The 57,671-nt window shown below is 45.7% G+C and carries 51 protein-coding genes and 3 pseudogenes (1 of these 54 running past the window's edge); 41 read left to right on the top strand and 13 right to left on the bottom strand.

The features are described 5' to 3' along the window. On the top strand, positions 1 to 379 hold the final stretch of the coding sequence (locus A3844_RS15095; RefSeq protein WP_074107801.1) for a WD40/YVTN/BNR-like repeat-containing protein. The gene continues 524 nt to the left of window position 1, outside the view; the window shows 379 of its 903 coding nt (coding positions 525–903); its start codon lies beyond the left edge, outside the window; its stop codon occupies positions 377 to 379. Between the two features lie 53 nt (positions 380 to 432). On the opposite strand, the gene A3844_RS15090 is transcribed toward A3844_RS15095, so the two are convergent. Beyond that, entirely contained in the window at positions 433 to 1,239 is an 807-nt protein-coding gene (locus A3844_RS15090) for an alpha/beta fold hydrolase (protein WP_074107800.1), read from the bottom strand. A 413-nt stretch (positions 1,240 to 1,652) separates the two neighbouring features. Here A3844_RS15090 and A3844_RS15085 point away from each other — a divergent pair, with 413 nt between their 5' ends. The 6 genes from A3844_RS15085 (at position 1,653) to A3844_RS15060 (ending at position 5,855) form a co-directional block, all read left to right on the top strand. Next, positions 1,653 to 2,450, top strand: a complete 798-nt coding sequence (locus tag A3844_RS15085; protein ID WP_074107799.1) for a hypothetical protein — start codon at positions 1,653 to 1,655, stop codon at positions 2,448 to 2,450. A 240-nt stretch (positions 2,451 to 2,690) separates the two neighbouring features. Then, a complete protein-coding gene (gene pgsA / locus A3844_RS15080) occupies positions 2,691 to 3,278 on the top strand; it encodes a CDP-diacylglycerol--glycerol-3-phosphate 3-phosphatidyltransferase (RefSeq protein WP_074107798.1) in 588 nt (195 codons plus the stop codon). A 336-nt stretch (positions 3,279 to 3,614) separates the two neighbouring features. Continuing rightward, positions 3,615 to 4,055: a tyrosine-type recombinase/integrase gene (locus tag A3844_RS15075; RefSeq protein WP_244169778.1), complete on the top strand. Its 441-nt coding sequence runs from the start codon at positions 3,615 to 3,617 to the stop codon at positions 4,053 to 4,055. Between the two features lie 119 nt (positions 4,056 to 4,174). Beyond that, positions 4,175 to 4,534, top strand: a complete 360-nt coding sequence (locus A3844_RS15070; RefSeq protein WP_074107797.1) for a hypothetical protein — start codon at positions 4,175 to 4,177, stop codon at positions 4,532 to 4,534. Between the two features lie 255 nt (positions 4,535 to 4,789). Then, positions 4,790 to 5,419: a hypothetical protein gene (locus A3844_RS15065; RefSeq protein ID WP_074107796.1), complete on the top strand. Its 630-nt coding sequence runs from the start codon at positions 4,790 to 4,792 to the stop codon at positions 5,417 to 5,419. Positions 5,420 to 5,471: 52 nt separating this feature from the next. Then, positions 5,472 to 5,855 (top strand): hypothetical protein, encoded by a 384-nt coding sequence (locus tag A3844_RS15060; RefSeq protein WP_074107795.1) that lies wholly within the window; start codon positions 5,472 to 5,474, stop codon positions 5,853 to 5,855. Positions 5,856 to 6,102: 247 nt separating this feature from the next. On the opposite strand, the gene A3844_RS15055 is transcribed toward A3844_RS15060, so the two are convergent. Beyond that, positions 6,103 to 7,977, bottom strand: coding sequence for an LTA synthase family protein (locus tag A3844_RS15055; RefSeq protein ID WP_074087926.1), 1,875 nt, complete (start codon positions 7,975 to 7,977; stop codon positions 6,103 to 6,105). Between the two features lie 229 nt (positions 7,978 to 8,206). Between A3844_RS15055 and A3844_RS15050 the strand changes: the two genes are divergently transcribed. The 5 genes from A3844_RS15050 to A3844_RS15030 all read left to right on the top strand — a co-directional run bounded on the left by A3844_RS15050 (position 8,207) and on the right by A3844_RS15030 (position 13,714). Further along, positions 8,207 to 8,896 (top strand): response regulator transcription factor, encoded by a 690-nt coding sequence (locus A3844_RS15050; RefSeq protein WP_074087928.1) that lies wholly within the window; start codon positions 8,207 to 8,209, stop codon positions 8,894 to 8,896. Continuing rightward, complete coding sequence (locus tag A3844_RS15045) at positions 8,893 to 9,897, top strand: sensor histidine kinase (protein ID WP_074107794.1); 1,005 nt, start codon at positions 8,893 to 8,895, stop codon at positions 9,895 to 9,897. The genes A3844_RS15050 and A3844_RS15045 overlap by 4 nt, the downstream gene beginning before the upstream one ends. Positions 9,898 to 10,654: 757 nt before the next feature. Next, a complete protein-coding gene (locus tag A3844_RS15040; RefSeq protein WP_074087930.1) occupies positions 10,655 to 11,410 on the top strand; it encodes an ABC transporter ATP-binding protein in 756 nt (251 codons plus the stop codon). After that, complete coding sequence (locus A3844_RS15035) at positions 11,407 to 13,335, top strand: FtsX-like permease family protein (RefSeq protein ID WP_074107793.1); 1,929 nt, start codon at positions 11,407 to 11,409, stop codon at positions 13,333 to 13,335. The genes A3844_RS15040 and A3844_RS15035 overlap by 4 nt, the downstream gene beginning before the upstream one ends. A 31-nt stretch (positions 13,336 to 13,366) precedes the next feature. Further along, positions 13,367 to 13,714: a hypothetical protein gene (locus tag A3844_RS15030; protein WP_074087933.1), complete on the top strand. Its 348-nt coding sequence runs from the start codon at positions 13,367 to 13,369 to the stop codon at positions 13,712 to 13,714. Positions 13,715 to 14,295: 581 nt separating this feature from the next. Here the strand turns inward: A3844_RS15030 and A3844_RS15020 are convergent. Beyond that, entirely contained in the window at positions 14,296 to 14,913 is a 618-nt protein-coding gene (locus A3844_RS15020) for a TetR/AcrR family transcriptional regulator (protein WP_074107791.1), read from the bottom strand. Between the two features lie 382 nt (positions 14,914 to 15,295). Here A3844_RS15020 and A3844_RS15015 point away from each other — a divergent pair, with 382 nt between their 5' ends. Beyond that, on the top strand, positions 15,296 to 17,002 hold the full coding sequence (locus A3844_RS15015) for a CocE/NonD family hydrolase (protein WP_074107790.1): 1,707 nt from the start codon (positions 15,296 to 15,298) through the stop codon (positions 17,000 to 17,002). A 94-nt stretch (positions 17,003 to 17,096) separates the two neighbouring features. Here the strand turns inward: A3844_RS15015 and A3844_RS15010 are convergent, their stop codons facing one another. Together A3844_RS15010 and A3844_RS15005 are read right to left on the bottom strand one after the other, a co-directional pair. Further along, complete coding sequence (locus tag A3844_RS15010; protein WP_074100964.1) at positions 17,097 to 17,930, bottom strand: DUF6544 family protein; 834 nt, start codon at positions 17,928 to 17,930, stop codon at positions 17,097 to 17,099. A gap of 5 nt (positions 17,931 to 17,935) precedes the next feature. Further along, positions 17,936 to 18,400, bottom strand: a complete 465-nt coding sequence (locus A3844_RS15005; protein WP_074100963.1) for a MarR family transcriptional regulator — start codon at positions 18,398 to 18,400, stop codon at positions 17,936 to 17,938. A 239-nt stretch (positions 18,401 to 18,639) separates the two neighbouring features. On the opposite strand from A3844_RS15005, the gene A3844_RS15000 reads away from it, so the two are divergent. The 3 genes from A3844_RS15000 (at position 18,640) to A3844_RS14990 (ending at position 22,286) form a co-directional block, all read left to right on the top strand. Then, complete coding sequence (locus tag A3844_RS15000) at positions 18,640 to 20,205, top strand: DNA-binding protein (protein ID WP_074107789.1); 1,566 nt, start codon at positions 18,640 to 18,642, stop codon at positions 20,203 to 20,205. 249 nt (positions 20,206 to 20,454) lie between these two features. Then, positions 20,455 to 21,456, top strand: coding sequence for an ATP-binding cassette domain-containing protein (locus tag A3844_RS14995; RefSeq protein WP_074087944.1), 1,002 nt, complete (start codon positions 20,455 to 20,457; stop codon positions 21,454 to 21,456). A 17-nt stretch (positions 21,457 to 21,473) separates the two neighbouring features. After that, the gene (locus tag A3844_RS14990) at positions 21,474 to 22,286 is read left to right on the top strand and encodes an ABC transporter permease (protein ID WP_074087946.1); all 813 of its coding nucleotides are present in this window, start codon (positions 21,474 to 21,476) and stop codon (positions 22,284 to 22,286) included. 99 nt (positions 22,287 to 22,385) lie between these two features. Here the strand turns inward: A3844_RS14990 and A3844_RS14985 are convergent, their stop codons facing one another. Beyond that, on the bottom strand, positions 22,386 to 23,396 hold the full coding sequence (locus tag A3844_RS14985; RefSeq protein WP_244169777.1) for an ABC transporter substrate-binding protein: 1,011 nt from the start codon (positions 23,394 to 23,396) through the stop codon (positions 22,386 to 22,388). 87 nt (positions 23,397 to 23,483) lie between these two features. Beyond that, positions 23,484 to 25,088 carry an AraC family transcriptional regulator gene (locus tag A3844_RS14980; protein ID WP_074107787.1) on the bottom strand — a complete coding sequence of 535 codons (1,605 nt, stop codon included), beginning with the start codon at positions 25,086 to 25,088 and terminating at the stop codon, positions 23,484 to 23,486. A gap of 145 nt (positions 25,089 to 25,233) precedes the next feature. On the opposite strand from A3844_RS14980, the gene A3844_RS14975 reads away from it, so the two are divergent. Continuing rightward, entirely contained in the window at positions 25,234 to 26,106 is an 873-nt protein-coding gene (locus tag A3844_RS14975; RefSeq protein WP_074107786.1) for an alpha/beta fold hydrolase, read from the top strand. Between the two features lie 79 nt (positions 26,107 to 26,185). Here A3844_RS14975 and A3844_RS14970 read toward each other — a convergent pair whose 3' ends face one another. Further along, positions 26,186 to 27,004, bottom strand: coding sequence for a lipase family protein (locus tag A3844_RS14970; protein ID WP_074107785.1), 819 nt, complete (start codon positions 27,002 to 27,004; stop codon positions 26,186 to 26,188). Positions 27,005 to 27,179: 175 nt separating this feature from the next. On the opposite strand from A3844_RS14970, the gene A3844_RS14965 reads away from it, so the two are divergent. The 14 genes from A3844_RS14965 (at position 27,180) to A3844_RS14905 (ending at position 45,141) form a co-directional block, all read left to right on the top strand. Next, the gene (locus A3844_RS14965; protein ID WP_074107784.1) at positions 27,180 to 28,298 is read left to right on the top strand and encodes a copper amine oxidase N-terminal domain-containing protein; all 1,119 of its coding nucleotides are present in this window, start codon (positions 27,180 to 27,182) and stop codon (positions 28,296 to 28,298) included. A 181-nt stretch (positions 28,299 to 28,479) separates the two neighbouring features. Then, positions 28,480 to 31,218, top strand: a complete 2,739-nt coding sequence (locus tag A3844_RS14960) for a winged helix-turn-helix domain-containing protein (RefSeq protein WP_482811857.1) — start codon at positions 28,480 to 28,482, stop codon at positions 31,216 to 31,218. 110 nt (positions 31,219 to 31,328) lie between these two features. Next, a complete protein-coding gene (locus A3844_RS14955; protein WP_074107783.1) occupies positions 31,329 to 32,255 on the top strand; it encodes an NAD(P)-dependent alcohol dehydrogenase in 927 nt (308 codons plus the stop codon). 53 nt (positions 32,256 to 32,308) lie between these two features. Next, complete coding sequence (locus A3844_RS33755; RefSeq protein ID WP_279629266.1) at positions 32,309 to 32,431, top strand: hypothetical protein; 123 nt, start codon at positions 32,309 to 32,311, stop codon at positions 32,429 to 32,431. A 28-nt stretch (positions 32,432 to 32,459) separates the two neighbouring features. Next, entirely contained in the window at positions 32,460 to 32,810 is a 351-nt protein-coding gene (locus A3844_RS14950) for a DUF952 domain-containing protein (protein ID WP_074107782.1), read from the top strand. A gap of 50 nt (positions 32,811 to 32,860) precedes the next feature. After that, complete coding sequence (locus A3844_RS14945) at positions 32,861 to 34,336, top strand: protein adenylyltransferase SelO (protein ID WP_074107781.1); 1,476 nt, start codon at positions 32,861 to 32,863, stop codon at positions 34,334 to 34,336. Between the two features lie 38 nt (positions 34,337 to 34,374). Beyond that, positions 34,375 to 34,893, top strand: a complete 519-nt coding sequence (locus tag A3844_RS14940; RefSeq protein WP_143192086.1) for a DNA topology modulation protein — start codon at positions 34,375 to 34,377, stop codon at positions 34,891 to 34,893. 171 nt (positions 34,894 to 35,064) lie between these two features. Beyond that, positions 35,065 to 36,291: an NAD(P)/FAD-dependent oxidoreductase gene (locus tag A3844_RS14935; RefSeq protein WP_074107780.1), complete on the top strand. Its 1,227-nt coding sequence runs from the start codon at positions 35,065 to 35,067 to the stop codon at positions 36,289 to 36,291. Between the two features lie 189 nt (positions 36,292 to 36,480). After that, on the top strand, positions 36,481 to 37,383 hold the full coding sequence (locus tag A3844_RS14930; RefSeq protein WP_167374684.1) for a hypothetical protein: 903 nt from the start codon (positions 36,481 to 36,483) through the stop codon (positions 37,381 to 37,383). Between the two features lie 192 nt (positions 37,384 to 37,575). Then, positions 37,576 to 38,046, top strand: coding sequence for an NUDIX domain-containing protein (locus tag A3844_RS14925; protein WP_074107778.1), 471 nt, complete (start codon positions 37,576 to 37,578; stop codon positions 38,044 to 38,046). Between the two features lie 46 nt (positions 38,047 to 38,092). Next, positions 38,093 to 41,260: a GNAT family N-acetyltransferase gene (locus tag A3844_RS14920; RefSeq protein ID WP_074107777.1), complete on the top strand. Its 3,168-nt coding sequence runs from the start codon at positions 38,093 to 38,095 to the stop codon at positions 41,258 to 41,260. Next, positions 41,247 to 42,122, top strand: a complete 876-nt coding sequence (locus tag A3844_RS14915) for an amidohydrolase family protein (protein WP_074107776.1) — start codon at positions 41,247 to 41,249, stop codon at positions 42,120 to 42,122. Before A3844_RS14920 ends, A3844_RS14915 begins: the two co-directional genes overlap by 14 nt. Positions 42,123 to 42,214: 92 nt before the next feature. After that, complete coding sequence (locus A3844_RS14910; protein WP_074087970.1) at positions 42,215 to 43,771, top strand: ABC-F family ATP-binding cassette domain-containing protein; 1,557 nt, start codon at positions 42,215 to 42,217, stop codon at positions 43,769 to 43,771. A gap of 248 nt (positions 43,772 to 44,019) precedes the next feature. Next, positions 44,020 to 45,141 carry a PTS transporter subunit EIIC gene (locus A3844_RS14905; RefSeq protein ID WP_074087972.1) on the top strand — a complete coding sequence of 374 codons (1,122 nt, stop codon included), beginning with the start codon at positions 44,020 to 44,022 and terminating at the stop codon, positions 45,139 to 45,141. Between the two features lie 93 nt (positions 45,142 to 45,234). Here the strand turns inward: A3844_RS14905 and A3844_RS14900 are convergent, their stop codons facing one another. Further along, a complete protein-coding gene (locus tag A3844_RS14900) occupies positions 45,235 to 45,888 on the bottom strand; it encodes a VOC family protein (protein WP_083606856.1) in 654 nt (217 codons plus the stop codon). Between the two features lie 233 nt (positions 45,889 to 46,121). Here A3844_RS14900 and A3844_RS14895 point away from each other — a divergent pair, with 233 nt between their 5' ends. After that, positions 46,122 to 47,522, top strand: a complete 1,401-nt coding sequence (locus tag A3844_RS14895) for an ADP-ribosylglycohydrolase family protein (RefSeq protein WP_074107775.1) — start codon at positions 46,122 to 46,124, stop codon at positions 47,520 to 47,522. Positions 47,523 to 47,628: 106 nt separating this feature from the next. Here A3844_RS14895 and A3844_RS14890 read toward each other — a convergent pair whose 3' ends face one another. Continuing rightward, the gene (locus A3844_RS14890) at positions 47,629 to 50,217 is read right to left on the bottom strand and encodes a glycosyl hydrolase (RefSeq protein ID WP_074107774.1); all 2,589 of its coding nucleotides are present in this window, start codon (positions 50,215 to 50,217) and stop codon (positions 47,629 to 47,631) included. Between the two features lie 149 nt (positions 50,218 to 50,366). Here A3844_RS14890 and A3844_RS14885 point away from each other — a divergent pair, with 149 nt between their 5' ends. The 3 genes from A3844_RS14885 (at position 50,367) to A3844_RS14875 (ending at position 52,412) form a co-directional block, all read left to right on the top strand. Further along, entirely contained in the window at positions 50,367 to 50,537 is a 171-nt protein-coding gene (locus tag A3844_RS14885) for a CPCC family cysteine-rich protein (protein ID WP_244169776.1), read from the top strand. Positions 50,538 to 50,677: 140 nt separating this feature from the next. Further along, positions 50,678 to 51,442 carry a tetratricopeptide repeat protein gene (locus A3844_RS14880; RefSeq protein WP_074103246.1) on the top strand — a complete coding sequence of 255 codons (765 nt, stop codon included), beginning with the start codon at positions 50,678 to 50,680 and terminating at the stop codon, positions 51,440 to 51,442. A gap of 148 nt (positions 51,443 to 51,590) precedes the next feature. After that, positions 51,591 to 52,412, top strand: coding sequence for a hypothetical protein (locus A3844_RS14875; protein WP_244169775.1), 822 nt, complete (start codon positions 51,591 to 51,593; stop codon positions 52,410 to 52,412). Between the two features lie 273 nt (positions 52,413 to 52,685). On the opposite strand, the gene A3844_RS14870 is transcribed toward A3844_RS14875, so the two are convergent. Beyond that, the gene (locus A3844_RS14870) at positions 52,686 to 53,633 is read right to left on the bottom strand and encodes a VCBS repeat-containing protein (RefSeq protein WP_244169774.1); all 948 of its coding nucleotides are present in this window, start codon (positions 53,631 to 53,633) and stop codon (positions 52,686 to 52,688) included. Between the two features lie 284 nt (positions 53,634 to 53,917). After that, complete coding sequence (locus tag A3844_RS14865; protein WP_074107773.1) at positions 53,918 to 54,637, bottom strand: class I SAM-dependent methyltransferase; 720 nt, start codon at positions 54,635 to 54,637, stop codon at positions 53,918 to 53,920. 104 nt (positions 54,638 to 54,741) lie between these two features. Between A3844_RS14865 and A3844_RS14860 the strand changes: the two are divergent. From A3844_RS14860 to A3844_RS14845, 4 genes and pseudogenes are all read left to right on the top strand, one after another. After that, positions 54,742 to 54,870 (top strand): annotated as a pseudogene (locus A3844_RS14860) (DUF255 domain-containing protein); the annotation flags it as partial. A gap of 207 nt (positions 54,871 to 55,077) precedes the next feature. Then, entirely contained in the window at positions 55,078 to 55,773 is a 696-nt protein-coding gene (locus A3844_RS14855; RefSeq protein WP_074107772.1) for a hypothetical protein, read from the top strand. Positions 55,774 to 55,820: 47 nt separating this feature from the next. Further along, a pseudogene (locus A3844_RS34000) lies at positions 55,821 to 55,895 on the top strand (DUF255 domain-containing protein); the annotation flags it as partial. Positions 55,896 to 55,984: 89 nt separating this feature from the next. Then, on the top strand, positions 55,985 to 56,323 hold the full coding sequence (locus tag A3844_RS14845) for a hypothetical protein (protein WP_167374683.1): 339 nt from the start codon (positions 55,985 to 55,987) through the stop codon (positions 56,321 to 56,323). Positions 56,324 to 56,430: 107 nt separating this feature from the next. Here the strand turns inward: A3844_RS14845 and A3844_RS14840 are convergent, their stop codons facing one another. Continuing rightward, positions 56,431 to 56,940, bottom strand: a complete 510-nt coding sequence (locus A3844_RS14840; protein WP_167374682.1) for a hypothetical protein — start codon at positions 56,938 to 56,940, stop codon at positions 56,431 to 56,433. A gap of 256 nt (positions 56,941 to 57,196) precedes the next feature. Between A3844_RS14840 and A3844_RS14835 the strand changes: the two are divergent. Together A3844_RS14835 and A3844_RS14830 are read left to right on the top strand one after the other, a co-directional pair. Continuing rightward, a pseudogene (locus A3844_RS14835) lies at positions 57,197 to 57,367 on the top strand (DUF255 domain-containing protein); the annotation flags it as partial. Positions 57,368 to 57,437: 70 nt separating this feature from the next. Next, positions 57,438 to 57,671: transposase (locus A3844_RS14830; protein WP_244169773.1), on the top strand; the 234-nt coding region annotated here is incomplete at its 3' end.

Raw genomic sequence — 57,671 nt, 5'->3', positions numbered from 1 at the left:
CTACAAGACAAAAGATGGCGGGAAGTCTTGGAGTGAAGTGAAGGGGAATGCCAATACAGTATACGCAAGAGTATTAACCGGAGCAGGCTTTGTCAACGACAAGATCGGGTTTTTAGGGTTCAGATATGAAACAGATTTCCAACCGGCCATATGCTGGACGCAGGACGGAGGGAAGAGCTGGACTAAGCTTCATATCAAGCTGCCCGATGGTTTTGCAGACTATAGCTTGACGCCGCTCTCTCCGGTATTCGATGGGGCAACAGGACAGTTCCCTATACTACTCAGTAAGGATGGAGCAGGTAATGTAGTGGGTACGGTCTATTTGACTAGCCAGAATTACGGGAAGACGTGGAAGTATAATAAAGTAGTGTTTCGCTGAGGATACCTGAGTAAAGGAGATTGTGATCAGTCCGACAGTCCAGCTGTAATCTGCTAGGCAAATCTGGATAGCTCCCGGTTGAATCTCTCACGTTCGTCATAAAAAAGTCCGTGGCCGCTGTTCTCAAAGGGCACAAGCACCGAATTTCGTATCCCTTGATTCTGCGCCACAGCCAGCGGATATAGACATACTTGATCATGAATGCCATGAAGAATCAATGTGGGTACGTGCACTTTTGGAAGATCAACAAATAATTCTTCGGCGATCCAGGCTCTGGAGACGGCTATCGTGGACCAGCTTGCCGCTTGCAACCCTAATTGGAAAAACCAATCCGAGAACGGCTCAGAAACCTTTTGGTAGAAAAATTGTTCTCCGAAGTCACGGAGCATCTTGGGGCGATCCTGATAAGTTGCCTGTATGATCTGCTCAATCGCTTCTTTGGTGGTGCCATAGGGGAAACCCGGCCGCTGAATCAGACTGGGGGCTGCCGACGCAAACAGCGCAAGCTTGGAAACACCATATCCGTTGTGCCGGGCCATATATCGGATCGTTACTGCTCCTCCGGTGGAGTGCCCGGCTAATGTAATATCGCGGAGCCCCAAAGCTCCGATCACACACCGGATATCATCCGCTAACCGGTTGTAGTTGTATCCGTCCAGCGGTTTATCCGAATTGCCGAATCCGCGCATGTCTATCCCGATACAACGATACCCCAGGGGCACCAGAGAATTGTATTGATATTCGAACATTTTATGGTTTGCAGGCCAGCCATGGATGAACACAATCGTTTTTCTGCCCAGCGGATTGATATCATTGACATATACATTCACATTCGGTTCTACTCTAATCCAGTGCTCCATAAGGCATTCCTCACTTATCCTTTGATTGGGTCTAGTTGGGATATACTATTCCGCTGACCTTATTAAGTGCCCAGTGTCAAAGGAAAATAAAGTGTTAGACTGGGCAAATAAAGTTGTAAACTGAGAAAATTAGACAATAATTCATTAAGCTAACGGGCAGGATAGCGTGGCGATGGATAGATTTCCATCAGCATTTCGTTGTCGCTAAAATACTAATTAACTAGAAAGTTTAGTTATAACTAATAACCACCATGTATTTATTTGGATGTAGTGTATAATCGTTTGTAATAGAGAGACGTAACAGCCCAAGTTATCTATGGTTTGGCTTAATAGGCGAAATCGTCCTTGTGTGGCAGGGGCTTGTCTTCTAGTGGTTGTAAATGGCGATTAATTTTATTTAAGGGAGTGAACACTTGAAATCACCGCAAAATGTTTTGTTTATGAGTTCATCTTATTACGAATGTCGCAGAATGTTTTTACAATACCTAGAATCCTTATCCGGTGTATATGATAATTTTTTAGAAGACCACATATTAGATTCAAATTTTTATGAAATTCGAATAGATGGAGCAATGATAGGGTATTTTGCAATTCACAAAGACGTGTTGTTAACGCAGTTTTATATTCAAAAACGCAATTGTATATATGCACAAAGTTTATTTGATAAAGTTATTAAAGAATATAGTATTGAGACTGCCTATGTTCCAACATGTGATGAGTTATTTTTATCTTTGTGCATTGAAAACCATAAAGAGATTGAAATACAGGCATTTATTTTTGAAGAAAGCGGAGTTGATGTGAGACCGCCTGAATTTTCAAAATCGAATTTTAGGCTTGTATCCGAAGATAGGTGGGCGGAAGTAAATGAAATTACAAGAGGCTTTTTTGAAGAGATTAATACCGATAAGGTTAAAAAAGACGGATTATTATTTGAGATATATGAGCTTAGTGTCAGGGATGAAGTCTTAGGTTATGGTTTGCGTGAAGAAGTAAGGGTTTTTACTGACTATAATGCCACCGGAATGTATGTCATGCCGGAACATCGTGAAAAGGGTGCTGGGAGAAGCATTATTATCTACTTAAAAAACATCTGCGCAGAAAATGGTAAGAAACCGCTGCCCGGTTGCTGGTATTATAATCATAATTCTAAATCAACTTTGGAGAGCTCGGGTTTTGTAAGCAAGACCAGGCTTTTAAAAGTAAGTTTTTAGGTACAGTAGAAAGTACCCCTTAGAAACTATCAATCCTGAGAGCGCAGAGAACCTTATCCTTAATAAAAGTTAATGTTTACTACGCTAACTGGAAACGCTAGCTCAAACACGATAAGGCAGCCGGTCAGTAAACGCGACGGCTGCCTTTATTCAACTAACGGCCAGGATTATTTGATAGCATCTACTGATATATTATGGATTATGATACAATATTTTAAAATATCATGAAGGAGGTTACACATGAATTTAGCAAATAAAATAACCATCGCACGAATATTATTAATTCCCATCTTCATTCTGCTCTTTCCCATATATCCTGAATGGTTAATCAGCAAAAACCCAATTATACACCATTTGGATATATATGGAATTTATTATGCCACAGCAATATTTATACTTGCTTCTTCCACTGATAAATTGGATGGGTATATCGCCAGGAAATATAATCAGATAACGAATCTCGGAAAGCTGTTGGATCCATTAGCAGATAAACTGCTCATCTGCGCAGCGTTGATCTTAATGGTAAGCGAACAGTTAATATATACTTGGGTAGCTTTTGCTATTATAGCAAGGGAAATCATAATTACAGGGATTAGAATTGTGGCATCATCTCAAAAAATCGCAATGCAAGCTGATCAATACGGAAAAATAAAGATGGTATTTCAAGTTATTGCAATATCAGCAGTTCTATTAAATAATCGCCCATTCAGTTACATCACAGAAATTCGTATCGATCAAGTACTTATGTACATTGCATTAATTTTGACTATTTACTTGGGCTATAACTACATAAAGAATAATTATCGAATGCTAAACTTTCAGTCTTAATCGAGCGTGTTTATGTTACGCTCCCTCGAAATGATTCAGTTTCCTCACTCAGACTCATGAATTCGCAGGATTTCATCCTGTGGTTAAAGTGAAGAATAGGATGATGAAGGAGTACATGGTAAAACAAGCTGATCGTTTGAAGCCGAGCAGCCTGGGTCACCGAATTCGGTTTGTTCGTTCTCTCTTCCGTTACGCATATGAAGAGACGTATCTGACTTCATATCCTTCTCAAAATTAAGAGAACCGAAATTAGATAAGCGTATTCCAAAGTTTTTGATTGAGGAAGACGTCATACACTTAAAGATCTCTTGTCAGTCACTCAGGGAAAGGGCGCTGTTGGAGTTTCTCTACAGCACCGGCTGCCGGGTTGGAGAGGTGGAGAAGATCAACATCGAGGATCTTAACTGGGAGAACTGCTCAGCAATCGTTAATGGCAAGGGATTGAAGCAAAGAGAAGTTTACTTTACGACAGATAAAGAAGTACTGACCAGCCGTGAGGACTCCTGCAAAGCCTTGTTTGTTACCGATACGCAACCAACAAAACGAATCATACCTACAATTAGGTGGGCCTTAAAACGGCTTGCAGATCGGGGAGAAATTGAAGCGAACGTATACCCGCATCGCTTTCGACATACTTATGCATGTCAGCTCCTTGATAACGGTGCCCCCTTAGATTTCATCCAAGGTATCCTAGGTCATGAGAAAGCATCGACCACTCAAATGTACGCACAGCTCCGCGGCGAACGTCGGAGAGAGCTTTATCAACGATTCTTTTAAGCATTCAATGGCGGCGGACCCATTTTAGATTTCCGCCGCCGTTCAACTAAAGGGCAGGGGAGTTCTAATATGTGGTAATGTTGAGTGAACATTAAAAAAATTGATTTTGGGGGCCAGCAATGAAAACTCCTGAACTGTATGAACTAGAATACCTATTCGAATGTGAAGCAGAGCTAAGCGATGACGATGTTCCATGGCAATATACATCAATTTCATTCCAAATAGTTAGAAATCATATAAAGGCTGTATTCGAGTTTGAAGAAGCAAGCCGGAGTGGTCAGTTAAGAATTTATCTTAACACTGAAGAAATAAACAATTACTGCTTAGAAAATATCAGCACTATTCAAATAAAGCGTGAAGATAACTATGAATGTCTTATCCTAGAGTTTGATGAAGAAAACTTTGTGCTGCCACTGGCTTTACAGACCAAACTATCAATTAAAACCTCTTGGGGAGCATCGTTAGGATTAAAGAGGTAAATCGTTATATCGATACGTTAACGGAGAATACTAGTTCAGCCTACCCGTGATAGTTAAACCTTCTGATGTCAGGCAAAAGGAATAAAGGGCGAACTAGGAGTGGTATTCGTAGATCTCGGAACTAGGTAAACTCTACAGGATCATTTTTTTTAATGGTTACAGACCGAGAAAATAAGGTATAGCCTGGCAATGCTTCATTAGGCTAACTGGCAGGCTTGTGTGGTTAAATTGCTGAGCTAGAGGAGGCGTGTCCTCATGCCCGAATACTCTCATATCCAAACGTATCTCAAATGCAACCGACATAACTTTAAGGAGCTTATCAATCATTTTGCAAAAGTACTAAGCTCCTTGTACCTCGACTCAAGGTACTTCACATCGGAATTGGAGTGGGAAGTCTCGGATAATGGGTTTATGTATGTTGGCGGCGGTGCTGAATCACAAATATTCGTTCACAATGATTTTGAACTTCATATCCGTCCTTATGTGATGGGATTGACGCCAGAAGTAATAAAGGAACTTGAGGAGTCTTGGCTGGAAGTTAGCTTGCTATTTTGGACAGAGGAAATCGAACTAGATTGGAAGACAGGGCAGTTAAAAGATGAGTTTAGGACCTTACTATGGGCAATGTTGACAAGATTTTCGGAGGAGTTTAAAGAAAGTGGCGTGTATTTCACAAACGAAGTGACGGACGGAACACCATGGGAAGCTTTAGTATGCTATACAAAAGAGGACTTATGGACTTTTGATGCAGCCATTATACCTGATCATCTGATTGATATGTACAACGATGGTCCAGAGGAAATGTTCGTGCACAAGAATAAACGTACTATGCTCGTTGCCCGGAAGTCTGTTTGGTGTGAAAAACCATGGCTTAGTAATGATTGAACTTACGGGAGAACGATAGCTTAAAGGCAGACACATAGATAGGAGACTGGCTATGAACTTTTCGGATCGTTATGTATGGATAGAAGCTGAAATATGGCCCGTAGGCTCATGGGATTGTAAGGATGACAACTCCGATGTTATTGTTGTTTTTCCAGATCGCTCCAAATGGATTGCCAGTTTTTTCACTTACCAAAATATCGAGACGTTGAGGCAAAAGAACATACAAACCGGTGAATGCATGAGCGGCACATATTATTGGTCCAGCGACATGGTATTGATTGATATTATAAGCAGGGAAAGAATTGAACAACTAATTGATCATCTGATCAAACACGGCAATCTCCAATCAGTCTTTAATCGATACCCTGATGTAGATACAGAAGACGACGCGAACTATCCTGTTGGATTTTTTAAAACCGAAGAATCGTTCAACTAACGGGAAACGGGAGCTCAATAAAATACCAACAGTCTAGGACTTTATTTTTCTCGTCCTTGGCTGTCGCTGTTTTATTTCCTAGGCTCAGTCTAAAACTTATTTTCGGGAGTTTGACGGTATGACAATTCGAATAGACGCGTGGAGTAAAGTCATCCAATCTAATACTTTATTTTCTGCATACACCCAGAAATGTGATGGATTGCACAAAAATGAACCCCGCCTCGAGTTCACGAAGCGGGGTTCGCTTTTAATGATCCTCATCCACAACTTCCCGATCAGGCAATTGTGTGACATAGCTGTCTGACAGGTGCAGCAGCTCCAGTGCACGATTGAATTCATCTTCTGTAGCTTTTTGCGGTTGATTGCCATTACCGGATAAGGTATAGTGCTGTCCGTCCTCAAACCCGCTGCCGGATAAGAAGAGCTCTTCATTATTAACAAATGACCCTGTAGGTAAATAATAACGCTGCGGAAGCAGATTATAGGTGGATTGATTCAAAATATCCTGTCCGAAATGGATATGGTTGCTAAGGGATACCCCTAATAAATTGGATACCGTCGGCAAAATATCCACCTGCCCGCCTAATTGTTCCTTCACGCTGGGTGTAGTCAATCCCTTGGATGCGATAATGAGCGGAATATTAATCAGATCGCGTTCTGTATACTCATGATGCAGGATTTCCGCGAGCAAGGCTTTATCCGCTTCCTTCAGTGAGAAAATAGGGAGTCCCCGATGATCGCCGTACAACACGATTAAGCTGTTATCCCAAACTCCATTTGCTTGGAGCTCATCAATAAACTGGCCAAGCGCGTAGTCCGCATAATTCTGGGCACGGATATAGTCTCCAACTAATGTTCCTTCGAATCGTTCCGGTAGGGTCATCTTGTATTTGCTCTCCGGAATGGAAAAAGGATTATGAGAAGACATGGAGATCACTTGTGAATAGAAAGGCTGGCTGCGTTGATCCATTCTCGCCAGTTCATCGGATGTCTTCTTGTACAGAACTTCATCAGAAGCCCCGTAGAAGACAGTGTCATCTTCCCCGAAGAACGCTTTGTCATAGTAGCGGTCAAATCCTACTGCTTTGTAGAGCTCCCCGCGGTTCCAAAAGTCAACTGCATTGGTATGAAAAGTCGCCGTATCGTAACCTTGCGCCTGCAGCAGCTTAGGCAAGCTTGGAAGCTCCTTAGGAGCATAAATGTCGGTAGCCGGTCCATCCGGTGGAACATAAAAGGAAGTGTTCACAATAAATTCGGCATCGGATGTATTTCCTTGTCCGACTTGCTGGTAAAAGCGGGGGAAGTAAAAGTTCCCGGCAGCCAGCTTATTCATATTTGGTGTAATTTCTTGTCCATCTATGGACAAATTAATCAGGAAATTCTGAAAGGACTCCATTTGAAGGATGATCAGGTTCTTTCCTTTGGCGGCACCGAACATGACCGGATGGGCTGGTGCTTGAATGCCCTTTGTTTCATCAATGGCGGATTGTGTGATTTTGGACAGCTCAATCTGTTCTTCCTTATGCTCGGCAAGCAGAGCGTAGGCTTCATAATTGAGAATGCCCATTTGTTCGGCCTGGACGTTTTCATTCATGCTGGCCTGGTTCGGGAAAATATTCATCATGCAGATCGCGAAGGAAATACAGAACAAGGCGGCGACCGCTTTGCGGTTGCTCTGGCGCGACATGGCTGTCTTCCAGGCTACTGCTTTTTTCCGGCTGAACATAACCAGGCTAATGATAATGATATCCAGGAAAATCAGCATGTACTGCGGGTGGATGACCGAAAAAATACTTTTCTTAACGGCTCCAACCTGTTTGGCCTGACCGAATACCTGAGAGGTGGCAATAATCCCGAAATGATTATGATAGATAATCAGAGAGAAGAACAATACCGTAATCAACAAATTCACAAGCATGTAGATGGCGATCTTCCGTTTGGTGGCGAACCATTCAATTAAGCAGAAGATCAGCAGCACAAAAGGAAGTTCTTTAAACAAGGTGGTCCAGGTTGGCCCGTCTTCGAATAAGTAATACCAGGCAAAATAGCTTTTAGCAAGCATGATCAGAGAGAAGAAAATGATAGATCTTTTGCTGAGAGTACGAGTTTCCTTCAACCGCATTTCGTATGCGCATCCTTTTCTATATAATTAGTTCATTCTATTACATGGAAGCGTTCAAAATCAACTAGAGGGATAACCTGATTTTACATAATATGTGACTATTATTCGATAAAAACAAGGGCTGAAGTATGCTGTAGAATGGAGAACGTAACCCAATTCACAGGTTCTATGTTAAAATAACCCTGGATTCTATCACTGAGCTGCACAGATTTGAAACGAGGTGTCTCTATTGTTCAAAATTATGCTTATTGAAGACGATATCACCCTATTCGGTGAGATCAAGGAGCGGTTATCTCAGTGGTCTTATGAGGTGTACGGCATTTCCGATTTCGGAAAAGTCGTTCAGGAGTTTACACTGGTCCAGCCGGAACTAGTCATTATTGATATCCAGCTGCCGCAGTTTGACGGGTTTCATTGGTGCCGGATATTAAGGGCCCATTCCAATGTGCCGATTATTTTTCTGTCCTCCCGTGACCACCCGAGTGATATGGTCATGTCCATGCAGTTCGGAGCAGATGACTTTATACAGAAGCCGTTCCATTTCGATGTGCTTATCGCCAAAATCCAGGCCACCCTTCGTCGGGTATATAACTATAACACCGAACGAATCGAGCTGAAGACGTGGCGTGGAGCAACGATTGAATACGTGAAGAATACTGTAACAAGAGGCCAAGACTCCGCACTGCTGACGAAGAATGAAATGCTAATCCTCAAAATCCTGATAGAGTGCAAAGACCGGATTGTAGAGCGAGAGGAGCTCATAAAAAACCTGTGGGACAACGAGCATTTTGTGAGTGACAATACGTTGACTGTGAATGTGAACCGGTTGCGTAAGAAGCTGGAGCCTCTGGGTCTGGACGCTTATATTGAAACCAAGGTGGGGCAAGGCTATATGGCGACCGAAGAGGCGGCACTATGATCAAGAAATACATAAAGGAGAAACTCAGCTGGCTCCTTCTGCTTGGCGGGCTGCAGATCATTTTTTTGTTCGTGGCTTATGTAGATTCTTCCATTCCCTTCATGCCCGTGCTGTACATTGTCGGACTGAATGTTATGGTATGTACTGCTTTTGTGTTTCTCAGATATCATAAGGAAACCCGCTTCTATCACCGGATCGGGGCTTGGGATGAGGTCTATGATCTGAGTACCTTCAAGGGAGCGGACAGTCCGTTCGAGAGGATGGTCGAGGAAGCGGTGACTGCCCAAACCGAACGCTATAGGCTGGAATCTTCAGCGAATTTCCATCTGCTGGAGCAGGAGAAAGACGATCTGCTGTCTTGGATTCATGAGGTCAAAACCCCGCTTACAGCCATGCAGCTCATGATTGAACGGCTGCCGGACGAAACACTAAAGCGGCAAATAATGTACGAATGGCTGAGAATCCATCATTTGCTTGACCAGCAGCTTCATCAGAAACGGATTCCGTTCATGCATAATGATCTGTATATCGAGAAGACCCGGCTTGAACCGATCCTCAATCAAGAGATCCGGGCGCTAAAATCATGGTGTATTCCCAAAGGAGTTGGGTTTGACGTTGAACTTACTGTAGAAGAAGTGCTCACTGACGGCAAATGGCTTGGCTTTATGCTTAGACAACTGCTGACAAATGCTGTGAAATACAGCGAGTACTCCGATATCCTCATTCAGAGCAAGGACACCGGGGAGCATGTCGTGTTGACCATCCAGGATCACGGAAGAGGGATTAACCCCAAAGACTTGCCGCGCATTTATGATAAAGGCTTCACTTCCACGACCGGCCGCCAGGAAGGTGCCGCCACAGGCATGGGCCTCTATTTGACGAAACAAGCGGCGGAGCCGCTGCTGATCGATATTCAGGCAGCATCCCAACCCGGGGAAGGCACTACCTTTACATTGACCTTTCCGCGCAAAAATGATTTTCTGAGAATTTCGGGCATGTGACAACAATGTCACATGCCTCTTTGTTTTGTTCGGTGAAACGCAGGAAAACAGAAAGCAACCCGCTTATGATAGAACTATAGAGATCAGACTTAGTGCAACATCAGATGATCAAGGGGTGTCGGGTTTTGATCTTATCTTTTTAGAGATCAGACATAGTGCAACATCAGATGATCAAGGGGTCTTGGGTCTTGGGTTTTGATCTTATCTTTTTAGAGATCTGACATAGTACAACATCAGAAGATCATGGGGTGTCGGGTTTTGATCTTATCTTTTTAGAGATCAGACATAGTGCAACATCAGATGATCAAGGAGGTTTTGGGTTTTGATCTTATCTTTTTAGAGATCAGACATAGTGCAACATCAGATGATCAAGGGATCTTGGGTTTTGATCTTATCTTTTTAGAGATCAGACATAGTGCAACATCAGAAGATCAAGGGGTCTTGTACTTCGTCTTTTGATGTTAATCTTTTGATCTTAATCTTTTGATCTTAATCTTTTGATCTTAATCTTTTGATCTTAATCTTTTGATCTTAATCTTTACCCCGTATCCAGGTGCCGCTGCAGTTAAGCGTGTCCCGCAGGGACGGAAAGCGTTCCTACTCCCAACATCTCCAAGTCCAGCCAGTCTGAACGCCCACGTTAATTGCACTTAACCGGGTGTCCAGAGGGCAGAGCCCTTGGGGCCCTCCCTTGGCTAAGGGAGGGTTTGGGAGGGATCGAAACGATTCAAAACTATCTAAGGAGTGTATACAGAACATGATGATTCTAGAAGCCAACAAAATTTATAAGACGTATGGCAACAAATTCAACAAACAGGAAGTGCTGAAGGGAATTGACCTTCAAGTCAGCAAAGGCGAATTCGTCGGCATCATGGGGGCTTCCGGTTCAGGCAAAACGACGCTGCTGAATGTGCTTTCCTCCATTGACCGGGTAAGTCAGGGAACGATAGAAATAGAAGGCAAAGAGTTTACGGGCATGAAGGAGAAGCAGCTGGCCGAATTCCGTAAACAGCATCTGGGATTTATTTTTCAGGAATATAACCTGTTGGATACCCTAACCGTCAAAGAAAACGTGCTGCTTCCGCTCTCCATCACCGGCATTTCGAAGAGAGAAGCCCACCAGAAGTTTGAACAGGTAGCCGGTGAACTGGGGATCTTCGAAATGAAAGACAAATACCCGGCAGAGATTTCCGGCGGACAGAAGCAGCGGACATCAGCGGCACGGGCGTTTATACATGATCCGAGCATTATATTTGCCGATGAGCCAACAGGTGCGCTTGATTCCAAATCAGCTTCCGACCTGCTGAACAAGCTTGCCGACATGAATACGAAGCGCCAGGCGACGATCATAATGGTCACGCATGATGCTGTTGCTGCCAGCTACTGCAGCCGGGTGGTGTTTATCCGCGATGGGCAAATTTACACTCAACTGAACAAAGGCGATGAATCCCGGCAGTCCTTTTTTAATGATATTATCAAGACCACGAGTGTTTTGGGCGGTGTCCAGCAATGAGCCTGAATTATATCATCCTGCGCAATCTGCGAAAAAACATCAAAAACTATTACCTGTACGTCTTTGCGCTGATCTTCGGTGTGGCGCTGTATTTCTCCTTCGTCACGCTGCAATATGACCCTTCTATGGGGGAACTTAAAGGAACGGTTAAAGGAGGAGCAGCCATTGGTGCATCCTCGGTGCTGCTAGTCGCGATTGTTGCGATTTTTCTGCTGTATGCCAATACGATCTTCATCAAGCGGCGCAGCCGTGAGATTGGGCTGTTTCAATTGATTGGATTAACGAAAGGAAGAATCTTCAAACTACTGAGCGCGGAGAACCTGATCCTCTATTTCGGTTCCATGATAATCGGGATTGGAGTCGGGTTCGCGATGTCACGGCTGATTCTGATGATCTTGTTCAAAATCCTGGCGATTGACGCCGTGGCCAAGCTTCGCTTCTCTCCTGAGGCGCTGCAGCAGACCATTATCGTCTTTGCCGCAGTTTACCTGCTCATCATGCTCATGAACTACACGTTCATCAAAAGGCAGAGCATTCTCTCCCTGTTCAAGGCTACTTCCACCACACAGGAGCGCATTAAAAAAATGCCGCTGTGGGAGATTGTCTTTGGCCTGCTTGGCCTCGCCTTTATCGCGTCAGGGTATTATTTGTCCACTCTGCTCTTCAGCGGGAAAATAAACAGCATGAACGGACTGATGACCTCGATGATTCTCATCCTGGGTCTGGTTATTGTCGGCACGTATCTGTTCTATAAAGGCTCAGTCAGCTTCGTATTCAACGCAATCCGTAAGAGTAAAAAAGGCTACCTCTCCATCAATGAAGTACTTTCGCTCTCGTCTATTATGTTCCGTATGAAGTCGAATGCGCTGCTGCTGACGATCATTACAACGGTATCCGCGCTGGCTATCGGTCTGCTGTCGCTCAGCTATATCTCTTATTATTCGGCGGAAGCGAACGCTAAGGATAGCTCACCTAACGATTTTGGGTTCACCCGGGTGGAGGCCAAGGAGAAGTTTGTACAGGCACTGGATGCGGCGCAAATCAAATACAAAGAAATTCATATGCAGCCCGTGGAGATGGAAGTCGATGCTGCGAAAATTATGGAGAAGGATTCCAAAGACACGGTTCTTTCTACTTCCGTAGTCAGCGACAGCACTGTAGAAGGGGTAGATGTAAAGCCTGGCGAAGCCCGAATTATGGGGTACAACAGTGCTATGGATACGCTTTTTAAATTGAATGAAACCGGCGAGATTGGCCTTAAGACTTTGAAAGGGACGATTGAGCAGAAGCTTATAGGCATATCCAAGGAATCTATTGTGCCCTATTATTACGGTGGAGGCGCTGGCATATTTGTTGTCGATGAGACGGTCTACCAGGAGCTGGTTAAGAGCCTGAATCCCAAGCTGCAAAAAGCAAAAGAAAAAGCGGATTACTACGGGATTGAGCTTGCTAACCGCTCGCAAATAGAAAAGGCAAATCAAATTTTTACGAATCAGTCACCCGAGTATCCAAGCTTTTCGCAGTATGATTTTGAAGTCAAACAGCGCAACAATATGGGCGTTATTATGTTTATTGTCGGCTTCTTGGGCTTAACTTTCCTGGTTACTTCAGGCTGCATTCTGTACTTCAAGCAAATGGATGAAGGCGAGGAAGAAAAAGGAGGCTACACCATTCTGCGGAAACTGGGCTTTACCCAAGGCGACCTCCTGCGGGGCATCCAGTTCAAGCAGTTGTTCAACTTCGGGATTCCGCTGGTCGTTGGCCTGAGCCATAGTTACTTTGCCGTCAAATCCGGCTGGTTCTTCTTCGGCACAGAAATGCTCACACCGACGATCCTGGTCATGCTGCTATACACGGCGCTGTATTCAATTTTCGGCTTCCTGTCAGTGCTGTATTATAAAAGAGTGATCCGCGAGTCGTTGTGACCAAATAAGCAGAAAGTAAAGGAGGGTGCAAGTGGCTTGTGTTGCTGAGTTCGGTATTATAGATCAATTCGAGACGGATAAAGATTACTCCAAATATGAACCTGAAACCTATCATTGCATCGCGATTGCTGATGATTTCCTGAATGATTGGTGGGACGATTTGTCATTGATCAAAACCTACTTCCACAGCTATAACAGACCCAATTTGGCCCTTGCCAGATGGGGAGTTACGCTTATACCGCCTGAATCCTTAGAAGCTTTTTACAGCATTGTGTTAAAAGATAAACAATCCAAGTCATCATCAGAATTGATAGATTTGATGGTTTTGCTAAGAAGGGCAATTAACGAGAAGAAGTACGTTATACATTATGGGGTTTGAGTGTTTTTGAAATATGAAATGCCGCAATTGCTATTTGAAAATTTGGGTCATACCGAAAGACAAAAAGCAGGCCAGGACTGAATTTTCAGTCTGGCCTGTTTTTGTGCTGCTCCACTTTGTATTACTTGCTCAGGATACTTACTTCCAGGACATCGTATTTGTTGCCATACACCTTCTCAATATGCTGCACGCCCCACTTGCACAACGAATCCAGAAATAAACTTGAGTGACCAGCCATACTCCGTTAATCTTGGTTGTACACTTTACGTTCCTCATCCCGCCTTGCTTAAGATCACGCAGCTGTCGTGTGAACATCTTTTGCATGATGTTCGGCATTAGTCTGCAGAAAGAGAGTATTTAGTTACACAAGTAAAACCAAGCCGGGGCGGAGAGTGATCCGCTTAAGCTTGGTTTTTTGTTACGATTTTACTTGATATCTATAGTAAGACCATGTAAAAACCGGATGAATATAATATGCTTCTGACTTCAAACTTGCCGTACTTAGTCGGATCTTATGGGACTTGATTGCCTTTTGTTGACCCATTCAAGCCTCCATTCGGTATAACTGGCTTCCGGAATAGTTAAGAGGGGAAAACCTGTGTCATCTGACTGTACATATCCATCCCTTCCCTTGTCAAATGAGGAAGAATAAGGCTCCACAGGATGGACAAGATACTTTTCTGCTTTGGTAGAAATTCTTGGAGGAGAATTATTTCCTGTGTGCCATACATATTGATCGATAATAAAGAAATCGATAAATCTTCATATTGCCCAGCATATAATTCTTCTTTCATAATTCCATTGTTAACAAATATAGTAAACGTGTTGATGAAAAGTGTATAGAAATCATTAACGACCTCAATTTGCATTTTGGCTATCTCAGGATACAGCTTAGGCAATTCTGTAAAACTTGAGAAATAAAAGAAATATTTTTTACGGAATGCATTAAGGATTAAAAACTGCTGATTCAGTCCTTCAATGGAAACGTCTGCTGAGAAATTTAAGTTTTTGTATTCTTCATACTGCATTGCCATAACACCAATCATAAGATCATGCTTTTTTTTGAAATAGTATGTCAAATTACCAGGACTTATATTTAACGCATCAGAAATGTCCCTCAATGTTACATATGCATATCCTTTTTTGTTAAATAACTCAATTGAAGTCTCAAGGATCTTATCTCTTAAATTATTATCCATACCTATCTCCTTTATAGCGTTTGGCGAAATGCACTTTAAATCAAGAGCATTATATCATAAATGGGTCCTAAAAGCGGAAATAAGTAGCTAGATTAAGGATACGGAAGGATTCAAGAGATAATTACAGAGTACTCTCAGCCAAGAATGCTTTTCTCAAAAAAGATCAGAGTTGAATAAGTTCACTCGTAGGAATACACTTACTTTAGTACACGTGTACTAATATTTCTAAATAATAAATGATAGAAGGAGTGAATCCATTTGCAAGAAGATAAGAGCCTAGAATTATCTAGGGAAAGTTCACAATGCGCTTGAACAGGATACTGAAGCACACTGCTTATTGATTGACTGACTTCAAAAAAAACTATCCAATGGAGGCAAAGCTATGAATCCACTATCGATTGACATTAACGAAAGAAGTAATCACTTTTATGAGCTTACCTGGAAGGAAGTGCAGATTCCGATGACGGACGGGAATTACCTCGCCGCTAATCTTTACCAGCCTGATGCTGACGGGGTTTTTCCAGTCATCATGACGATGTGCCCGTATGGAAAGGATGTGCATTTCTCACAATTTGCTCCGGTTAACCCGACTATTGCAATAGAATATACTCATTCGCAGGATAAAGGGCCCTTACTTAGCTGGGAGACACCAAATCCTGAATTTTGGGTGCCGCAAGGGTATGCTGTGTTGCGGGTAGATGAACGTGGTATCGGTAATTCTCCAGGAAAGCTTGATATATTATCAGTTGGTTTGAAAAAGGATTATTATGATGCAATTGAATGGGCCGGAACGCAAGCCTGGAGCAACGGACGAATCGGACTGCTGGGTATCTCCTATTTAGCCATGAGTCAATGGGCTGTGGCATCTGAACAACCTCCACATCTAGCCTGTATTATACCTTGGGAGGGCACAGTAGATTATTATTCGGAATTCTGCTATCCGGGTGGAATCCAGGCGAACGGTTTTCTTTCATTCTGGTGGAAAAACGGAGTTTTGACACATCAATACAATCCCGATGGAAACCTTTCCGAGGAACAACTGCAAGCAAATCGCGTGGACTTCCTGGAGATGGTGAAAAATAATCCACTACGTGATCCATCGTGGACAAATCGGTTCGCTGACCTGAGCAAAGTAAAGGTACCTTTATTATCCGCTAGCAACTGGTTTAGCGCCGGAATGCATACCCGGGGGAACTTTCTGGGATTTCAGAATGCAGCATCGGAGCACAAGTGGCTTGAAGTGCATATTGGCAGCCATGTTGGTGAATTCTACACCGCCCAAGGTCGTGAGTTGCAAAAAAAATTCCTTGATTATTGGCTCAAGGGAATTGATACCGGTATAACGAGAGAGCCACAAGTTAAGCTTGCCATTCCCCGCGGAGGCAATAGCTACACATGGCGTTACGAGAATGAGTATCCGCTTAAGCGCACCCAATGGACTCGATTTTACCTTGATGCAAGTGCGAAGCTGCTTTCGGTGGAGCCTGTGCAAGCAAAGAGTCAACTTTGCTATGAAGGGGATAAGGATCGCGAATCCAAGCACTGGGCAAATCCCTTTATGGTGAAAGCATTTTCGAGAGAGGAAAACAGCGCTAAGCGAGTTCTATTTGAAACCGCTCCATTTGACATCGAAACAGAGATCCTCGGGCCTATCAAGCTCCGTTTGTGGGCATCTTCAACTACAGATGATATGGACATTTTCGTATCATTGCGGAATATTGACCCACAAGGAAATGAGGTGGTTAACTCAGGAGCACAGACAGAGAAATTCCCCATTAGTCAGGGCTGGCTGCGCGCTTCATTACGTAAAACAGATGATGAATTATCGACAGAGTATAAGCCTTATTACACCTTCGATGAGGTTCAGAAGCTTGTTCCGGGAAGAATTTATCCCTTGGAAATTGAGATATGGGATAGCGCAATGGTTGTAGCTAAAGGAAATCGGTTGCTCCTTGAAATTGGTAGCCAGAATCAGAGCGGCTGCGCGCTGCTGACTCAGACGGCCGATGACAGGATTTGGGAAGCAGACGTTACTCTATATACAGGGGATGAATTTGATTCTTATTTATTGCTGCCGATCATACCTTAACTGAATTCAACGTTGGTTTTGAAATATCAACAGTGGAAGCAACTGCAAAAATGGGTTGTCATTTTAGCTTGATTCGATGTGGCAGAGTGGACGTTCAACGATACTCCACCCGAAGATTCCTGCTGTCAAAATAGACCAGATCTCCACTGTCATAATGCCACACAGCCTGCAGGTGTGTAGGTTGTCTAATACCGTCAATCCACTTGTAATCCTTCATTAGGGCGGACCAGCGTACACGCTGCTTGGAGCCGTCCATTCCAATGGCGGTGCGGTCGTCCGTTGTAAAGGATTGGCATTCTCCCTGGTCGTTAAAGCTGAATATTCCGCTTGCTGTAATCCCATAGCACGAAATAGTCGCCTGCACATGATGATCGTCAATAGGAACCCAAGTAATGTAGTCCTGTATTATGGCATTTGGCACCCAGAGAGATTCCGACAAAAAGGTAACCAGACTCGCCTGATCCATCTCCTCGCCTAGCTGGTTAAAGAGTGTGAATGTCTTGCCCAGGACGCCCTTCATACTGCCGATACCCGCTACATAGGAATCAAGGCCCTGAAAAGGGATGCCGTATATAGCCGTCTCAATCAGAGCGATTCTGGCGGGAGGCTGAACGAAGTTGTACTGTGTATATTTTATGGAAATAGCAGGTTTTCTGGGGGACAGGATGAAGTCTACTTGGTTAAATTCGGCTTTCATCGAGGACATTTTCGGCTTGCCGGTAAATCCGCTGGTCTCAAAATACTTCCGGACAGGGGAAGGCAGCAGCTTCCAGTCTTCGCTTGTGAACGTTTCGTTCGGGATGGAAGGTTTGGAGAGGTACTTGTCTGCAATCCTCCGGAATTCTGCTTTGGTTTTGGAATAGGGAATCTTGAAAAAAACAATCAGGGCAGCTGCAGTGCCAGCTAGAATAACCAATAAAAGGGCCATATGTTCTACACCTCTCTGTCTTCGGATAAGTCTGCTTCCATTTGGGCAATGTTCTCAGTGAGCCGGATCAAGCCGTAGAATAAGCCTTCGGTTAGCCTGTGATCGAATGACTGGAATAGTGAATCCATGAAACGTGCTTCCCGCTCGCTTCTTTCGGCAAAATAGGTTCCACATTTCCCGGTCAACTGCAGCCGGAGGATACGGGCATCTTTGTTATCTTTTGTAAGCGTAACGAACCCCTGCTTCTCAAGCAGAAGGGCCATCTTCTTAACATTTTGCCGCGAGCTGCCGATCATCTCGGCAACATCACTTAAGGTAGGGGAGGATGAACCGCTCTTCAGAATGACTGCAATCAGCAGCCACTGCTTCATGGTCATTTGATCGTCCAATTTATCCCCCAGTACCTGAAGGCGGTTGGCAAGTGTCAGCACAGCACCCAAAATGTAAGCCTGTTCATCCTTATCATCCAACTTACTCAGCTCCTCCAATTAAATAAGTAATCTATTACATATATATTATACGCAACAGGTTACCTATTTGTCGATAGCGGATGTTGGCTCAGTCATCCCGCCGGTTTGTCATCCTTTGAATAAAATTGTTTTAAAAATGTAAAAAATAGCAAATAGTTCTTCTATTCCAAATTTTACTATGCTATTCTATGGGCAGCCGAAATGGCCTCAATCCTATGAAGAGAATGGAGGAATGAAGAATGTTTCCAAGCTTCCCGCGTCTGCGTACAACCTGGACAAGTCTGGCGGTTGCCGCAATGCTGGCATCTGCCGTAATTATCCCTGCACCCCTGGTTCAAGCCGAAGGAGCATCAGATCCGGCTCCCAGCATTACCCCCGCCACCGCGAACGGCAAGAAGGTATTGTTCGATAACACGCATGCCCAGACTGCCGGTGCGGCCGATTGGGTGATTGATGGCGGCTTTTCGGATTTTGCGAACGGGCTGGCAGCCGAAGGTTACTACATTAAAGAGCTTCGCAAGACTACTGCGATCACCTTATCCGATCTGTCTGGCTACGATGTATTCATCATTCCGGAAGCCAATATCCCGTATAAGACGTCGGAGCAGAGTGCACTGCTTGACTATGTTCAAGGCGGGGGAAGCATTTTCTTCATCAGCGACCATTACAACGCAGACCGGAACAAAAACCGCTTCGATGCCTCCGAGGTCTTCAACGGCTACCGGCGGGGAGCTTGGGGAAGTCCTGCTCTGGGTATGGGGGCGGAGGAAGCTGCTTCACCGGCGATGTCTGGAGTATCGAGCTCGGATTGGCTGGCTTCGAACTTCGGTGTGAGATTCCGTTATAACGCGCTAGGCGATGTGACGGCAAACCATATCGTGACTCCTTCGCAAGCCTTCAATATTACAAGCGGGGTATCCAGCGTGGCTGTTCACGCCGGTTCCACACTTGCCATCACCGACCCGGCAAAGGCAAAGGGAATTGTCTATGTTCCGACAACGGCTACCGCTTGGTCCAGCGCAGTGGATGCCGGTGTGTATAACGGCGGCGGTGTCGCGGAAGGGCCGTTTGTCGCGGTAGCCAAGGTTAACGCAGGTAAAGCAGGCTTTATAGGCGACTCCTCTCCAGTAGAGGATGCAACGCCTAAATACAAAAAAGAGGAGACGGGCGGCACCAAAACAACCTATGACGGGTATGAGGAGGCGGATGACGCCACACTTTTGGTCAATATGGTGAACTGGCTCGCTACGCCGGAGAGCTATACAACATTCTCCTCGGTACCGGGCCTAACCCTGGATACGGCCACTCCGGTATACAGCTGGGAAGCGCCTGCCAGTTCCACGGAGCCGCAGGCTGAACCTTGGGCAGCGCCGGCTGCCGGCTACAAATGGTATGATTCTTCCACTTTCAAGACCGGTTCTTACGGTGCCGGCTCCACTTCTCCAACAACACCTGTATATGCATTCGAACATCAGACGACGCTTCCTAATCATTATGAGTTTGAGGTGAAAGTGACACTCTCCGGTCTGACACCGGGCTCGACGACCTCCGGATATAGCCTTGGGGTCTATACCAGTTCAGGTACGCAAGTCGCAAAGGTGAAGAACAGTGACGGTTCGTGGCCGTCATCGTATGGCTATAGCTCAACCTTTTCGCTAACGGCCAATTCAAGCGGTATTGCCACCAGAAGTTTAACCCTAACCATTAATCCAGCTACCACCGGTGCAGCCAATATGCGCTTGAGATTAAGCGGTACTGCAAAATTTACTGAACCGGTCACTATAGCAAATGTACCTGTCGAGTAATAGAAGCCGTATGAATAGATATAAGGCTTGGGTTTAAGGCGAAATGCCTTTTCCCAGGCCTTTTTTTGTCATGAAATGGTTGCTTTCTACATCCAGAGACTGAGGGATAAATGCGTTTGGAGACCGTTAAGCTGCTTACCCGTTGGCGTTATAATGAAGCGGCACAGAAGAAATACATAACATGTTTATATTCAGTTTAAATAAGCGATTTATGATCCAACTATATTAGTTGTCAAGGAGGAGTAACAAATGAGTCAACTTAGGGCAGCAACCTCGAAGAAAGAATGGGCCATCGAGGCAGAGGGGCTTGTCAAAATTTTCGGGGACAATCGCGCGGTAGATGGTGTGGATCTTAAAGTGGCTACAGGTTCAATATATGGCGTACTGGGTCCGAATGGGGCAGGTAAGACTACAGTAATCCGGATGCTTGCGACGCTGCTAAGGCCGGATGCCGGCTCCGCCAGGGTTTTCGGGCATGATGTGGTGAAGGAGCCGCAGATTGTGCGTCAGCTGATTGGTGTGACCGGACAATATGCTTCAGTAGATGAGTCGCTCAGTGCCACTGAGAATCTGGTGATTTTCTCCCGGTTGCTCGGCCTGGGACGTGCCGAAGCACGGCGCAAGTCCGAGGAACTGCTTGAGGAATTTGGATTAACAGAGGCTGCCAGACGTCCGCTTAAAAACTTCTCGGGCGGAATGCGCCGCCGGCTGGATTTGGCCGCAAGTTTGATTGCGCAGCCGCCGCTCATTTTCCTGGACGAACCGACGACCGGTCTGGACCCGCGTACACGGAATCAGATGTGGGACACCATCCGGCGGTTGATTCAGTCCGGTTCAACAGTTCTGTTAACCACACAATATCTTGAAGAGGCGGATCAGCTGGCTGACCGGATCGCTGTAATCGACCATGGCGGGGTAGTCGCTGAGGGCACAGTAGATGAGCTGAAATCATCTGTGGGTACTTCGTCCCTGCAGTTAAAAGTTCAGAATCCGCTTGACATCGGCTTTGCCCGTCAGACCGTTGAACGGGTGCTAAATGTAAAAACCATTATATCTGCGGAATCTGCGAACATTACTGCACCTATGGGGGATGCGGACCGGGTCACTGATCTGCTGATTGCCCTCCGTGAGGCGGGGATTTCTTTGGCTGAGCTGAGTGTGCAGAAGCCAACGCTCGATGAGGTTTTTCTAAGTATTACAGGGCATGGGGCAGAAGATAAATCCACGTTGGCGTCCGCCAAGTCAAACTAAATGGAGGGGTAAACAGTATGAGTACATTCATTAAGCCAGGTGCTGAACGCCAGCTCAAAAACCACACGAGCTTCGGCCAATCGGTGCGGAATTCATTAACGATGGCCTATCGGGGGCTGCTCAAAATCAAACGCACCCCTGAACAATTGTTCGATGTTACGCTTCAGCCGATTATTTTCACCCTGATGTTTACGTATATCTTTGGGGGAGCGATCTCCGGGGATATTCACAATTATTTGCCGGTGATCATCCCCGGAATTCTCGTGCAGACCGTAATCACAACTTCGATTGTGACAGGCGTACAGCTGCGTGAGGATATGGAAAAGGGCGTCTTTGACCGCTTCAAGTCTCTGCCGATCTCACGGATAGCCCCGCTTGCCGGAGCCTTGCTTGCAGACACAGTCCGCTATACGATAGCGACTGTGCTTACGTTTGCGATGGGATATGTGATGGGACTACGTCCTGAAGGCGGATTCGGGCATGTCGTCATGGCCGGTGTGCTAGTCATTATCTGCTCCTGGGCCATCAGCTGGATCTTTGCTTTCTTCGGTGTTATTGCACGTACAGCCTCCAGTGTACAGGGGATATCCATGATCGTGCTGTTCCCGCTGACCTTCCTGTCGAATGCTTTTGTGCCGGTGGATACGATGCCGGACTGGCTTCAATGGTTCGTCAAAATGAACCCGATATCGCATCTGGTTACAGCCGTCCGTAATCTGGTTAACTTAGGAACCATAGGCTCGGATCTGGTCTACTCCCTCGTCGGAGCTGCTGTCATTGTGGCGGTCTTTGCGCCCATCACCGTGCGGGCATATATGCGGCGTACCTAATCAATATATCTTCCGGTATAACTTTACGGTAAATAACGCAAAAGAGCCATTTCCTAAGATAGGAATCTGGCTCTTTTGGTGTTTATGGATTGACTTGCATTATTTTTGTCCGGCGGTGAGCCAAGCCGCAAGCTCTTCCGTTTGGGAAAGAACGGCAATGGGATCATAGTACCAGGATTTCCCTTCCTTCCAGACATAAATATGATCATTTTTGACCGCAGGTAGGCTGCCCCAGATCGGATCATCCTTGTAGTCCTGCACGGTTTGTTCGTTGTCGGTTACGATGAGGTAATCCCCGGCATATTTGTTCAGCATCTCAGCAGAAATTTCAGCCCACTGCTTCTCCATGATTTCCTTAGCAACTCCAGCAGGAGGCTTGCGGCCCAGCGCCTGATAGACAGGCTGTCCACCGCGTCCAAAGTTGTCTCCATAAGCCCAAGTGGCTTTGTCGCCATGCTCGAGGATGCTGAAGGTAGCATCAGCAGGGATGACTGCGTCCACCTTGGCTTTGGCTTCAGCAATACGCTTGTCGTATTGAGCCAGCCAGTCCTTGGCTTCTTGCTCTTTACCCAGCAGCTTTCCGAAATAAGTTAACTCTTCATGAGTATTTTTTAGATCCCCATAAGGCACGATGATGGTTGGAGCGATTTGGCTTAAGGCCTCGTAGCTGTCGGCCATACCGGAAATAATCAGATCGGGTTCAAGTTCGAGGATCTTTTCGGGTGACATTTTCCCGTAGGTTCCGGTATCAGCTATGCCGGCAAGGGCTTCTTTGAAGTACATATTCTCCAGTGTCAGACCGGGAGCGCCGACAGGAATAGTATCCAGGGCAATCAGGCTGCCCAGGTATTCCTCGGCAACGATGCGTTTCGGTTTAACCGGGATTTTAATCTCCCCGTTTATGGTTGTAACCGTTTTGAATGCAGCGGGTTCCACCGTCTGCTCCGGTTGCTGTGAAGCAGGGAGGGCTTCGGTGGCGTTTCCTGTATTTGCGGCACTTCCCTTGGAAGTATTGTTTCCGCAAGCTGAAGCTAATAAGGTTATTGCCAGCAGCAGGGAAAAGATGAGCCAATGTCTTTGTTTCGCGCTGCGTTGTTGCAGATGATTCAACTTGTGTGCCTCCTTATGTACAATGATTATCATTCTCATTTATACTTTACAGACTTCACCCAGTGAAGACTATGGTCTGATGTGATCTCACACTATGTAAATTTGTGATGTGATTGTCTGCATGATCATTTTCAATTGCGCCAGCGAGGATAAGGGATCGAAGCCATAGAATAAATCCGGCTGGTGTAGTTGATAGACATGGCCATTGTGAACTGCGTCAAGTTCCTTCCAGCTTGAGGAGTGCAGCAGCGCTGAGAACTGCTCCAGTCCTTCATGCGTTGTGGGTATACTGGTAATGAAAATATGTTCAGCAGGATAAGCAGCGATAGTCTGGGTGGGTGCTTTCAAATAACCGCTGCGTTGCAGGCCTTGCTCCAGCAGGGCAGCAGGCGGGCGGAAACCCAGATCACCATATAGGATCTGACATCCATGCCCAAAGCTGCTGCTGTAGGAATAAGCGGTATCTTCGCCAATTTCCCAGACTATGGCTGTCCCGCGCGTTCCGATCAGCCGGTCCAATTCCAGATTGGCCTCATGACACAGCTCACCATAGCGGCTCAGCCAAGCCTCAGCCTGCGGCACTCGGTTTGCAATGGCGGCGATCTGCCGGAATTGCTCCCGCCAGCCCATATGCATAAAAGGCAGCTCAATTACCGGTGCTACCGGCAGCAGCAGCTTGCTCTCAGCGGTAAGGCTATAGCTGATGATAACATCAGGCCGTGCTGCGGCTACTGATTGGTAGAGTGAAGCGGTGCTTGTCTCTTCAAACCGCAATTTATCCTGGGAAGGGGCAAGCTCAAGACGCTCCATCCAGCTTGAATACACACCCAGTTCAGGCATGACTTCTAGCGCTCTTAGGCTGGCGGTGTGATTGAAATTCAGAGTAACAATTCTTTTGTTCTTGCGGTGGTAGGCTGCCGGAGATACGCCGACCACCTGCTTGAATTTTCTGCTTAAATAGGTTCCTTCGCCATAGCCAACCTCCTGCGCCAGTGCGGTTAAATTCGGTCTGTCTGTCAGTATACGCTGCTGTGCCCTTCGGATCCGAAGTAAGGTAAGATATTCGTTAAAGGTTTGACCCGTGGCCTTGCGGAAGGTACGTGAGAAATGTTCCGGGCTGACCCCGGCCAGTTCTGCCATCTGTACTCTTGTCAAATCTTCGTTATAATGCGTTTCTATATGTTGCAGTACTTGATCAAGCCATTGCACGGATGTTTGGGCACACTCCACTTTTGTGCGGTATAGCTCTACCAGAAGCTCCGAGAACAGCTTCTGCAGGGCGAACGGATTATCCTGTGCCGGCGCCTCCCAGATTTTTAGCAGTTCTGAAGCTAGTGTACAAGCTTTTGAGCTGCCTGCATTCAAAGGTATGCCGTTGTTCAAGGGATTGGCCCCGGCTTGCTGCGGAGGCAAGGTGGAGTATTCAATCCATAACCCATGAAGCTGGTATTGTGGATGTAAGGAAACGCTTAGCGTTCTGGAGCAGCACAGCAAGGTTCCGCAAGTAAGGTTATGCTGTTTCCCTTCAAGCTCAATGGTGCCGTTCCCGCCGGTTACAATCATCAAAATAGAATGCTGTTGCCCGGTATCGGGTTCTCCACTGATCGATAAACCGTTAAGATTTGCCATCCGCGTGGGGATACAGAAGCTATGGGGATGAGCGATGGAGCTGTCACAACGCTGAGTGAGCATATGTACTTTCACTACCTTCGTATTTGATAATCGTTCTCAATTGCAGTATAACAGCTTTTATACTTAACTCAACTTTCACACTGAATCTGACAGAATCCATAGGGTATAATGAAGTGAATGATTTTACATATTGGAGGCAAAGAACATGCTAGAGGAACTAATAGACTTAGGGCACGTAGGCATTAATGTGAAATACGCAATAGAACATAAGGAAGTCGTTCTCTTTCTCCACTTTAGCGGCGGGAATTTGAACATGTGGGATGGCATCATCCCGCAGTTTGAGCAGGAATATAGTATCATTGCTCCGGACTGCCGGGGGCATGGCAAATCAGATCAACCTGAAACAGGCTATCATATTGATGATATGGCGAACGATATGTATATCCTGCTGCAGCATCTTAATGTGGAGCGTTGTCATGTAGTCGGCAGCTCCATGGGGGCAGAGGTAGGACTTAGTCTGGCTGCATCACATCCCGAACTTGTTCAATCGCTTATCTGTGAAGGTGCCTTGTATAATGAGTTCGGTGAGTATGGTTTATTTCAGGGGTCAGAAGAAGAAATCGAGCAGAAGAAGGAAGCCCTGCGGGTTCAATTGGCAGAGCGGAGGGAACGTGAATTTCCCACTAAAGAAGCCTATGAGGAAGAAGAACAGATGGAATTCGAGGCGCACGGATTGTGGAACGAATACTTCTCTGCCTTTATCAAAAATAATCTGCAGCAGCTGCCAAACGGTCATTTTGCCTGTTGTTTTTTAAATCGGGTTAGAACCGAATATATTCAAAAATACTGGGATGTGAAATTTGAACACTATTACAACAAGGTGAAATGTCCGGTTCTTTTCCTGCCGAGCGAAGAAGAGTGGGCAGATGAGAAGATAAGAGGCAGTCTGCATACCTTTTCCAGTCTGCTTGATACCTATGAAATCGAACGTATTGAGAACTCCCTCCATGCTTATGTGTGGATGCAGCTTCCGGCAGCAGCAGGTGACGCGGCAAAGAGATTCATCAGCAAGCACTAATGAAAATTCCCATTACATAGGTAAGAATGATCCATGACATTAGCCCGTAGGCTAGTGTCTTTTGCTTATCCAAGGCCTGCTAAGCTCGAGTCGCTTGGGGGAGTTCTTCCACAACCGGACAAAAACCGGGGGTTGAAGCGCATAGCTGCTTCGTGAATTCCGGACGGAGCTTGGAAAGTTCCCTGAAATAACTGCTGAGTGCGTGATTGAGGCTGACGGAGCCATTTTGAAAAGAAAGGGGATAAAAGGTCTGGACATGGCTGTAATAATACCGTTTGTCCCGGCCAGGCATTATGAAGATCGAGGGCGGAACATAAACGGCAGCATCAAAAAGGTTGCCAATACGGTAGCTATTCGGAACATATCGCGAACAAGCCTTTGCGAAGGCCGGATCACCGGCACGGGGAGAACCATAGGTATATAGGTGTGGAGTATTGAATGCAGTATGAACAGCAACATCGGGAGCGCATAGTGTCGCGAGTGCCCCACCGAGGCTGTGACCTGTTATATATAGCCTTTTGCCGGGGGACAACCGGGAGAGTGCAGAGAGAATACCGCTTCGTGCAGAGGAATAAATGTTGGTAAAGCCGCGGTGGGTAAGGCAGTTTTCCTTGATGTATTTGTACTTTTTTTGCGTGGCATTGGCATTAGAAATCCAGTTGGCCGTTGAACTGCTCCCGCGGAAGGCAATTATGATCTCTTGCGGCGATTCCATAATGAATCCAAACGGTTCCCATACACGGCCTAACGATTTCGCTTGAATGATATGGGTGACTGAATATCCTGTTGGAACGGTGAATGCACCATCCGTATGATTAAACTGGACATAGGTCTGTCCACAGACCGCCGCCAGAAAGATGGCCCGTTCATCAAAAGCCTGATTGTTGTTCACCTGCATCCCGCCTTCCTTATAATCTTTGTATGACTGGAGCCTAAGATAGGTGCATGCCGCTGGAAAAAAAGTTAAGGATACGATTGGATCAAGCTCCTTATGTGGGAAAACCTGGTGAAACCTATCTGAACCGTTTGCGTCTATACATAACAGGTATGAATAAGAGAGGATGGAAAGATGTATGGTTAGAAAATGGCTGGTTGCCCCTTTGCTCGCGGCCTCTTTGCTAATGGCTCCAATTACTGATGCTGCTTCTTCGGCATATTTCAAGTACTCAATGGAGGGCGGAGGTCAGAGCACCAATTCGGCGCTGATTAAGAATGGAATTACCTATGTGCCCGCTTATCTGTTGGAGTCGGCAGGTCTTCAGGCCACTTGGGATCAGGCTCATCAAAAGGTGCAATTTATAGGATGGAAGAAAAAGGTTGGTATTCGAGTAGGGAGCTCAAAGGGCGTTCTTGACGGAGTAATCGTTGATCTTGGAGGAACTCCTTTTATCTATGAGGAGCAGTTGTATGTTCCCGCCCGTTTCGTAGTAGGTTCACTGGGAGGAACCACGGTGGGCTGGGATGCCGCGCATAGAGTCTATACTGCTCAAGGGCTTAAGTCCTTTAACTCCGCAAGTGCTGTCTACGGTGGTGACGATTATACAATTGATAAAAAAACCGGTAACCTCTATGTAACTGCTCCTTCGGGTGAGCCCAGATTGCTGGCAAAACTCGGTTCGGAGCTGTATGATATGGTTCAATTTGATTTTAAAAAGACTCCAAAGGGCTTGATTTACCTGACCATCACGGATATTTACGGGGAACCCCATATCAACAATACATGGTATACGCTGATTCTCAAGGATGGAATGGTTATCCGTCAGGATAGTGTGAAGTACTGGATGCGCTATGGGGATAATGTGAAAATGTACGGCAATCACTTGGTGCTTACGGACGGGAAAACGCTGCGGCTGATTGAAGATGGTACAGGGAAGGTAACCTCATCCATAGACATGGCGAAGCTTGGGGGTGTAGCTGAGAACTATTTGGTGGAAGGAATGGATGATGATTATCTTCTGATTCGTCCGAATCAGAAGGGGCTGCTTATGCTGATCGAACGCAAGACGGGTAGACAGACGTTATTGTACCAAAAGCTGCTCGACACCAAGCAGCAGGAATATGCGGAAACCAACGATATTCCGTTCTATGGAGACAATCTGAAATTCATCAAGCGTGATGGGGATGCGCTGCTGTTCTCTAATGAGTATGTACGGGATGGCAAGATATATAAATATTTGCTGACGGGAAAATAAAGCTGTATCCAACCCATGAACCTAAAAAGCGCTCAAAAGCAGTTATTCCTATGCTTTGAGCGCTTATATGTTATTGCGGGATTAGCCGGGTAAGCCTCCGTAAATCTCTAACTAACCCGGGGTCCGAATAGAGGGTTCATCTTGTACGAGTATATCGTTCTTTTTAAATTAGGGTACACGGATGAAGCTGATCCGGGAACGAACTGCTTTGTTGACGCTGCAGGATTACAATCATTATAATCTAGATATGACAATATCTCTTGTATCTACCAAGCTGTATATCCCCCCGGCCAGGTCAAAAATCGTTGTCCGCCCGCGTCTGCTGGAGCAACTTAACAAGGGTCTGCAAGGCAAGCTGACTGTCCTCTCCGCCTCCGCCGGTTATGGTAAAACGACACTCGTCAGTGCCTGGCTCTCTGTCTGCGGACGCAGAGCCGGATGGCTGTCTCTGGATGCTGGAGATAATGATCCTGCGAGTTTTCTCACGTATTTGTGCGCCGCTTGCCGGACCATTGGCGTGAACATCGGAGAGGGTATGTTGGCCATGCTTCAATCCCCCCAGCCCCCGCCAATCGAATCACTGCTGACGGCACTTCTGAATGAAATTACCTCTGTATCTGAGCCTACCATTCTTGTCCTTGACGATTACCATCTGATTGATTCGAAGCCGGTCAATGAAGCCGTGGCTTTTCTGATTGAGCACCTGCCGCCGCAGATACATCTGGTCATCGCCACACGCGAAGAACCGGTTTTACCGTTGCCGAGGCTCCGCGTGCGGCATCAATTGACTGAACTGCATGCTGCAGACCTGCGGTTCAATGCCACCGAAGCTGCAGAATTTCTAGGCCAGGTGATGGGTCTGATGCTCTCCGCTGAAGATGTCATGCACCTTGAATCCCGCACAGAAGGCTGGATAGCTGGCCTTCAATTAGCCGCACTCTCTTTGCAGGGGCGCAATGACGTCACCGGCTTCATCCAGTCGTTCTCGGGGCGCCACAAGTTTGTCCTGGATTATCTGGTAGAAGAAGTGCTGCAGCAGCAGTCTGCAAGTATTCAGGCCTTTTTGCTGTTCACATCGGTCCTGAGCCGGATGTGCGGCCCGCTGTGTGATGCTGTAATGGGCGCAGAATCCGGAGGATCACCTTTTTCTTCCGGACAACGCACCTTGGAATATCTTGAACATGCGAATCTTTTCCTTATCCCTTTGGACAACGAAAGACGCTGGTACCGCTATCACCATCTCTTTGCGGATTTGCTGCGGGAACGTCTGTCTCAAGGCCTTCCTCCATTAGAAGAGGAAGAGAAGAGGACCGTTGCTGAATTGCATATTCGGGCGAGCGGATGGTATGAGGACAATGGATTTGAACTTGAAGCTTTCCACCATGCAGCCGCTGCCGGGGATATCGAACGCGCTGCCCGATTGATGGAAGGGGAGGGGATGCCGTTGTTGTTTCGGGGAGCAGTAACTCCCGTACTGAACTGGCTGGAATCCATGCCAAGGGAAATACTCGATTCAAGGCCTTCATTGTGGGTTATGTATGCTTCCGGACTCCTCATGCAAGGCCGGATATCGAGTGTTGAACAGAAGCTGCAAGCTGCAGAACAAGCGCTGCACGGCACTGTACAGAACGAGAGAACCCGTGATCTTACAGGACATATTGCCTCTATACGTGCTACGCTCGCGGTAAGCAAACACCAGGCTGAACCCATCATGGCCGAATCACGCCGGGCCTTGGAATACCTCCATCCTGACAATCTGCCGGTGCGTGCAGCGGCCGCGTGGTCGCTGGGGTATGCTTATCAGCTCCAAGGAGATCTCAGCCTGGCCGAAACAGCCTATGCCGAAGCCTTGTCGATCAGCAAGAGGATCGGGCATGTGATGATCACTATCATGGCGACCCTAGGCCTCGGAAACATTCAGGAAGCGGAGAACCAGTTACCGGCTGCGGCTGGGAGCTATCTTCGTGTGCTGGAATGGGCTGGGGAACCGCCACTGCCGGTTGCATGCGAAGCACACCTGGGATTAGCGCGGATCTTTTATGAATGGAATGAATGGGATCAAGCCCTCTTGCACAGCCGGCAAAGCGTCCAACTTGCGCAACAGTTTGAAGATTCGGACCGGGGGGTGGCAGGCGAGGTGCTGCTCGCGAAGCTGAAGCTTGCACGGGGAGAGGTGATTGCGGCAGCTGCTATTTTAGCAAAAGCAGAGCTTCTCGCCCGCAAGGAACATTTCTGGGCACAGATTCCCCAGATTGCAGCTATGCAAGTGTCGGCTTTGCTTCATCAGGAGAACCTGGATGCAGCCGCTATCCTTGCTGAGCAGCACGGGCTTTCACTCTGCCAGGCAAAGGTATACATGGCACGCGGAGACATTTCTGCCATGCTTGCGGTGCTTGAGCCAATGCTTGGGGAAGCAGCCGTCAAGGGTCGTCCGGACGAACGGCTAAAGGGAATGATTTTTTATGCAGCAGTCCTTTACAGAAACGGAGATAAGTCTGCAGCGACGCAAGCATTGGCTGAGGCTATGACAATGGCCCAGCCTGGCGGCTTTATCCGCGCTTTTGTCGACGAAGGGCTGCCGGTTGAAAGGCTGCTGCGCGAAGCACAGGTTGGTGGGGAACTACTGGACTACCGGAGGAAACTGCTGGCTGCATTTGAAGCCGAGAATCCACAACACAGCCAATTGAGATCTGCTCAGCAACTGCCCAGGACGTCACAGCCCCTTATTGAGACACTGAGCGGGCGGGAGCTTGAAATATTGCAGCTCATTGCACAAGGTCTCTCGAACCGCGAGATTAGCGAGCGGCTATTTCTAGCACTAAGTACCGTTAAGGGGTACAACCGCAATATCTTTGACAAACTTCAGGTCTCGCGGCGTACAGAGGCTGTCGCCCGTGCCCGTAGGCTAGGTTTGTTGTAATGTCATTCAACAGCACTGTCACAGTTTTGACGAAAAGCATACTTAAGTATCTACAAGATCCTCCCCGCTGAAGATATACTTATTGCAAATCGACACCCGGGGGGAAACTCATGAAAGCCATAGTATGCTCCAAGTACGGATCACCAGAAACACTGCGCCTCATAGAGCTGGAGAAGCCTTTGCCCAAGCGTAAAGAACTGCTGATCAAGGTTCATGCTTCAACCGTAACCGCAGGGGATGTTAGAGTACGGACTTTCAAGAGTCCTGCCTTGCTATGGCTGCCTATGCGGATCGTATTAGGTCTAAGCAAACCCAGAAAACCTGTTTTGGGTGTAGAGTTAGCCGGTGAAGTAGTAGCCGTAGGCCCTGAAGTGGAGCATTTCAAGCAAGGTGACCTGGTTTTTGCTTTAACGGGAATGCACTTTGGCGCCCATGCTGAGTATGCCTGTCTACATGAGGACGGAATGGTATGGTTCAAACCGGCCAATACGACCTTTGAGGAAGCTGCTGCAGCGCTTTATGGGGGAACCACCGCATTGTATTTTCTTAGAAAAGCAGGTGTCCAAAGGGGACAAAAAGTTCTGGTCTATGGAGCTTCAGGCACCGTAGGGACATTCGCATTACAGCTTGCGAAGCACTTTGGGGCAGAGGTAGACGCGGTATGCAGTACAGCAAATCTGGAATGGGTACATTCCTTGGGCGCGGGTCAGGTGATCGATTATACGATAGAGGATTTTACAACAAGAGGCGGGCGGTATGACATTATCTTCGATGCCTCCGGCAAGCTTCCCAAATCCGGGTGCAAAAAAGCACTGAAGCCAACCGGAGTATATGTTACGGTAGCCGGGCAGGGAATGGCCAGGGTCCGCATCGAAGACCTGCAATTCCTAAAAGATCTAATGGAGACAGGGAAGATTAAATCGGTGATTGACAGGTACTATGCATTAGAACATACGGCCGAGGCCCATCGGTATGTGGAACAAGGGCATAAGAAAGGCAGTGTTGTGATCAGAGTGAGTCAGGGCAGCGATTATTAAGTTATAAAGCTCATCCAAACATCATCCGGCAGGGGGCAGGAGCAATCCGTGTTATGCTTATGAACGAGCCTGCCGGTAATCAGCCGGGATTTCCTGCAAGACGAAACCTCTCCTTTGAAATGGTTGGTCGCACTTCCATTTTTCCAAAGGTTGGTTTCTTTTTTGCATTTTTTTGACACAACCTATATAAGGAGGGGTTTTGTAATGATATTTGTACATGCTGTACTCAGAACGGAATGGGAGTCAGCGATTTTGAACGGGGTATATAAAGGTCCTACTTTAGAAACAGAAGGCTTCATTCATTGCTCACCAATTCATAAAATAGTGCCGGTCGCCAATGATAATTTCCAGGGAGTTCACGGGCTTATTTTGCTGTGTATTGAGGCGTCAAAAGTAAAGGCTGAGGTTAGGTGGGAAGATCTATATAATGAAGGAAGCGAATATCCTCATATCTATGGTGAACTCAATTTTGATGCTGTAGTGAAGTTCGTTGCGTTCGAGCCTAATGTAGATGGCGGTTTTTCGTTGCCTCAAGAATTAGCAGAGCTGCAGTAGTATACACTAGTAGGAAACGAATTACGACTAAAAGAAAACAAGGAGGCACTATGACGGAGAAAAAAGAAAGTTCAGATCCCGGGTGGCACATTGACAATAGTTACTCCAGTCTGCCGGAATCTTTGTTTACCTTACAGAAGCCGACACCTGTCCGCTTGCCGGAGCTGGTTATTTTTAATGACCCGCTCGCCAACTCTTTAGGGTTAAATATCCAGGCTCTGCGCAGCAATGACGGGACAGCGGTTCTCGCAGGCAATGAGGTTCCCGATGGCGCCGAACCTCTTGCGCAAGCTTATGCAGGACATCAATTCGGTCATTTCAATATGCTGGGCGACGGCCGGGCAGTGCTCCTTGGTGAACAGATCAACCCACTTGGTGTGCGAGTAGATATTCAGCTTAAGGGATCAGGCAGAACTCCCTACTCCAGAGGGGGCGATGGCCGGGCGGCGCTCGGTCCGATGCTGCGGGAATACATCATCAGCGAAGCCATGCATGCGCTTGGCATTCCTACGACCCGCAGTTTGGCGGTTGTATCAACCGGTGAGTCCTTATTCCGGGAAACCGAGCAGCCGGGTGCCATTTTGACCCGTGTGGCTGCCAGTCATTTGCGCGTCGGGACCTTTCAATTCGTTGCCGCAAGGGGCAACACAGAGGAGCTCCGGGCTCTGGCAGATTACACCTTGCAAAGACATTATCCGGATGCGGAGGCGGAAGGGAACCGTTATCTGATCCTGCTTCAGGAGGTGGTCCAACGTCAGGCAGAGCTAATTGCCAAATGGCAGCTTGCAGGTTTTATTCATGGGGTGATGAACACCGACAACATGGCTCTTAGCGGAGAAACTATTGATTATGGCCCATGCGCCTTTCTGGACGTTTATGACCCTGCAACCGTGTTTAGTTCCATTGATCTTCAGGGCCGCTACGCCTATCGCAATCAGCCCCGTATTGCTGCTTGGAATCTTGCGAGGTTTGCAGAAACCCTTCTTCCGCTGCTGCACGACAACCAGTCGGAGGCTATCCAAATGGCTGAGGCTGCCATTGCTGATTTTTCAGTAAAGTATGACCGGATTTGGGTGGCAGGAATGAGAGCGAAGCTCGGAATCTTTAACGAAGAACAAGAGGATATCCATCTTATAGAAGAACTCCTCCGTATGATGCAAACGTATCGTACGGACTACACGAATACTTTTCGTGCCTTGACTTTGGGGAAGCCGGAAGATACCGTCTTATCTGGCACGGAGGAATTCGCCCATTGGCATAAGCTCTGGCAGGCAAGACTTGGAAGACAAGGCGAATCCCCGGCTTCCTCGCAGCAGCTGATGCGCAGCAGCAATCCTGCGGTCATTCCGCGGAATCACAGAGTGGAAGAAGCGCTGGAAGCTGCCGTGAAACAAAAAAACTACATTGTTATGGAGCAGCTCCTGAAGGTACTTTCAGACCCGTATGCCTACTCTGACGAACAGACGGATTACTCGACATTGCCGGAGGAAACTTCGCGTCCCTATCGAACCTTTTGCGGAACCTGATTTGCTGGCTCTTAGTCTATTTCATGAAAGGAGAAACTGTGGACAGGATACTGGTTATTGGCTCGGGAGGATCGGGGAAATCTACACTTTCCCGGAAGCTTGGCGGCATTCTTAAGCTTCCGGTTATCCATTTGGACACCTATTTTTGGAATGCGAACTGGGTCCCCAAAGAAAATGCAGAATGGGATCAGACCGTAGAGCGCTTCACTTACGAAGATCAATGGATCATTGACGGCAACTATTCCAGGACGATGGATAGCAGAATAAAGAGAGCAGATTTAATTGTTTTTTTGGACATGCCCAGAGTTCTATGTATGTACCGGATATTTAAACGACGTATCATGTACCACAAGAAGGCCAGACCTGATATGAACGAAGAGTGCCCGGAAAAAATAGACTGGGACTTTGTAAAGTGGGTTTGGAATTACCGGACAAGAAGCCGCAAGAACACGATAAAGAAACTGGAACGTATCCAAGAACCACAACAAGTTATTACTTTGAAAACAAGAAAACAAGTAGATGAATTCATCAGGTCGCTGGAACAGAACCCAAATTAGTTGCTTCAACAGGAATCGAGTCAGCGGAAGACCCCTACATTCTAGGGGCAAACGCATCCCACTTGCTCTATATCGGCAGAAAAAAATAAAGCTTCAGCCTGCAGTAAACCGTATGAATCCTAACAACCGGGTAATAATAAATTCCAGTCTGTTACTTGCAGGGGGAATTCCATGAACTTACAATCGGGAACTTATTATTGGCCGACCACCTTTCCAGAAGCTCCGTCCTATCCTCCTTTGAAGGAGAATGTTACTTGTGACGTGGTGATTATCGGCGGAGGAAGCTCCGCAGCGCAATGTGCGTATTACTTAGCCGACAGAGGCATACAAGTCACTGTTTTGGAAAAGGGGACCATAGGCAGCGGAAGCACGAGTACGAACACCGCTATCATTCAATATTCGGGCGAAAAAATGTTCACGGCCTTGGCCCACACCTTCGGGGATGAATATGTCGGGCGGCATCTGAAACTGCTTAAGGAGGCGATCGATGAGATCGAAGCAGCTTCACGGCAAGTTGATATCGATTGTGAATTTCGCCGGAGAGATACACTTTATTCCGCTAGCTGTCACGAAGACGTAGATCGTTTACGGAACGAATATGCTTTTATTAAGCGGCATGGCGTAGAATTGGACTTTTGGACACAAGAGGACATTGAGGCGAAGTACCCGTTCAGCCGGGAAGCCGCGATCTACTCCTACAATGATGGTGAGTTGAATCCTTACAAGTTCACCCATGCTTTGTTTCAGTATGCGGGGCAACAGGGAGTCGCTGTTTATGAGCACACGGAGATGAATGGCCACCGTTACGACCGGGAACGGCAGCGCATGATTATCTACACGAAAACAGGGTGTGAGGTGAGCGCCCGATATGTCATTTTTGCAGCAGGCTATGAAAATATGGATATCCGAAAAGAAAAGCAAGCCTCTTTCGTGAGTACCTATACAGTCACCACTGAGAAAGTAGCGGACTTCTCCTCCTGGTATAACCGGACCCTGCTCTGGGAGACGGCACGCCCCTATTTATACATCCGCAGCACCGCCGATAACCGGATTATCATCGGTGGTCTCGATGACAACACGACTTTACCAGAGGACCGGGACAGCAAGCTGATGCACAAGAAGGATAAGCTGATCGAAGATTTTAATCAAATGTTTCCCGGCATCAAGGTAGACCCTGCCTTCTATTCCACGGCATTTTACGGCGGGATCGTGGACGGCTTGCCTATCGTCGGAAAATATGATGAATTCCCGAACAGCTACTTCCTGCTCGCTTATGGCGACAACGGAACAGTCTACAGCCAACTGCTGGCCAAGATTATCGTTCAGGAAATTGTCGAAGGACATAGTCCTGACCTGGAGCTGTATTTGCAGGACCGGCCGCTCCTCAAGAAGAATTAATAATGGCATGATGGTAACCAGCCAGAATGAAAGACTGCTGATCTAAGGTATCGACAGTCTTTTTTTTGCTGTTTTTTTGCCGCCTCGGTTTATAAGTATCTGCGTACGTATACCAGAATATGGTATGATTGATTTTATATTAACTTTTTTTTGCTGATATCAGAATCGGAAAATGCGAGGTGCTATCTTTTGTTAAGAATTCGAACAATGATCTTGTCCTTTATTCGCTCCAAACACTTTTGGCTAATAATAGGCGTAGTGGCAGCTGGGTTATTTATCCTGATTGGTGGCATTATCTACATACAAGCCAGTAATGATCAGATATCCGATCAGATATCAACCTATAATGATGTAGCAGTTGTACCTGATGAGCCGGGGGTGAAATTACCTGTCATCAAATTGCCTGAGACGAAAAATTTTAGAAATGCCACGATGATAGGACTTATTTATTATAACGGCAAAGTATATACCCAAACGGATACAGAAATCGCTCCTGAACGGGCAAAAGATCTACTCGGAGAGAAGCTTGGGACTGCAAAAGGCAATATTGAAGGATGGGACACGCAAGATGAAAATGATATTGAATTTGCTTCAACGATACATAAGGCAGATGTTTATACGGTAAATGGGTACGATAAGGATTTTAGAATTATGACGTTAGCTGAACAGAATGGAATGGTTAGCCCTGCATTTTATGAGCGCTTAAACGATATTTTTGTAAGAGATGGTGGAGATTTTTTTGGGAGATTTAATATCAAAGGGAATGTAGTTGGTGCCCGATATCAAAGTTATAGTGAGTGGAACAATAGCATGGACCAATATCACCCGATAAAAGATATGGATTTAATAAACACGCTGGTGGATCAGCTGTATCATGCGAATCTTTTATCAAGGGAAATCGTTGGTGATGCACTGGGTGACTTTAGAAATGACGATAAGTATAGACGATTGATCATTCAGCTAAGTGATGGTACGGAGGTGAACTTGAAAATAATTAGAAATGGTTACATCAACTATGGATTTGCAGAGGTGTATTTTATAATCGATAGTGAGATGTTCTGGAAACTGTGGCAAGTTATGCAGCCAATTTAACAGTAAACTACACTCCAGAGGCGTGAATCTCCGGGAGTTCGTACGAGTGAATCAACAGTTAGAAGCTTCTGCCAGAGGTTGGCGGAGGTTTTTTTTCATGAATTTTTTAGTAATCGTAATATTCTTCCATTTAATAGTATAATTAACGCTAGACGAAGTATGGACAAAATGAATGAAGGAAGGAGTTGTGAAATGGAGGTTTCTCAGAAGCATACTGTGACCGCTGCTGTGGTTGTGATTAATGATCGTAACGAAATACTACTAAAATACGGACCGAAGCGTGGATGGGAAATCCCAGGAGGCAGAGTCGAAGTGGGGGAATCACTGTCAGCTGCAGCTGTGCGGGAAACGAAAGAAGAGACAGGCATGGATATAGAAATCATTAAATTTTGTGGCTTTTTTCAGAATGTTAAGGAATCCGTTTATAACACCTTATTTATGGGAAGACCCATCGGTGGAGAGTTTAGAATATCGGCTGAAAGCTTAGAGATTAGGTATTTTTCTATTGAAGAGGCACTTGAAAAGATAACCTGGAAGAGTTTCAGAGAGCAAATTGAATATTGTTTACATTATGAAGAGCAATTTTTAGTCGAATATAATAACCGAAATTATAAGAAAAAAATATATTGCGGCGATATTGAGGAAGGTCCGGATTTCATATAGCAAGGCATAGAGTTGCACTATCAAATGAAGATAAGGGGATATGAGTATGACAACCAATATTACTGCTGAACCCATTCGTATGGTTGAATATGATCCTTCATACGCCGGAGCGCTCGCTGACATGTGGAACCGCAGCAACGAAAATTGGGGCGGGGGTACCAATCTCAGAACAGAGGACAGCATTCGCCGGAAAATGGAGATTTCGTCCAATCTGCATGCTTTTCTTGCCGTCGATGGCGAGGAGGTTGTGGGTTTCTGCAGCTTCGCCCATTACCAGCAAGATGAAGGCGCCTTGTATGTACCGCTGCTAAATGTGAGGCCCGATTATCACGGACGTAAGGTCGGCCGCAATCTGATATTGAACGCTGTCCGCAAGACCGTCGAAGCGGGTTGGCCACGGCTCGATCTGTTCACCTGGGCGGGCAATACCAAGGCTGTGCCCATGTATAAGAAATGCGGGTTCTTCTGGGAAAAAAATGATGATTACGTTCACTTGATGAACTTCATTCCAACGATATTACAAACGGAAGCGCTCACACCGTATTTCGAGGAGCTTGACTGGTACGCAGATAGCACCCGTGAACTTGTGATCGAACCGGATGGCCGCCATAAGCACGGCTTCGATTTTCTGGACTATACGTGGCATAAGGGAGAACTGGCTTTGCGGGTAGAATTTGAGACGACGGGCCGCGGGCTGACCGCTCTGGATACGCCAGAATATGCGATCTCAACAGAGATCGAAGAGCATAACCTCGTATTTGGTTCTGCTTACAAGGTCCGCTACCGAATCGAAAACCGCTTGGCAACCGAGCTTTCAATAGAAATCAAGGGGCAGAACGACAAGAATATCCGTTTTGCCCTGGATATCGCCCGAACGATTGCTCCGGGAGAAGCGGTAATCGTGGAGGGGGATTTCCAGCTCGACCCGATCCTGGAGGAGCAGAATAACAAGAAGACCCATCCTGTTGTCAAGAGCACTTGGATCATCAGTGGCAGACGGGCCGAGTTCCGTATGGGCATCGATCCGAAATTTCCGGTCAAGATGCAGATGGTACTGCCAGCCAAAGAACTGCATCCGGGTATTCCGGCCGAGCTGTATCTGAATGTGGAGAACAATTTCACCTCACCAGCGGAGTTCACTTTTGACTGGCCTGAGGATAAAATCGTGGAATGGGCTGAACGTTCGGTCCGTATCACCATACCGGCTAATGGCAAAACCTCTATTCGGGTACCCTTCACCTTGCAATCATACGGTCTTTACTCTCACGAGGTTCAGGTCACAGCGGTTCCGGTAAACGGTAAGCCAGTTATTTTTACAAGCAAGCTGTCCGTACTAATGAAGGGAACAGAGGGGCGTTACGGAGGACAGAATGGGGAGCAATGGGTCGCCGTGAACGGTGCTTTTTCGGTTCACCTTCACAAGCTAAGTAATAGCATGTGGATCGAATATCCGGGCTCCCGCCACAACTTTTGGTGGAACTATCCCAAGCTTGGAAAGCCGTTCGCGGAAGAATTCTCGAAGAAGCAAGCTACAGAAGTGAAGATCTATCCGGAAGGAGAGAGTCAGGTTCTGGAAGCCCTGTACGAGTCGGAGAACTTTTCCGGTCTGCAACTGAAATCCGTAACCAAGCTGATTGCAAGCGGGATCGCCGAATTTCATTATGAAGTAATGAATAGCAGCATCGAGCTGGAGGAGAACGTATATTTGCTGACGAACTTCGGTTTCTTCGGCAATCGGCTCATTCTGCCGTATCAGGGCCGTTATGTCGATATGGGCGAGGCGTACGCTGGCAGTCCGGATCATTGGGACAGCGCTCAGATCTCGGAGAACTGGCTGTTCAACAAGGAAGAGGACGTTGCCTGCGGGATCTGCTGGGACCCTTCCTTGAAGCTGCTTCGCTCGGAATATCCGCTCGGACTAGAGCATGATCTCGGCCGAATCGCTCCCGGAGCAGCAGTGAAGACGAAGCCGACGATATTTGCGCTGAACACCTTCGCTAACTGGTCGGATTTCCGTTCCTTCGCCCGTAAATGTCCGGCTCCGGTTGTACCTGTGCTGGATAATCATCTCGAAATTGTGCTTGGAGGCGGCAATCCATTCAAGTCGCCGGTACTTCATGCGGAGCTGATCGAACGAAAGCTGCTTCCGCTTGCCGGGGAATTCGAGCTTTATGTCCAATGTGATGGGGAAGAAGAGCAAAGAATCGCGAGTGTTGTGCTTCGCCCAGAGCAGAACCTGCATTCTGCAAATGTGGAGTTCTCTCCTGAGGACAAGAGGGTTCAGGGAACCGGAGAATCCACTTGGAAAGTGCGTGCCGTCTATCGCGGTGAGGATCGGATTCAGGAACGCTCAGCAATGTGGTTCCCTCAGACAGATGCGAGTGTCAGCTGTGAAACTCAGGAGGGAACGGCCGGGACATTATATACAGTGAACAACGGCGTCCTCTCTATAGCGGCTGACCCCGGATTCGGCAGTGTTGTGCATTCCTTGAAGCACCAGGGCGAAGAATGGCTGGATAGCTCGTATCCTGTACCGGCTCCGCGTTCCTGGTGGAATCCCTGGTATGGCGGACTAGGCGTACATATTCCCGGAATGAATGGCTTTAGCCGGCAGCAGGAGCCAAGACATGCGGCATGGGCGGAATGTACGGATGATCAAGGCAACGTCTGGACAGGACTGAGTCTAACCACCCGGATCGAGCAGCATAAAATGTATCGGGGAATGTCGATCAAGCAGTTCTACCTTATGCTGCCAGGTGTTCCAGTCCTCTGTATGCTGCATTCGGTCACCAATGAGAGTGGTATGATGCTGCCAGAGTATAAGTTACAAGAGTCTCATTTCTTCCGGCCTTCACCAGCCATCAATGAAGGCTGGATCGAAGTTCCCGGAGAAGGACGATTCCTCACCGGGAACCTGGAAACCGGGCTTCAAGCCAAGGAACTGCTGCGGATTGGCGCTGTTACCCGCCTCAATATGCTGCATGCAGTGAATAACTATCCTAATACAAACGCCTCAGCTTATGTAAACAACAAGGTAATGGAGTATGGTGCGGAACATCAGCTTGCTCTTATGAACGGGGAGACTGCCATGACACAGCCGACCTTTCTGATCCTGGGAGGAACCACGCTGAATCCAAAGGATATCCAGAGCCTGCTTAAGCTGAAGTTCGCCAGCCCAGCCGTAGATAAGGAGACCTTACATGCCGATCATTGATATTCATATCCATCTCTCCGATATCGAGAGCTTTCGCCAGACAGCAACGGATCTGTCCAAGGTTGATTACACGGCCGCAGGCCTTAAGGCGGAGTTTGACAAGAACGATGTCATTCTTGGTATTGGAATGGGTGTGACAGAGCAGACCAAAGGAGCTTTTCCCGATTCCAAATCACCTAACCCGATGGGCCTTGATCTGGAAGAGAGTGTCCCGCCATTTCTGATGGAATGCGTCGGCATCAATCCGAATCTGCTCACCGGGAAGCAAGCCCGGCAGGAGCTGGACCGGATCGAAGCACGGCTGCAAGCGCCGGAGGTGGCGGGGATCAAGTTGTATGCCGGGTATTACCATCATTATGTCTACGACAACATCTACACACCCGTGTATGAACTGGCTGCGAGGTACGGCGTTCCTGTGGTCATTCATACCGGTGATACCTATTCGATGAATGGATTGCTGAAGTATTCGCATCCGCTTACCGTAGATGAATTAGCCTATCAGCAGCGCGGGGTGAACTTCATGATCTGTCATTTGGGTGATCCCTGGGTCATGGACGCTGCCGAAGTGGTGGCCAAGAACCCGAATGTTTATGCTGATTTGTCCGGACTTGTCGTCGGTGACCGGCCTCATTTTGAACGGTTCATGAATGAACCGCTATTCATGGACCATTTCCGCAGGGCGTTGGTGTACTCGGATCACTATGAGAGAATGCTCTTCGGAACCGACTGGCCGCTCGCACCGATCGGATTGTATGCTGAGTTCGTCCGCCGGCTTGTGCCCGAGCAGCACCACGAGAAGGTGTTTTATCAGAATGCCATAGGGCTGTTCCCGCGCATTCAGCGGCGGATAGCGGAGCTGTGAAATTGTGATTTTTTAAAACCTGTCTGGAGTTGTGCCGCTTTAGCCTTTATAATATGACAAGAGTACAGTATAAAGGAAAAGGTGTTTATTACATGAGCATATTAAATGTTGAAAAGCTGAGTCACGGATTCGGTGACCGCGCGATTTTCACCGATGTATCATTCCGTCTGCTAAAGGGCGAACATATCGGACTGATCGGAGCCAATGGTGAAGGTAAATCCACCTTCATGAACATCATCACAGGCAAGCTTCAGCCGGACGAAGGAAAAGTCGAATGGGCAAAACGCATGCGGGCCGGCTATCTGGACCAGCACGCAGTACTGACGAAGGGACAATCGATTCGTGATGTTTTGCGGGGTGCCTTTCAATATCTCTTTGACATGGAACAAGAGATGAATGACATGTACGGCAGAATGGGCGAGGTGTCTCCTGAGGAACTGGAGCAGATGCTGGAGGATGTCGGAACAATTCAGGACACACTGACAAGCCAGGATTTCTATATGATCGATGCCAAGGTGGATGAAACCGCCCGCGGGCTGGGACTGACGGATATCGGTCTGGATAAGGACGTCCATGATCTCAGCGGTGGTCAACGGACCAAGGTCCTGCTGGCCAAGCTGCTGCTGGAGAAGCCGGACATTCTGCTGCTGGACGAACCTACGAACTATCTCGACGAGCAGCACATTGTATGGCTGAAGCGGTATTTGCAGGAATACGAGAATGCTTTCATTTTGATTTCGCATGACATTCCGTTCCTGAACAGTGTCATCAACCTGATCTATCATATGGAGAATCAGTCACTGACGCGATATGTGGGCGATTACGAGTACTTCCAGCAGGTGTATGAGGCGAAGAAATCGCAGCTTGAATCTGCGTTTAAACGCCAGCAGCAGGAGATCGCGGATCTGAAGGACTTCGTTGCCCGGAACAAAGCCAGTGTGGCTACACGTAATATGGCGATGTCCCGGCAGAAAAAGCTGGATAAGATGGACGTTATCGAACTCGCCAGAGAAAAACCGAAACCGCAGTTCAACTTCAAGGATGCGCGCACTTCCGGCAAGCTTATTTTCGAAACCAAGGAGCTCGTAATCGGATACGATTCTCCGTTGTCGAGACCCCTGAATCTCCAAATGGAACGCGGACAAAAAATCGCGCTCGTCGGCGCGAACGGGATCGGTAAAACGACATTGCTCCGCAGCATTCTGGGCCAGATCCCGGCGATTTCAGGTTCGGCCAGACTCGGCGATCTGCTGGAAATCGGCTATTTCGAGCAGGAGATCAAGGGAACGAACTACAACACCTGTATTGAAGAGATTTGGACGGAGTTCCCGTCATACACTCAGTTTGAAATACGGGCGGCTCTTGCCAAATGCGGTCTGACGACCAATCATATCGAGAGCAAGATCGCGGTCTTAAGCGGTGGCGAGAAAGCCAAAGTCCGTTTGTGTAAGCTGATTAACCGCGAGACCAATCTGCTGGTACTGGACGAACCGACCAACCATCTTGACGTCGATGCGAAGGACGAGCTGCAGCGTGCGCTCAAAGCCTATAAGGGCAGCATTTTGCTGATCTCGCATGAACCCGAATTCTATCGTGATATCGTGACAGAAACGTGGAACTGCGAATCTTGGACGACAAAAGTATTTTAAAACAACCTGCAGGAATGCGGGTTTGACCGGTGACCCGTAAGATGGAAACTTTGAAAAAAGTGACCCTCTTGCGGGTCATTTGTCTTTGAAGTATAGGTGCCGTATATCTGAAATCCGCCTTAGCCTGCATGAAATGCACTAATTATTGGGGTGCCTTACCCGCAGACCACTATGCTATAGTAGACGTCGAAAGATTGGCTGAAATCTATTGTCAGTCAGATATCACCATAAGGACGCAGGGGGATCATATGGAAGTACATAATCAGGCAACATCTGTGCAGCACTCCAAAAAGAGCGCGGTTAATATCATAATTGACGGCATCTCTGGAATCTTTCTTCCGATTGTTAATATTCTGAGTGCAGCAGGCATTATGAAAGGGTTATTGGCTGGCGCGGCGGCGCTGGAGCTAATCAGTAAAACAGAAGGCACGTATACAGCGCTGAACGCGATGGCGGACAGTCTGTTCTACTATCTTCCCATTCTTCTGGCATATACAGCAGCCCGAAAATTTGGGGCAAATCCATTTACCGCTGTTGTGGTCGCCGGGGTGTTACTATACCCGAGTCTGACCACTCAGTTTGCAGACCACGAGACGATACAGTTTTTTGGCATGGGGATTACTCCTGTCAACTATCCGGCAAGTGCCATTCCAATTATTCTCGCAGTTGGCTTGCTGGTCTATGTCGAACGAATATGTATTAAAGTGTTACCTGAGATCATTCGTGAGTTCTTTACACCATTGATCTCTATTGTTGTGGTATCCTCCGTGACGCTGCTGGTGTTCGGACCGATGGGCACACTTGCCGGGGATGCGCTCGCCAAAGGGTATAGCTTTGTATATCATCTCAGTCCGGTAGGAGCGGGAATGGTCCTGGGTGCAATCATTCAGCCGATGGTCATCTTCGGCCTGCACTGGAGTCTGGTGCCGCTCGCAATTAATAATATCAGCCTGAATGGTTCGGATACCCTCTTGGCTCTGATGGGCCCGGCCTCGTTCGCACAGGCAGGAGCAGCGCTCGCGGTATTCTTCAAAGCCAAAGATAAAAAGTTCAAAACCTTAAGCTTATCCGCTTCCATTTCGGCCTTGTTCGGAGTCACCGAGCCCGCGATGTTCGGTGTGAATCTGCCCTTGCGCAAGCCGATGGTCATTGTATGTTGTGCCGGAGCCGTCGGCGGCGGAATGGCCGGGATGTTCGGATCGTCCGCGATTTCCTTCGCTTTTGCGGGACTGCCGACATTACCTGCTTACCTGGGCGACGGGTTCGGCGGTTTCCTGATCGCCTGTGCGACTGGTTTTCTTATCGCTCTGATTGCAACGCTGCTGATAAGACTGGAAACTGAGCCTGGAATGGATGCAAGAGCTAAGTAAATGACAGAAGAAACAGGCTTCGTCGTCCGAGGGATCGAGCTTGGATGCGGAGCCTGTTTATAATAGATGAGAAGCTAGTTGATGAAATGCCACTCATTCCCGATAGTTTACCGCCTTATGAATTTCAAATTCCCCGTGTCCCTTAAGCAGGACAGAGATATATTGTGGTTCTGCTTTCACATCTGACATAAACCATACTCTTCCTTGTTTCACCAAAATAATCAACCCATTCTCATCACCAACGGCTGTAAATGTTTCACTTTGGCCTCTCCAAGGAGAAAGATTGTATTTCTCTCCAAAAAACGTTGCAGCAGATAATACATCTGGGACAGGTAAGCCGATTTCACTTACGTTCAAAAGACTTTTACCAGAAAACTCATGAGTTGAACTATTATTAAGATTATGACGGGCTATCAATTCCACTATATTTCCGTCGGGATCCTTAAAATAAATCGAGTGGGCGTTCCAATCCTCAAAGAAAATAATTAAATCCCCGTTGTCATCCATCAATTCCACTCTATTTTTAAGCCAATTCATTGCATCTTCAATCTGGTTTTCTGGTATGTTGAATGCAAAATGATATGGTGAATTATGATTACGCTGGTATTCATAATCCAATTGAGAACTCCCAACTGTGAGACAAAATGATTGTGCATCATTCCTACTTATTGGGAGATTCAATACACCCGTGTAGAACTCAATCATCTGATTCAAATTCCTGCAAAAGAGTTTTAGTTTCTTAATCAAAATGGGTATCCCTCCGGGTTCGTCCAACGAATATAGAGTATTAGATTTATTTTACAATGAGACGGATCTGAAAATGTGCAGCTTATCCTGAAATTCTGGGGCAGGAGAACTTAATGCATTTCTCGAATAGTTCTTGATGGAACGATTTAGAATGTTCTTCTATCATTTGACACATTGAGGTAAGTTGTCAATGAATTAAGAATAAATTCTAATTTGGACAAAGGAGATGCAGCATGCTACCATCACTCACATTTCTTAAACGTCAATTGGAGGGGGTTCTCCGCAATAAATTCGCGCAGGGGCATCAAACCTCGGGTTATTTAGCCAAGCTGGAACAGCTTCCTGCAAGTTATGATGCCTATCTGGAATTCGCTCAGAGCTTGGCTGCTATTCCAATGCGGGATAATTGGTCTTACTATGAGCCGGATGATTTAGAGGAGATATGGCGGGAATGCGATCCGGCCCGACCTCTAGGCCAGGTCGGAATTCTGAATCTGAAGGACAGCTCCAAGCGGGTCGAGGCGGGATTCCTCGCTTCCGTCTGCGGCTCCATGCTGGGCAAACCGATCGAAGTCAACCCCAGCTTGTCGGAATTGCGTCAAGCGCTTACTTCCGTAGGGGAATGGCCACTGAACGATTACATCTCTGATGAAATCCTCCATGCGCTGGATCGTCGTCATTGGTCCTGGTATGAGACGACCCGGGGGCGAATTCGTTATGTGGCACCTGACGATGATATCAATTACACCTTAATGGGAATGCTAGTGCTGGAGCAATTCGGCGAGGGTTTTACGAAAAGAAATGTAAGGGATTTATGGATAAATCATCTTCCGATAAGTACAACTTGGGGTCCGGAGAGGTCCATCCTGGTTCAATCGGGGATTAGCTATTTGGAGCATGACAGGGAAATATTCAATCACTCTGAAATAGAGGCTTGGCCCGATCTTTTGGTACAGGATACGGAACTATGCGGGGCAGCGATTCGCGCAGATGCTTACGGCTATGCCTGTCCCGGTCAACCCGCGCTTGCGGCTGAGCTAGCTTGGCGGGATGCAAGTTTTACACATCGCCGGACCGGTATTTACTCCACGATGTTCATTGCTGCTGCGATTGCTGTCGCACATGTGCTGCGCGATCCTGTCAAAATCATTAGTACTGCACTGCAATTCGTACCGAGAAGGAGCCGATTCTATGAGATTACTAAGGATTGCTTGCAGATGGTAGAGAATGCAGATAACTGGCTGGAAGCCTATCAGAGCATTAACGATAAGTATGCGAATTATTCCCACTGTCAGGTTTATCAGGAAATAGGCACTTTAATAAATACATTTCGATTTGCAGAACATGCAGGTGACGGGATATGCAAGCAGGTGATGCAAGGCAACGATACGGACAGCTTTGGGGCAACAGCCGGCTCTCTGCTCGGGGTTTATTTTGGTTCTGATGGCTTAGAGTCAAGGTGGCTTGAGCCTTTCCAGGACCGGATTCATACGGGGTTATCTAATTTTCATGAGCAAAAGCTTTCCCGTTTGGCCGAGCGGATGGGGCGTTTGCCGGAACTGATGAACACCGGTCAGCATCGAATTCAGCCCAGTGAGCTCTATGTGAACGAAAACACGGATTTAGGCCTTTGAATTTGATTTCATCATAAAAATGTATGAGAAATCAGTTGATTCTCATTTTTGTCTAACATAACAGAAAGGGCTGGAGCAGGGTGAAACCCTGATCCAACCCTTTTTTCTACGGCTCAATCCCCCATACCAGCTGACCGTTCATATACCCGGTAACCTGTTCATTGTTTACGAACTGACTGCTGGATGCCTCGAACGAGTAATCGTTAGCCTGGTTGTAATTAGACCAGTTGGTTTTGGAGAACCGTGCTTGAATCTCTGCGCTCTGGCCGGGATTCAGTGTTCCAGCTGAACTCGTAAAGCCAATTTCCAGAGCATAATCGGCCCCGGTAACCGGAGTCGCCAGTTTAACGAATTTGCTGGTTATATTCGCACCCCCGATACTGGACCAGTCGCACCAAAAACTCTGTTCGTTGTCCCCGTCAATGGTATAGTAATACCGGAGCTTGACATCACCGAGCTGAATTGGTGAATCGCCGGTATTGACTACTTTGAATTTGGGTGAAATTCCGTTGGTAGAAGCACTCGTGCTGCCGTTATAGCTCTGGATCGTCAAGTCTCCCGAAGGAACAGGAACACTGCTGTCCACTACATTAATAGTAAGAACGGCATTATTTCCCCCGTTGAAATGAAAGGTAATCGCATTCTGGCCCAGCGGCAGTGTGGAAAGATAAGATTTGCGCAGAATGGCAGCAGTGCTAGATACCGTATAATCCTGGCCTGGTATAAGCGTATAATTTCCATTCGTTATACTTGCAAGCTGGAGTCCGTTTAAGGTAAGGGATAGGGAAATATCCTGTGCTAGATTCGCCGCTTTATCAAATGCCGCATTCACGGGCGAAATCGCAGCGCCCGGTGTGGAATCGACAATTTTGACTTTTAATACAGGATCTTGACCTTGGTTAAAATCAAAGATGATCGAATGCTCGCCAACCGGCAGCCCACCCAGGAAGGTTTTTTTTAACAGCAGTGTACTTCCGCTCAAGGTATAATCCTGATTCACGGTCAATGCACTTCCACCTGCCCGAAGAGCGGTTAATGTATTGCCGTTAGCATTCACGGTTATGGCTTTGTCGCTCTGAGACGGCGCATATTTGTCAAATTCAACGTTTGCAGGTGTAATAGACGCGCTTGGAGTGGGATCATCCACCTTAAGATCGGGCAGCTCATCCAGCGTGATTACATAATTACTTTGATACAGTGTTTTCAGAGTAGCCGGATAATTAAAAGCAGTACTCATGAGATGTTCACCATACCACGGTAGGAAATAGAGCCATCCTGACTTTTCCTCGGTCAGGTTCTTCACACTCGGTACGGTATCATTCTCTGTCATCGCAACCATTTTTTTGCCGCCGGTCAAGTCAACAAGCTTATAGAAAATCGATGTAATGGCATCCTCATTGGGCACGCCGGACAAACCGTCATAGCGGTTGTAGATCGTATTGTATTTATCATAACCGACCATATCCACCTGATCGTTGCCGGGATACCATGCGGGAGAAGTGCTATACACATAGCTGTTGTAGGTCCAGATCAAGTTGTGCAATCCGTACGTCTCCGTAAGCTCGGTGTAGAGCAAATTCCATAGCTGTTTATACACGTCCGCGCCTGCCGAAGCCCACCAGAACCACGCGCCTTCGCCATTCAACCCGCCGTTGCCCTCTGCCTCATGAAAGGGACGGAAGATAACCGGCACCTTGTTATTCTGCAAAATCTGCAGCTGTTCCGCCAAATCCTGGATAGCCATCATTACGTATTGATATTCTTTGGTACCGGGAACTACCGCATTGGCTGTTTTAAAATTGGTTTCTGTCGGCTTGTAGGTGGCTTCCTTCCAATCCACGGGCTGTCCTAGCTGATAGCTGGTGAAATTACGCGGCACCGTGATATGCCAGCTGTTCGTCGCAATCCCTCCCCGGTTATTCACCCAATCGATCATACGGGCAGTTGTACCGTCCTCCCAGCCGTACAGCGGATTATAGTTCATTAGATCGAAGCCGCGGATGGCCGGATACTTTCCGGTTAGATTATGGATCCAATCGAACTCGAGCTCGGAGTTGCCGTCATTTCCACCTCCATAAATCTCTTGCTGGCCGGAGATCATATGTTTGCCGTAGACCTCTGTTAAATAATTCATCAAAACCTGCGTTTCCGGTGTAGCCTTAGGGTCGGTAAGGACAGGCAGCACATCCAAAGGATCAAGAACAGCAACATCGACCGTAAAGGTGTCAAAATAAGCAAATCCCCAGCCGGCCTTTATTTGGATGGTGTTATTGCCTTGGTTCAGCTTTTGAAAGCCAAAATCGAAATTCGACCACGTAGTTGTATAGGGTAGCATATACGAACCTTTGGTAACGCCGTTAACACTTAAAGATTGAAGCCTTCCGTCTGGACTGAGCTCCTGCATATATCGGGTCCGGATGGAATACATACCAGTTTCCGGGACCGCTACGGTGAAGGTTAATGTACCGGAATTCTGCATCCAGACAAATCCGCTTCCAGAGTATCCGGGCTTCGGCTGTCCATAAATTTGCGTCACCACTTGCAGGTCGGAGCTAAGCTGTGCGTTCTCACTTTCAATCGTGAATAGTGCGGGGTTGGTGTTAGTGTCTGCATGGACGGGGGCTGCTGTTACCCATCCAAGCATTAGACTCATTGCCAGCATCAGTACACTTACCTTTTTGAGCCAAGTTTTCATTGTCATCTTCCTTTCGATGTGGAATATGATGAATACCTGTTCAATCTACCGATTCATGATGGCGCTTTCATAGAAAACATAACATATGTATCAATAAATGTAAATATATGGACAATAATAAGTTTTGGACTCTATATTTTGTTAGATGAGTGTATGGAGTTCAATTGGATGAACCTGATTATGCAGGCGGGGCCAATGCAGTATCCTTGGGAAAGGGACAATCAAATTTTCTTAGATTCAGATTTTGTGAAGAGAGATGTATGCTATTTGTAAGAAAACCAAATGAAAATGATATATTTGAAGGGCCAAAGATAAATTAATTCATCTATTCAAAGATTAACTTGTACTTCGAAGAAGTCAGCACCTTCATTAACAACGTATACACACTGCAGGCTGTATGGCCCTTGGTATACAGAGGTTTTTCCAGGATTAAAAGAATGAATTTCCGAGGAGGATTATCATGTCTTTATATGAACAAGGAGAAGATCTATATGCAGTGGGCGAGTACAAGGAAGCGTATAGTTGCTTTTTACAATCATATACAAACAATGTTGAAGTTACAGACTCAATGAATTATTTAGGATGCTGCGAGTTAATGGTCGAAAATTATGAAGCGGCGTTAGATTGGTTTATTAGGCTTAGTAAGATGGTGCCGAATTGGGAACGGCCAATTACAAATATAGGGCGTGTATACTTAAAGCAAGGAAGATTTACTGAAGCTTATGAACAATTTATTCGAGCAATTGATGTAAACGATCAATCAGAAGATACGTTCTTTTACCTTGGTGTATATTTCGAACGTATCAATAATTTAGTACAAGCAAAGGAGGCTTATGAAGAATCTTTAAGTATTAATAACGATCAAGAAGAAACAAGAATAAATTATGGAAGAGTGCTTTGGAGGTTAGGTCAACGTGAAGACGCCAAATTAGAGTGTAATAAGCTTCTTGAACAAAATCCATATCATGAAGATGTTTTATGGAACCTTGGATTGATGAATATTCAAGATAGTAATTATTATGCAGCCTTAGAATATCTGGAAAGGCTATTTAACCATAAAGGATTTGATATGGAGTTGTATTTTGAACTTAGTAGGGTGCATTACAAGCTCAGAAACTATATTGAGTCAATAAACTGGATAGAAAGAATACTTGAAATAGAACCCACTAATAAAAAGGCATTAAAACTTAAAGTAATATTAGATGATTGCTCAAGAAAGGCTTAGTAGGCAACCTCTCATTGATATTTCGTAGTATTACCAATTATGTATAGAAGCTGCTACAAAAATTCCATGAATAATTAAATTTTTTACACTTGTCGTACTCATCATAGTTATACACTTGGAGTATAAATGTATTCATTTGGAGGAAAGAATGATGACCAATAGTAGCATAAAAAAAGCCGCAATGATTTTGAGCTTCTCAATGGTTATAACAACATTTTCAAGCCAAGCCTGGGCGGAGCAAGGTACAAATACTTCAACACCTGCATATGTAATGAGTTCAGATAGCAAAAATCCTTATGAGGTTGCTGGAATAGACGATCCTGCAGAATTTACGGCTTATTTTTCCAAATTACAAAAAGCGGTTAAGGATAACAAACCTGCAGAAGTGGCAGATCTAATCTCCTATCCCATGAATTTGAACAAAGACAACAAAACGTATGTTATTTATAACAAAGAAGAATTTATTAAGAAATACGATCGCATCTTCACTTCGCTTGTACGTGACATTCTTCTAGCTCAAAAAGTCGATAAGCTGTTTGTGAACTATCAAGGAGTTATGGTTGGAGATGGAGAATTGTGGATGGGCGTGCGAAACAATAAACTTGGAGTTATTGCGGTTAATATCACTAACAATCCATATGAAATAGCAGGCATCAAAAATCCAGTCGTATTTGAGCATAACTTCAGTTTGCTGCAGAAACACGTTAAAGAAGGAAAAAAATCTGAGGTCGCCCATTTGATGGTGTACCCATTGAAAGTGAACAATAAGGGGAAAACCATAGAAATCAAAACCAAGAAAGATTTTATTGCAAAATATGACAAAATCATGACTGCTAAAGTCAAGAAGGCGTTATTAGCTCAAAAACTCGATAAAGTATTTATTAATTCGAAAGGTGTTATGATTGGCAACGGAGAGCTGTGGATGGGACAGTTCGGAGAGCAAGTTGGTGTATTTGCTATAAACCAGTAATTATTCATACGCTCTTAAAAGCTAGTATTAACAGGCAGACGCGATTTGAGTTACAATAAAGGCCACCGCTTCATTCGCTTACTTTGCTAAATTCTCTTGCTCCAATCAGACCCTAGACAATAGCAATACTCGAAAACATAAAAGCGACTATGCTCCGTGCATGGTCGCTTTTATGTGTAACTTAGCAATACTTTACCCAAATCCCACCGAAAAGTGGTGATGCTGCATGTTATCAATTGTAGTTACTGAAGAACTACCTCATCATAAAATTGATCAATAAAGGGCAATTAAATTGGTACCAAGTATGGCTACTAACAATCTTGTTGAAATAAATCGAGTACCTTCCCATGTTAAAATATTTTCTACATACCCTAATGTATCCGAATTAGTAGTGCCGATAATTCGTTGAATCGCGAGTAAATCATAACTATTACTTTTTGGGTTTGTAACAATGGGATTTAACGCACCTAAAGCAAGAACCTCTCCTTTTACGGGTTGTTTTAGTTTGCCATCTTCGTTGTAGTATTGCGATAAATATTCTACGCCCTTATAGCTGATGTCTATAGTGAATAGCACGTTTAATTGGGGATTCCCTATGCTTACCTTGTAAAAATCCTCATAATTTACATTGAATTTATATTCAGTATTGTATTTTTCAACATTAAACATTTCTTGTAGATGATTATCCTTAAAGGAATACACATAGAAGATGCCATATCCGCCGCTTCCTCCAGAGTCAATACTTATTAAAATATCCGCTACGCTATCTTTAGAAAAATCCCCCAGAAAAAGTCTGGCATTATATCCAGCATTGTATTGAAGATTTACCGTTGTAGTTATGTTAGAATGTCCATCTTGGATCGCAAGTGTGATTTGATCAGCAAAGTCTCCAGTTCCTTCTGGTTTATTGCCGAATAAATATATGTTATCAAGCGTTCTGTCCCCATTTACATCGGCTTGCTTTATATCCAGCAAAGTAATGTTTCTGGAAAGAGTCAAGTTACCATACCCTCGGTCTGGGTATATTTGGTTTGAATATTGGTGTGGAGTCCCAAAGTAAACCTTTTGCTTATATTGCGGATCATTGGATTCATAATATATATAGATAGGATTATTGTGTGCATATCCATTATCTAAATATAATTCAGCAGAAAGAGGTTGCAGTGAAGTGGCAGGCGGAATGTATTTCACGGTTAAGTTTTGTCGGTTCAAATCAGACATATATATTCCTCCATGATAATTGGGTTATAATCCATACATTCAGAACGGACGGCGCATATCCTGTGTTAGAAAAGAATGAGGAGGGGAAATCAATGGGATATCCTGAAGTTTGTCACGGGTTTACTTCTACGACTGCAATTTTGGTTCTTTATATTTTGTTGGTAATTATTTTATCTGCTGGTTTCTTTGTTTAGTAACAAAGCCTCTGAAGCGTATGAAGCCATGAACAAGAGCCTATATTGCTAGGCTTTTGTTCTTTTTTTGTAGCATGGTGAACAACAAGTTTATTTAGTTCCAATCACAAGAATAAATCCGATATATTCTGCATAACTGTCCATTATACTGTTGTACTTACGGATTACTTCCCAAATGGAGGGGTCAAGAAAGGAACCTTCATCAATTTGTTGATGAGCGTCAGGTTGCTCAAACAAATCCAGACTTGTTTTAGGAAACCGGTAGGGACCCTCTATCTTTGAACGATTAAATCCTATGATTTGTACTAAAGCTAACCACTCCTTAATGTCCCATAGCTTATCAACGTGGTAAAAATTAGTGATTTCTTGGTTGATTTCAGTAGACATGGGTTTTCGTTGGGTCATTTCTCTGTCAAAAAGTTGGCCTCCAGACCGCAAAACCCTGTAGTATTCCAAGAATGCCTTCCTTGTATCGGTGAAGATGGATACAGACTCGACAAGAATCACATCAAATGATTCGTTAGGAAAAGGCAGTGAAAGTGCGTCTCCCTCCAAGAATTTCAAGGTTACATTCTCTTTTTCAGCCCGCTTTTTTGCTTTTGCAATCATATCTGGGCGAATATCTATACCTACTACATCATGACCCTGAGCAGCTAAATAACAAGATGTTCTACCTGTGCCACAACCAATTTCAAGAATTCTGGAGCTAGTGGGTAGGGGATAATGTTCAAACTGCTTCAAGGTTGCAGAAAATCCTCCAGGATGAGCACTACCAATACCTAATTTGGACAGCATGTCGAAATACTCCATATACTAAATTTCCTTTCATCGAAGGTTTTATCTTATAATATGTAAGAAAATTTACTTTGCACCGCAGTGGAGGATTTTATTGATTAAAACATGGTGAGTATAGAAAATCCCCGTATCTTATGCAACATGCCCACAATCCCGTAGACTGGTATCCATGGGGAGAAGAGGCTTTTGCCAAAGCAAAGTCTGGAAACAAGCCGATCTTCCTGTCTGTCGGCTATTCAACATGTCATTGATGATGATTGAGGTGATAGATGGAGATAGCGAATCTGTGAAACGAAGGTGAATAATAATCGTAGCAGAACCGGGGCGGGATTAGATACGCTTCGGTTTTTATTTTTTTAAACGAATAAATATTTGTATTTTTTGTTCCAAGTTAAAAAAAGGAAGGAGAATGTTGTTTTTTAGAGAATGAGGATAGGTAAAGGAGTGTGTCAATAGTGAACAAAAAGTTAATGCTTTTAAGTTTTCTTGGTATGTTTTCAGTAGTATGTCTATCCATTACAGTCTTTGCGGCCGCTGCCGGATACTCTTTAAGGGTAAACGGGGCTGATATTAAAGGAGAAGCAAAGGTCATTGATGGAGTGACCTATGTACCTTTACGCACAGTTATTGAAGGTTTGGGAGGGTCATACCACGTCATGCCTGAGTCAAATACAATCAGTATTCTGAGAAGAGACATAAGCATGTATGGCGGGTATACTGAGTCCAATCCATTACGTTCCGGTTCAAAAGCATATTTTGAAATAAATGAAAATTATGATAAATTCATCGGTTCAGTCTCTATCGAAGAAACGAGCACAGGAAAGGATGCATTGAAAATCCTTCAGGAGAAAAAAGAACCTGCCCCAAGCGGTTATACCTATGTTTTCGTAAAAGTGAACCTTGAAATCTTAGCATCTGAACAAGCCGGTGCATCGTTTCCTATAAATAATTATAGGTTTGAATATATTGACTCGGTAACTCAAATGAGAATTCCTTCTTTTATGTTCTCCAAGTATTCGCCCAGCGTATCAGGAGGAAAACCATTCAACGGTTGGGTTGGATTTTTAATTCCTGAAGGTCATCAATCTGGAATGATAGTTTTATCAAGTCCAGATGATCGGCAGAATGCTTTATGGATGAAAGTACAATGACATCGTGAAAACTTGTGAATATAATCAAAATGGATTAAACCTAAGTACCCAATAGATTAGCCAAGGAGAAGTCGCCATATCTGCTGCAACATGCACATAACCCGGTGAACTGGTTCCCTTGGTCAATTGCTCGAACAGGTTATAGTTTAATCTTTGGGCAGGAAAGAATATTGCAAAAGTCAGCATTATTTGACTCATTTAAGGGGCTACGATGATGGAAGATAATAGAATAGATGCTTTAGTAACGCTTTGTATGTTAAAACTTCGTTTCCAGAATAAACTACAAGTAAACTTAACGAACATACAAGAGAAATCAAAAGAGTTAAAAGATATGAGACTAGACGAACAATCAATTATAGCGTCTATTCAACGTTTACGTCATAGGGGTCATGTTAAAGACAATAGTGTTAATTTATTGTTGGGTTCAGGGATTGTGCATCATTATATTGAGATTCTTCAGTATGATGATGGAGTTAATATCGAAGAAACCTTAGACATATTAGAGAATCGTATTCGGCATTATACAGAGCATCGGAGATACGACTTGTAAAATATATTTCGAAAGGAATGGGGGCAATGAAGAACTTTAAAGTAAGATCTAAACAAAGAGAGTAAGAAACCACTCCGAGGGGCGGGAGTGGTTTTGTTTTTGTATAATCAGAAATCAAACATTGCCGAGATTGTGCCAGTATATTTGTCCACAGTGTACCAGTTAAAAGTGGCAGTATGACCTTCACCTGTAACTTTATTATCTATAACTACCTCATAAACGTGTATACTATAGTTCCCCGCTTCATCAATATTATCCAATTCAACACGATAACCTTTAGGTATTTTGCTTCCGTATGTACTCTTAACTTTTTGAATAGCTTGGGCAACAGAAATTCCTTTATTCGTAGGAACACTACCAAGATAAATGTTGTAGCGGTCAAAGTCAGCAGTCAAAGGGACATTAGCAACTTTAGCTACTGTTTTCAATGGAACATATGAAGTGCCATTTACAATCAATATATCTTCAGTGAGCTTTCGTTCACCATTCATAAAAAAGTTAATGGGCTTATACCATACCGTTTGCTTTGAGCCATAATCAGCGAAAATGGTCGTTCCTGTAAAAATAGTTCCTATAGCAATACCTAATATCAAACCTTTAACTTTGTCTTTCATCATCAGATCCCCTTTATATTAGTATCTACTGGAATATTTTACTTTAAATAGAGTCTACCCTTCAATACATATATAAGGAATATGAATGTAATTCACTTATTGGCCAAAGTAAACTTTGTACCGCGTTTTCTTTTTTTGCATGGTATCCCATCTCACATGGAGTTACCTTTTTGTATTCCTTGAGACTTCTCCCGCCAAATTGGGTAGACTAACCCTAGATGTACTTTACCCAAAATTAGCCGAAATGAGGGATAGCCCCATGACAACCCACAATGCAACCAATATACTAATACACGAAAAATCACCCTACCTTCTACAACACGCATACAACCCCGTGCACTGGTTCCCCTGGGGAGAAGAGGCTTTTACCAAAGCTCAAGCCGAGAACAAGCCGATTTTCTTATCTGTCGGATATTCCACTTGCCATTGGTGGCAATCTAGGATGTGTCTGAAAACTAAATAACATGGTAAGATTTGAGAAAACGAATGGGGCGTCAAGCATGATTCAAAGACGGTACGAAATAAGCGATGAACAGTGGGAACAAATTAAGGACATGTTTCCACCCTACAAAACAGGGCGTCCGTCAAAATTAAGTGAAAGAACCATGTTTAATGCTTTTCTATGGATCGCTCGAAGTGGTGCTGCCTGGCGCGATCTACCGGAGGAACGCTATGGTTCATGGAAAACGGTCTACAGTCGCTTCTGCAAATGGCGAGATACCGGACTGCTTGTC

The sequence above is a fragment of the Paenibacillus helianthi genome (genome assembly GCF_001909055.1).
GTDB classification, from domain to species: domain Bacteria; phylum Bacillota; class Bacilli; order Paenibacillales; family Paenibacillaceae; genus Paenibacillus_AQ; species Paenibacillus_AQ helianthi.
Note: the sequence above shows the minus strand (reverse complement) of the source record. Positions and strands in the feature narration are given on the sequence as shown.

What these genes read in the sequence shown, in the direction of transcription:
- A3844_RS14920 (WP_074107777.1), top strand. Translation starts at nt 38,093, where the DNA reads ATGACAACCAATATTACTGCTGAACCCATTCGTATGGTTGAATATGAT.
- A3844_RS14880 (WP_074103246.1), top strand. Translation starts at nt 50,678, where the DNA reads ATGTCTTTATATGAACAAGGAGAAGATCTATATGCAGTGGGCGAGTAC.
- A3844_RS14870 (WP_244169774.1), bottom strand. Translation starts at nt 53,633, where the DNA reads ATGTCTGATTTGAACCGACAAAACTTAACCGTGAAATACATTCCGCCT.
- A3844_RS14965 (WP_074107784.1), top strand. Translation starts at nt 27,180, where the DNA reads ATGGTTAGAAAATGGCTGGTTGCCCCTTTGCTCGCGGCCTCTTTGCTA.
- A3844_RS15040 (WP_074087930.1), top strand. Translation starts at nt 10,655, where the DNA reads ATGATGATTCTAGAAGCCAACAAAATTTATAAGACGTATGGCAACAAA.
- A3844_RS14980 (WP_074107787.1), bottom strand. Translation starts at nt 25,088, where the DNA reads ATGCTCACTCAGCGTTGTGACAGCTCCATCGCTCATCCCCATAGCTTC.
- pgsA (WP_074107798.1), top strand. Translation starts at nt 2,691, where the DNA reads ATGAATTTAGCAAATAAAATAACCATCGCACGAATATTATTAATTCCC.
- A3844_RS14875 (WP_244169775.1), top strand. Translation starts at nt 51,591, where the DNA reads ATGATGACCAATAGTAGCATAAAAAAAGCCGCAATGATTTTGAGCTTC.
- A3844_RS15090 (WP_074107800.1), bottom strand. Translation starts at nt 1,239, where the DNA reads ATGGAGCACTGGATTAGAGTAGAACCGAATGTGAATGTATATGTCAAT.
- A3844_RS15010 (WP_074100964.1), bottom strand. Translation starts at nt 17,930, where the DNA reads ATGGCCCTTTTATTGGTTATTCTAGCTGGCACTGCAGCTGCCCTGATT.
- A3844_RS14945 (WP_074107781.1), top strand. Translation starts at nt 32,861, where the DNA reads ATGACGGAGAAAAAAGAAAGTTCAGATCCCGGGTGGCACATTGACAAT.
- A3844_RS15055 (WP_074087926.1), bottom strand. Translation starts at nt 7,977, where the DNA reads ATGCGGTTGAAGGAAACTCGTACTCTCAGCAAAAGATCTATCATTTTC.
- A3844_RS15035 (WP_074107793.1), top strand. Translation starts at nt 11,407, where the DNA reads ATGAGCCTGAATTATATCATCCTGCGCAATCTGCGAAAAAACATCAAA.
- A3844_RS14955 (WP_074107783.1), top strand. Translation starts at nt 31,329, where the DNA reads ATGAAAGCCATAGTATGCTCCAAGTACGGATCACCAGAAACACTGCGC.
- A3844_RS15045 (WP_074107794.1), top strand. Translation starts at nt 8,893, where the DNA reads ATGATCAAGAAATACATAAAGGAGAAACTCAGCTGGCTCCTTCTGCTT.
- A3844_RS14935 (WP_074107780.1), top strand. Translation starts at nt 35,065, where the DNA reads ATGAACTTACAATCGGGAACTTATTATTGGCCGACCACCTTTCCAGAA.
- A3844_RS15020 (WP_074107791.1), bottom strand. Translation starts at nt 14,913, where the DNA reads ATGGATAATAATTTAAGAGATAAGATCCTTGAGACTTCAATTGAGTTA.
- A3844_RS14890 (WP_074107774.1), bottom strand. Translation starts at nt 50,217, where the DNA reads ATGAAAACTTGGCTCAAAAAGGTAAGTGTACTGATGCTGGCAATGAGT.
- A3844_RS14925 (WP_074107778.1), top strand. Translation starts at nt 37,576, where the DNA reads ATGGAGGTTTCTCAGAAGCATACTGTGACCGCTGCTGTGGTTGTGATT.
- A3844_RS14905 (WP_074087972.1), top strand. Translation starts at nt 44,020, where the DNA reads ATGGAAGTACATAATCAGGCAACATCTGTGCAGCACTCCAAAAAGAGC.
- A3844_RS15070 (WP_074107797.1), top strand. Translation starts at nt 4,175, where the DNA reads ATGAAAACTCCTGAACTGTATGAACTAGAATACCTATTCGAATGTGAA.
- A3844_RS14910 (WP_074087970.1), top strand. Translation starts at nt 42,215, where the DNA reads ATGAGCATATTAAATGTTGAAAAGCTGAGTCACGGATTCGGTGACCGC.
- A3844_RS14845 (WP_167374683.1), top strand. Translation starts at nt 55,985, where the DNA reads ATGATGGAAGATAATAGAATAGATGCTTTAGTAACGCTTTGTATGTTA.
- A3844_RS14950 (WP_074107782.1), top strand. Translation starts at nt 32,460, where the DNA reads ATGATATTTGTACATGCTGTACTCAGAACGGAATGGGAGTCAGCGATT.
- A3844_RS15015 (WP_074107790.1), top strand. Translation starts at nt 15,296, where the DNA reads ATGAATCCACTATCGATTGACATTAACGAAAGAAGTAATCACTTTTAT.
- A3844_RS14895 (WP_074107775.1), top strand. Translation starts at nt 46,122, where the DNA reads ATGCTACCATCACTCACATTTCTTAAACGTCAATTGGAGGGGGTTCTC.
- A3844_RS14915 (WP_074107776.1), top strand. Translation starts at nt 41,247, where the DNA reads ATGCCGATCATTGATATTCATATCCATCTCTCCGATATCGAGAGCTTT.
- A3844_RS14995 (WP_074087944.1), top strand. Translation starts at nt 20,455, where the DNA reads ATGAGTCAACTTAGGGCAGCAACCTCGAAGAAAGAATGGGCCATCGAG.
- A3844_RS14975 (WP_074107786.1), top strand. Translation starts at nt 25,234, where the DNA reads ATGCTAGAGGAACTAATAGACTTAGGGCACGTAGGCATTAATGTGAAA.
- A3844_RS14960 (WP_482811857.1), top strand. Translation starts at nt 28,480, where the DNA reads ATGAAGCTGATCCGGGAACGAACTGCTTTGTTGACGCTGCAGGATTAC.
- A3844_RS15060 (WP_074107795.1), top strand. Translation starts at nt 5,472, where the DNA reads ATGAACTTTTCGGATCGTTATGTATGGATAGAAGCTGAAATATGGCCC.
- A3844_RS15065 (WP_074107796.1), top strand. Translation starts at nt 4,790, where the DNA reads ATGCCCGAATACTCTCATATCCAAACGTATCTCAAATGCAACCGACAT.
- A3844_RS14970 (WP_074107785.1), bottom strand. Translation starts at nt 27,004, where the DNA reads ATGCAGGTGAACAACAATCAGGCTTTTGATGAACGGGCCATCTTTCTG.
- A3844_RS33755 (WP_279629266.1), top strand. Translation starts at nt 32,309, where the DNA reads ATGCTTATGAACGAGCCTGCCGGTAATCAGCCGGGATTTCCTGCAAGA.
- A3844_RS14990 (WP_074087946.1), top strand. Translation starts at nt 21,474, where the DNA reads ATGAGTACATTCATTAAGCCAGGTGCTGAACGCCAGCTCAAAAACCAC.
- A3844_RS14865 (WP_074107773.1), bottom strand. Translation starts at nt 54,637, where the DNA reads ATGGAGTATTTCGACATGCTGTCCAAATTAGGTATTGGTAGTGCTCAT.
- A3844_RS15000 (WP_074107789.1), top strand. Translation starts at nt 18,640, where the DNA reads ATGTTTCCAAGCTTCCCGCGTCTGCGTACAACCTGGACAAGTCTGGCG.
- A3844_RS14840 (WP_167374682.1), bottom strand. Translation starts at nt 56,940, where the DNA reads ATGATGAAAGACAAAGTTAAAGGTTTGATATTAGGTATTGCTATAGGA.